Raw genomic sequence first — 56,609 nt, 5'->3', positions numbered from 1 at the left:
GGTACGGGGGTCCTATGCGGCGTTGGAGCTGCGGTCCAGGGTGCGCCGCACGGGGGTGGCGGCCGCGTACACGACGGGGGTGGTCCTGGGGCCGCCCCCCCCCACCCCCACCCCCTGCGCCAGCCGGCCCGGCGGGTCGGGCGCCGGTGCCAGCACCCGTTCCGGGTTGTCCTCGAGCCGCGCGCCGGTCACCAGACCGGCGAGCGCCTCGGCCAGGTGCACCGCCCTGCGGCCGGTGTCGGCCTGCTCGACCTGGGTGCGGCAGCTGAAGCCGTCGGCGAGCACCACCGCCCGGGGGTCGCCCTCGCGCACCGCGGGCAGCAGGGCCTGCTCGGCGCAGGCCATGGAGACGTCGTAGTGACCCCGCTCGAACCCGAAGTTGCCGGCCAGCCCGCAGCAGCCGGAGTTCAGCACGTCGGCGTCGAACCCGGCCCTCCGCATCAGCTCGCGGTCCTGGTCGAAGCCCATGATCGAGTGGTGGTGGCAGTGGGTCTGCACCATCGCCGCGCGGTCCGCACGGGGAGGCGCCCAGTCCGGAGCGCGCTCACCCAGCAGCTCCGCGAGGGTCCGGGTCCGCTCCGCGAGCAGCCGGACGTCCTCGTCGTCCGGGAGCAGCTCGGGGGCGTCGGACCGGAAGACCGCGGTGCAGCTGGGCTCCAGCGCCACGACCGGCATCCCCGCGCGCAGCTCCGGCGCGAGGGCGCCCGCCGTCCTGCGCAGGGTCCGCGCGGCCGTCGCCAGCTGACCCGTGGAGATCCAGGTGAGCCCGCAGCACAGTTCCTGGTCCGGGATCCGCACGGTGAAACCGGCGTCCTCCAGCACCGTCACCGCCGCCTCGCCGATGTGCGGCTGGAAGAACTCGGTGAACGTGTCCGGCCACAGCATCACCTCGCCGCGCTCGCCCGTTCCTCGGGGCCCCCGCTCGCGGTACCAGGAGGTGAAGCGCTGCGGGGCGAACAGCGGCAGGTCGCGCTCCGGGGTCACCCCGCCGACCGCCTTGGCCACCGTGCGCACCCCCGGCGTCTGCGTCAGGGCGTTCACCACCCGCGGCGCCAGCGCACCGATCCGCGCGACCAGCGGCAACCAGCCGAGCGTGTAGTGGGTCCGCGGGCGCAGCCGGCCCGCGTAGTGGTGCGACAGGAACTCCGCCTTGTACGTCGCCATGTCGACGTCGACCGGGCAGTCGCTCCGGCAGCCCTTGCAGGCCAGGCACAGGTCGAGCGCGTCGCGGACGGCGGTCGAGCGCCAGCGGTCGCGGATGACGTCACCGCGGAGCATCTCGAACAGCAGGCGCGCGCGCCCGCGGGTGGAGTGCTTCTCGTCGCCCGTGGCCTGGTAGCTGGGGCACATCACCGCGCCGGGGGATGCCTCCAGCGACGCGCGGCACTTGCCGACGCCGACGCAGCGCGCCGCGGCGTGGGCGAAGGACCCCTCGTCCTCCGGGTAGCCGAAGGCGACCTCGGGTTGCCAGGCGGGGTACTCGTCGGTGACCCGGAGGTGGTCGTCGAGGGGGTACGGGGCGACGACCTTCCCGGGGTTCATCCGGTTGTCCGGGTCCAGCAGCGTCTTCATGCGGCCGAACGCCTCGGTGATCTCGGGGTCGAACATCCGGGGCAGCAGCTCGCCGCGCACCTGACCGTCGCCGTGCTCGCCGGACATGGAGCCGCCGTACCGGGTGACGAGCTCGGCGGCGTCCTCGAGGAACGAGCGGTAGGTGGGCTCGCCGTCCGGGGCGCCGAGCGGGAACGGGATGCGCAGGTGCACGCACCCGTGACCGAAGTGCCCGTACAGGGAGGCGGGCGTCAGGCCGTGCCGGTCGAGCAGCTGCTCGAGGTCGGCCAGGTACTCCCCCAGCCGCTCGGGTGCGACGGCGGAGTCCTCCCACCCCGGCCAGGTGTCGTGCGCGTCCGGCGGGTGCGCGGTGGCGCCGAGCCCGGACTCGCGGAAGGCCCACATGTCCGCCTGGTCCGCGGGGTCGCTCAGGACCAGCACGTCCGGCGGCTCGGGAGCGGAGCGGAGGTCCTCGATCATCCGCTCCATGCGTCCGGCGAGTTCCTCCTCGTCGTCCCCGGCGAGCTCGACCAGCAGCCAGCCGCTGCCGTCGGGCAGCTTCTCCAGGGCCCGCGGGTTCATCCCGAGCTCGTCCTGGTTGCGGCGCAGCACCTCGTCGACGCCCTCGAGCCGGTGCGGACGGTGCGGGAGCACCCGGGCGACGTCACGGCCCGCGGCGACGACGTCGGGGTAGCCGAGGACCGCCAGGCGACGCACCCGCGGCAGCTCCGACAGCTGCAGCTCCGCGTGGAGCACGGTCACCAGCGTCCCCTCGCTGCCCACCAGCGCCCGGGCCACGTCGAAGCCGTTCTCGGGCAGCAGCGCGTCGAGGTTGTAGCCGGAGACCCGTCGCGGGATCTGCGGGAAGCCGGTGCGGATCTCGGCCAGGTACCGGTCCCGCAGCTCGCGCAGTCCCCGGTAGACCTCCGCACGGCGGCCACCCGCCCGCACGATCTCGGCGTACTCCTCGTCGCTCGTCGGGCCGACCCACATCCGCGTGCCGTCGGCCAGCAGCACCTCCAGGCGGGACACCTTGTCCACGGCCTTGCCGTAGACCTGCGCCGAGGAGCCGCACGCGTTGTTGCCGAGCATCCCGCCGACCGTGCAGGTCCAGTGGGTGGCCGGCTGGGGTCCCCAGGTCAGCCCGTGCTCGGCGAGGCGCGCGTCGAGGTGGTCGAGGACCATGCCGGGCTCCACCACGCAGATGCGCCGGTCGACGTCGACCGACAGCAGCCGGTTGCAGTACCTGCTCCAGTCGAGGACGACGGCGGCGTTGGTGGTCTGCCCGGCCAGGCTCGTCCCCCCGCCGCGCGACAGCAGGGGCGCCCCGTGCTCCCGACAGACCGCGGCCGCCGCCACGGCCGCCTCCACGGTGCGCGGCTCCACCACGCCCAGCGGCGGGATGCGGTAGTTCGACGCATCGGTGGAGTACGCGCCACGGGTGCCTGCGTCGAACCGGACGCCGCCGTCGACCCGGCGGCGCAGGTCGGCCGCCAGCGCCGCGACGTCCACCCGGTCGGGCCCGGCCGGCTCCGGCGGCCGGCTGGTGGGCGGGGGCAGATCGGTGACCGCCATCGCTCAGCCCCGGCGCGGCAGGAACTCCTGGATCTTGGTCTTGGCCCCCTGCTTGACCACACCCCAGGCATCCTCGTCGCCCTTGAACAGCGACCTGGCCGTCTCGGTCATCTGCTCGAGCGTCGCGTGCGGCGGGATGGGCGGCACGTCGGCGTCCACGTGCACGTCGAGCAGCGCCGGCCGGCCCGCCGCCAGCGCCCGGTCCCACGCCGCCCCCACCTGGTCGGGGTCGTCCACCGTGATCGCCTCGAAGCCGAGGCCGGCAGCGAACGCGGCGTAGGAGACGTCGGGCAGCGTCTGCGAGTCGGCGAGCTTCGGGAACCCGCCCATGGCCCGCATCTCCCAGGTCACCTGGTTGAGGTCGTTGTTGTGCAGCACCGCGATCACCATGCGGGGGTCGGCCCACTCCCGCCAGTACCGGGAGATGGTGATGAGCTCGGCCAGGCCGTTCATCTGCATCGCCCCGTCGCCGACGAAGGCGATGACCGGCCGGTCGGGGTGGCCGAACTTGGCGCCGATGCCGTAGGGCACCGCAGGCCCCATGGTGGCCAGCGTCCCGGACAGCGAGCCCCGGGTGTCCGGGCCGAACCGCAGGTGGCGCGCGTACCAGTTGGCCGACGAGCCGGAGTCCGCGGTGATGATGGCGTTGCCGGGCATCCGGTCGTTCAGCTCGTAGAACAGCCGCATGGGGTTGACCGGGTCGGCGTCGGTCATGGCGCGCATGTGGATGGTCTCCCACCAGCGCCGGACGCCGTCCTCGATGCCGTCGCGCCAGGACCGGTCGGACTTGCGCTCCAGCAGCGGGATCAGCGCGCGGAGGGTGGTCGCGGCGTCGCCCACGAGGTTCAGCTCGTACGGGTAGCGCATGCCGATGAACTTCGCGTCGTGGTCGATCTGCACGCCGCGCGCCTGGCCGTACTCGGGGAAGAACTCGCTGTAGGGCAGGTTGGAGCCGACCGTCAGCAGGGTGTCGCAGTCCTTCATCATGTCCCAGGTCGGACGGGTGCCCAGCAGCCCGATCGACCCGGTCACGAACGGCAGGTCGTCGGGGAGCACGTCCTTGCCGAGCAGCGCCTTGGCCACGCCGGCGCCGAGGATGTCGGCGACCTCGACGACCTCCGCACGGGCGCCGCGCGCGCCCTGGCCGACGAGCATCGCGACCTTGCTGCCGCTGTTGAGCAGGTCGGCGGCGGCGCGGATCGACCGGTCGTCGGGAGCGATCGTCGGCGTCGAGGTGTGCGCGCTGCTGGAGGGCACCATCTTGTGCTCGTGCGTCGGCGGGCTGTACTCGAGCTCCTGCACGTCGGCCGGCATGATCACCGCGGTGGGCGCGTGCTCGGCGGCCGCGATCCGCATGGCGCGGTCGATCACGTTGGGGAGCTGTTCAGGCGTGTTCACCACGTGCACGTAGTGGTGTGCGACGTCCTTGAACAGCGACAGCAGGTCGACCTCCTGCTGGTAGGAGCCGCCCATGGCGCTCCGGTCGGTCTGCCCGACGATCGCGACCACGGGCACGTGGTCGAGCTTGGCGTCGTAGAGCCCGTTGAGCAGGTGGATCGCGCCCGGCCCCGAGGTGGCCATGCAGACACCCACCCGGCCGGTGAACTTCGCGTACCCCACCGCCTCGAAGGCGGACATCTCCTCGTGCCGGGACTGGACGTACTGCAGGCCGTCCTGCTTCCCGAACGCCTCGAGGATGCCGTTGATCCCGTCACCGGGATAGGAGAAGACCTTCTCGACCCCCCACTCCCGGAGGCGGTCCAGCAGGACGTCGGCGACAGTCTGGCTCATGGGGAGACCCCTCCCGTTGAATTGCACCGTCCTGGACGCGCTACCCGTTGAGCTGGGATGAAACCGAGGCGGGACTTTACGATCGGATGACCGCCCCACCTGTCGAGGCAAGGGGAACGACCCGTCGGTCGAGCACGTCGGCCCCGGGGAAGACATGGAGGCAACCACGCTCACCGCCGTCCCCGCCTCGTCAGCGGGTGCTCGTGCTCGGGGCGGGGACGACGTCTTCTCCGGCCTCGCGAGTGGGCGCGCAGCCCGGACCTTCCGGCCGCGCCCCTCGGGCCCCGACCCAACCTCCGGTAGCCGCGGACGCGGCACCGGCCATCCCGGGAGGACCGATGAGCGCAGGAGGAGACCACCGCGGGGACGGTGGACCGCATGATCCCGAGTTCCGCGTCGGGCGCGGGAAACCGGCCCGGCGGCGGATCGCCGCGCTCGCCGTCGGGATCATCGTCGTGGTCTTCGCGGTCCTGCTGACCATCTGGCTCCTCGGCAGAGCCGCCGCCGCGCACAGCCCAGCCGGGGCCGGGGGCGCGGACCACAGCGCTGAGGCGGGACCGGCTGACGGGGATGGCCCAGGCCTCGATGGAGCCGGTCAGCGGGGCGACCGGACCGCCTGAGCGAGCCGGGCTCGAGGGCACGCGATCTCCTGCACGTGCTCGGAGCGCGCACCCGCACCGACGCGGGCACTCCGCTCCGGCCGTCGGTGAGACCGATCCGGTCGGACTGCGTGCCCACGGTCGGCCGCCGACGACAGAGGCCTCCCTCGCCCCGTTCCGGAGCGAGGGAGGCCTCTGCACTGCCTTCGTAGCGGGGACAGGATTCGAACCTGCGACCTCTGGGTTATGAGCCCAGCGAGCTACCGAGCTGCTCCACCCCGCGCTGCTTTCCCCACGGTACCTCATCGGCGGGGACCGACCCCCGCCGGCCCCGTGGTCGGCGCGACCACGGGGCCGGCCGGGCTCAGGAGGTGCTGGCCGTGCCTGCCGTCGGCGGCACAGCGGTCGCCCCGCCGGTGGGGTGACCGTTCGGCGACGCCGTCGTGGCCGGAGGCAGCTGGTCCTCCGGAGCACGGCGCGGGAGGCGGGGTTCCTGCTGCAGCCCCTTGACCAGCGACGCGAGCACCATCAGCAGCACGACCGCGAACGGGAAGGCGGCGACGATCGAGGCGGTCTGCACCCCGCCCAGCCCGCCGCTGACCAGCAGGACGGCGGCCGAGGCGGCGATCACCAGACCCCAGACCGTGCTCACGCTGCGGGCCGGGTCGGCCCCGCCCCGGGTGCTCAGCGACCCCAGGACGTAGGTGGCGGAGTCCGCGCTGGTGATGAAGAAGGTGACGATCAGGATCATCGCCCCGATGCCGGCCACCAGGCCGCCGGGCAGCGTGTCGAGCAGGGCGAACAGCTGCGACTCGGTCGACCGCCCCCCGAGCTCCGCCCCCTCCTGCTCGGCGAGGATCCCGGCCCCGCCGAAGACGGAGAACCACAGCCCGCTCACCAGCGTGGGCACCGCCAGCACACCGATGACGAACTCGCGGATGGTCCGCCCTCGGGAGATGCGGGCGATGAAGGTCGCGACGAAGGGCGACCAGGAGATCCACCACGCCCAGTAGAAGACCGTCCACCCGTTGATCCACTCCGAGCGCTCGACGTCGAAGGGCCCGGTCTGCAGGCTCATCGTCGGCAGCTCGGTGAGGTAGCTGCCCAGCGTGGTCGTGAAGGCGCCCACGAGCCGGCCCGACGCGGCGGTGAAGAGGACGAAGGCGAAGAGCCCGACGGCGAGGACGACGTTCGCCGTGGACAGCCACTTGATGCCGCGGTTCAGGCCCGACAGCGCCGACAGCAGGAACAGGACCGTGACCACGGCGATGATCAGCAGCTGCACACCCGAGCCGACGGCGATGTCCGCGTCGAGGGAGGCGAGACCGCCGTTGACCTGCGCCGCGCCGAGCCCCAGCGACGTCGCGACCCCGAAGACGGTGGCGACCACGGCGACGGTGTCGACCGCGACACCCAGCGGGCCGTCGACGCGATCGCCGAGGAGCGGCCGCAGCGCACCGCTGATGGTGGCCTTCCAGCCGCGGCGGAACCGCGCGTAGGCCAGGGCCATCGCCAGGACGGCGTAGATGCCCCACGGGTGCAGGCCCCAGTGGAAGAACGAGTACCGCAGCGCGTCGCGGGCGGCCTCCGTGGTCCCCGGGTCGGCGGTCGGCGGGGTGAGGAAGTGCGACACCGGCTCCGCCACGCCCCAGAAGACCAGGCCGATGCCCATCCCGGCGCTGAAGAGCATGGAGAACCAGGCCCGGGTGCTGTACTCGGGCCGGTCCTCGTCCGCACCCAGCCGCACCCGCCCCCACCGCGAGACCGCCACCGCGATGACGGCGATCAGCACGATCGTGGCGGTGAGCAGGTAGAACCAGCCGAACCGGTCGACGACGAAGGCCCGCGCGGACCCGGCCGCGGAGTCGAGGGACTCGGGCGAGACCGCCCCCCACAGGACGAAGGGGAGCACGATGGCCAGCGAGGCCCAGAAGACGGCGGATGTTCTGCGCACGAGCGGAGGTTCCTCCAGTCGGGGACAGCCGGCGGACGACCGGCGGCAGGCCGGACCTCCGGAACGGATCCGGCGGTTGGCACGACCACCCAGGTTGGCAGGGCAGGCGCGGAAGCGCACCTTCTGACGGGTGAGAAGGGCCACCCCCGTGGGCCGGAGTCGTCGGGGATCGTGGGCGGGTGCCACCTCAGCCGTCCGCGCAGCAGGGCCCCCACCACGCCGTCGACCTCGCCCTCCGGGCGGGGGAACTGCTGCTGTCGGCTGGAGCCAGCGCCGCCGAGGTGACCGCCACCTGCACGGTCGTGGCCCGCTCCTGCGGCCTCGGGCGGGTGGAGTGCGACATCACCTTCACCTCGATCACCGTCTCCGGCCACGCCACCGCGGACGCCGCCCCGATCAGCGGGCTGCGCCTGGTCCAGCGGCGGGAGCTGGACTACTCGCGCGCCACCGCCGTCCACAACGTGGTCGGCGACCTGGCCGCGGGACGGGTGACCCCGCCGGAGGCCGACCGCCGGCTCCGGGCGATCGCCACCGCACGGCACCCCTACCGACGGTGGGTGGTCACCGGGGCGCGCGCCGTCCTGGCCGGGGCGGTCGCCGTGCTCCTCGGCGCCGGGCCCGCGGTGACGGCGGCCGCGTTCGGCGCCACGGTGCTCGTCGACCTCGCCATCGACCGCCTCGGCCGCCGCGGGCTGCCGCCCTTCTTCCTCAACGCGGCCGGCGGGCTGATCGCCACGTCGGTCGCCCTCGCGCTGGTGGCCGCCGACATCGGCGTCCGCCCGTCGCTCGTCGTCGCCGGCGGCATCGTGCTGCTCCTGCCGGGGGTCACGCTCGTCGGCTCGGTGCACGACGCGATCACCGGCTTCTACGTGACGGCGAGCGCGCGGGCCTTCGAGACGTTCCTGCTGACGGCCGGGATCATCAGCGGGGTCGCGGTCGGCCTGTCGATCGGGGTGCGGCTGGGCCTCCCGGTCGCCATGTGGGACCCGCCGTCCAGCGGCCTGGCGGACGTCCCGCTCCAGCTCGCCGCCGCAGCCGCGATCTCGGCCTCCTTCGCCGTCGCCAACCACGCCCCCCGCCGCACCCTGCCCCCGGCGGCGGCCGCCGGCGCGCTCGGCTGGGCCGTCTTCGTCGGGCTGGACCAGCTGCGCCTGTCGGTCACCCTCGCGACGGCGACCGCCGCCGTCGCCATCGGCCTGGGCAGCTTCGTCCTGGCCGCCCGCCAGCGGGTACCCGCGCTGGTCTACGTGGCCGCCGGGATCATCCCGCTGCTGCCCGGGCTGACGATCTACCGCGGCCTCCGCCGGCTCACCGAGGGCGACACGCTGGGCGGCATCACGCTGCTCGGGACGGCGATCACCGTCGGCCTGGCGCTGGCGGCGGGGTCGCTGCTGGGCGAGTACGTGGGGCAGGCCCTGCGGCGGACCCGCCTGCCCGGGGAGCGGCGCCTGACCGGCCTGGTCCAGGCCCGGGGAGCACGCGCGCGGAGCGCCACCGGCGGCGGTGGCGGGGTGGCGCGCGCGTGACGCGGGGGCGTCGGCACGGACCCGTGTGAACGGTGGGGCGGGCCGCCACGCGCGAGGCGCCGGACCCGTGCGCGCCTCCGGCGCCCCCGTTCCCGCCCCGCCTACAGTCCGGCTCGTGGCGGGGGACGTGGCGGCGAAGAGGTTCGTCGGGGACCCGCAGCCGGTGGAGATCCACCACCGCGGGATCTGGTACTCCGGCGAGCTGCTCGGCTGGCGGCACACGCCCGACGGCCGTGTCTCGGCCCGCGTGCGGTGCACCGTCGACGGGCTGCGGCACTCGACGTGGAAGGACCTCGCCGAGCTCCGCCTGCCGGACCCGGCCCACCCCCCGCGGCGGGAGCCGTTCCCCGCGCCGCCGGCGCGCCCGCTGGCCGCCGCGCCGTCGGCCGAGCCGGACCGCACGCGCCCGCACACGCTGCTGGCCGCGCTGACCACGCGACCGCGCCCACCTGCGCACGTGAGCACGCCGCCGGTCCCGCGGCCGCCCGCCGACCCGGGGACGCCGGCTCCCGCCCAGCGGGTGCCGGCCGCGGCGCGCGCGCCGCGAGGCGAACCGGCGCGGCCGCGGCCGACGCCGTACCGCCGTGCCCCACGCCAGGCCGACGACTGGTCGCGCGACTGGCCCGATGCCCGCACGCACGAGGAGCTCAGCGCCGTCTGACCACTCGGGCCCGCGGCCCGAGCACCCGAAGGCACGAGGACGACGAAGGCCCGGCCCCTGGTGGGGCCGGGCCTTCGTGGTGGTAGCGGGGACAGGATTCGAACCTGCGACCTCTGGGTTATGAGCCCAGCGAGCTACCGAGCTGCTCCACCCCGCGTCGGTGACACCACCGTACCAGCTCGGCGCGGGGTGGGCGCCGGGGACCCGGCGCCCACCCCGCGAGGAGCGTGGCTCAGTCGCCCCCGGCGGCCGCCTGCTGCGCCTGCTGGTAGGCCGTCACGGCCTCCTGCAGGTCGGCCAGCGCCGCACCCTGGCCGGCGAAGTCGCCGGACCGCTGGGCGGTGGCCAACGCCTCGAGCGCGGCGTTGATGTCCTGGACGGCCTGCTCCATGTCCGGCGTGGCCGGCAGACCGTCCGTGCCGTCCGGCGGGATCGGCACGTCGGTGGGATCGGCCGGCTCCTCCACGCCGGGGGTGTCCTCCCCCTGCTCCACCTCGGTCGGCACCCCGTCGGCGTCGGACGCGACCACCCCTGCACCGTCGCCGAACACCTGGTCCAGCGCCTCGGAGAGGGTGTTGGCGTAGCCGATGCGGTCACCGAAGTTGACCAGCACCCGCTGCAGCAGCGGGAAGCCGCCCTCTCCGGTGCTCTCCACGTAGAGCGGCTCCACGTAGAGCAACCCGGCGTCGCCGATCGGCAGCGTCAGCAGGTTGCCGAACACGGCAGCGGAGTTCTGGCTGTCGAACAGCGTGAGGTCGGGCCGCACCTGGTTGTTCGTGATGAACGCGTTCTGCACCTGCCCGGGACCCCGGAAGGGAGTGTTGCCGGGTAGCTGCAGCACCTGGAGTGCGCCGTAGGTCTCCGGCGCACTCGACGCCGAGACGAACGCCGAGAGGTTCTCCCGTTGGAAGGCGTTCAGCGCACTGGTCAGCTGGAACGTCGCCTCGTCGTCTCCTGGTCGCTGGGCCAGGATGTAGTACGGCGGCTGGTTCTCCTCGATGTTCCGCGTCGGGTCGTCGGGGATCTGCCACCGGTCGCTGCCCTCGTAGAAGGCGATCGGGTCGTCGACGTGGTAGCGGGTCAGGATGTCCCGCTGCACCTTGAACAGGTCCTCCGGGTACCGGACGTGGCTGATCAGTTCGTCGCTCATCTCGCTCCTCGGCTCGACCACGCCGGGGAACGCCTTCATGAAGGTCTGGAGGACCGGGTCCTCCCCGTCCCAGGCGTACAGCCTCACCGTGCCGTCGTAGGCGTCGACGGTGGCCTTCACCGAGTTGCGGATGTAGTTCACCGTCTCGTTCGGCAGCGCGGTCGTGCCGGTGCCGGTGAGCGCGTCCGCCACCGCCTCGCCGAGCTGCATCTGCTCGGCGTAGGGGTAGGAGTCCGACGTGGTGTAGCCGTCGAGGATCCAGGTCACCCGGCCGTCGATCACCGCGGGGTACGGGTCGCCGTCGACCTCCAGGAAGGGCGCCACCTTCTCCACGCGTTCACGCGGGTCCCGGACGTAGAGGACCTTCGACTCCTCGTTCACCGCGCTGGAGAGCAGGAAGTTGCGCTCGCGGTAGTAGATCGCGTACGTCAGCTGCCGGAAGAAGCTGCCGACCGAGACACCGCCCGCGCCCTCGTAGGTGTTGTTGATCTGCCGGTCCTCGGATCCGCCCTCCGGCAGGTCGAACTCCCGCGGCGCGCTGCCCTCCGGAGCCCCGACCACCGAGTAGTCCTGGATCAGCTCGCCGTAGTAGATCCGGCTCTGCTCGACCGGGATGTTCCCCCGGGTCGGCAGGTCGCCGGTGGTGAAGTTCGGCTCGCCGCCCTCGGAGCCGGCCACGACCTCGTTCGCCGGAGCGGCGACGAAGCCGTGCCCGTGGGTGTAGACGGTGTGCCGGTTGATCCAGGTGCTCTGGTTCTCCGACAGCCCGGCGCTGTCCAGCTCGCGCACCGCCACGACGTAGTCCCCGGTCTCGCCGTCGATGGTGTAGCGGTCGATGTCGAGCTTCTCGGGGAAGCCGTACACGTTCCGGATCTGCTGGCGGGCCGTGAACGTGTCGGTCAGGACGTTCGGGTCCAGCAGCCGGGCGTTCGGGATGGTCTCGGTGTCGTTCCGCAGCTCGGCCAGCGCGACGTCGGGGTCCACCTCGTTGCCGGTGGTCTCCTGCGCGTACTGGACGTAGTCGATGTCGTCGAGACCGTAGGCCTCCCGAGTCGACTGGATGGCCCGCTCGATGTAGGGCGCCTCCTTCTCGTTGGCGCTCGGGTTGACGACGAACTGCTGGACGATCGCCGGGTAGGCCACGCCGATGACCAGGCTGGAGACCAGGAGCAGCACGAGGGCCGCGGCCGGCAGCAGGAAGTTGCGGACGACGATGTTGGCGAAGAACGCCAGGGCGCACACGGCCGCCACGAAGACCAGGATCGTCTTGGGCGTCAGCAGCGCGTTGACGTCGGTGTAGCTGGCTCCGGTGAAGACGCCACCGCGGCCGGAGTAGACCAGCCCGTAGCGGTCCAGCCAGTAGGCCACGGCCTTCAGGGCGAGGAAGAAGCCCAGCAGCACCGACAGCTGCACCCGCGCGGCGGCGGTCAGCTTCTGCCCGGGGGTCTGCAGCCTCAAGCCCCCGAACACGTAGTGCGTCAGCAGCGAGCCGATGAGCGCCAGGATGACGATCGCGAACCCGAAGCCGAGCAGCAGCCGGTAGAAGGGGTAGTCGAAGACGAAGAACGACAGGTCGATGCTGAACTGGGGATCGGTCCGGCCGAAGTCGGTGCTGTTGCGGAACGACAGCCACGTCTCCCAGCTGCTCTGCGCGGTGAATCCCGCGAACAGGCCGAGGACGACGGCGATGCCGGTCAGCACGAGGCCGCGCCGCGGCTCCAGCGACTGGCGGTAGCGCTCCAGGTTCTGCTGCTCGAGCGACATCGGCCGGAAGGTGGGCCGGAACCGGTAGGCCAGGTACACGGCCAGCGCGGTGAGCCCGCCGGTCGCCACGCCGGCGACGGCGAACAGCAGCGCGCGCGACTGCAGCTCGGTCCAGAAGACCTCGGTGTACCCGGTCTCGTCGAACCACAGGTAGTCGACGTAGACGTTGGTGAGGGTGCCGACGGCGGTGAACAGCACCAGCAGCACGGCGATGGCACCGATGACCAGCTTCGCGCGCCGGGACAGCGTCGGCACCGGCACGGGGGGCCGCATGGCCACGAGCGGTCTCCTTCAGTTGCGGGCGTGGTCTCTCGGCCACGCGACGATCGACCGTGGGGTCGGGTGGTGCGGCGCCGGGCGGACCCGGCCTCAAGGACAACGCACCGGACGGCGCGGGGTTCCCGGTGGGGGCGCGTCGGCACCTGTGGGGGCTCGGGTCAGCAGCTCTCCGGGGTCCGGCCGGCGCGCACGTCGGCGAGGGCCGCCAGCGCGTCGTCGAGGGTGGCGACCCGGGCCAGCGGGACGCCGGTGTCGGGGGCGGCCAGCGCCTCGGCGCAGTTGTCGGCGGGGACCAGGAACAGCTCGGCGCCGATGTCGCGGGCGGAGACCAGCTTCAGCGGGACACCGCCGATCGGCCCGACGTTCCCCGCCAGGTCGATCGTCCCGGTGCCCGCTATGACCGCGCCGCCGGTCAGGTCCTCCTCGCCCACCAGGTCCAGGATGCCGAGGGTGAGCATGAGGCCGGCCGACGGCCCGCCGACGTCGGCCACCTGGATGTCCACGTCGAACGGCGCGGACGGCTGGTCGAGCACGCTGATGCCCAGCCGCGAGCCCTCCCGCCCCTCGGCCGCCTGGGTGGTGACCGTCGCGGTACCCGGCTCGCCCAGCCGCGTGTAGCCGACGGTGACCGGCGTACCGGGCGGGATGCCGGCGAGGACGTCGGCCAGGACCTCCGAGTCGGGCACCGGCTGCCCGTCGACCGACTCGAGCGCGTCGCCCTCCTCGAGCAGCCCCTGCGACGGCGAGCCCTCGGGCACGTCCCGCACGACCACCTTCTCCGGGTAACCGAGCTCGCCCAGGGCCACGCTCTCGGCCGCCTGCTCCGAGGTGAGGAACGCCTGGCGGTTGACCTGCCGGGTCTCCTCCTCGGTGCGGTCGGGCGGGTAGACCGACTCCTCGGGGACGACGCTGATCTCCTCGTCGAACCAGCCGCGCACGGCCTGCACGAGGCTCAGCCCGCCACGGCTGACCCCGACGGTGGTGAGGGTGAGGTCGCCCTCGACCTCGTTGCGCCCCCTGCCCTCCACCGCGATGATCGGCTCGCCGTCGACCTCCCCGAGCGTGTCGAACGTGGGGCCGGGGACCTGCGCGACGTAGGGCACGGGCACGCTCGTGCCGAGCACGCCGAACAGCAGCAGGAGAACGGCGCCGACGCTGAGGACGGCGCTCCGACGGGTCACGACCGGCGAGCTTAGGGCCCCGTCCCCGGGGCGCGCCGCGAGCCCGCGGAACCGGGGGCGGTGGGCGACCCCACCGGCCCTCCCCCGCCGCGCGCCGGCGGGGGGCCCGCGCGACCGGTGCGCTCGTGGCGAACACGATCCCGCCCCACGGACGAAGATCACGCGTCTACCGTGGACCCATGAGCGACGTCCCGTTCGGCTTCGGCCCTCCCGACCGTGACCCCGAGCGCCGCGAGCCCGGGCGCCCAGGCGAGCCGGGAGCCGGCGACCCGTTCGGTCTCGGCGCCCTCTTCGGCGGCATGGCCGGCGGCGGGTCGCCCGAGGACGTGCTCGGCAAGATGCCGCTGTTCGCCGAGCTGCAGAAGCTCATGAACTGGTCGGGTGGCCCGGTCAACTGGGACCTGGCCCGGCAGGGGGCGATCAGCCAGCTGGCGGCCGGCCACCAGCCGTCGTCGGAGCAGGAGCGCTCCGCGACCGCCGAGGCGCTCCGGCTGGCCGACCTGTGGCTGGACCAGGTGACCGAGCTGCCGTCGGGGATCGAACGCACCGCCGCGTGGTCGCGGGTGGAGTGGGTCGAGCTGACCCAGCCGGCGTGGGCCGCGCTCATCGATCCGCTGGCCGAGCGGGTGGTGGCGGCGATGACCAGCGCGCTGCCGCAGGAGGCGGCGATGTCCTTCGGGCCCGTCGCCGGGATCATGGGCCGCATGGGCGGGCTGATGTTCGGCGCCCAGGTGGGCCAGGCGCTGGGCACGCTCGCCGGCGAGGTGCTAACCAGCACCGACGTCGGGCTGCCGCTGGCGCCTGCCGGCACCGGTGTGCTCGTGCCGCAGAACCTGGCCACGTTCGCCGAGGGGCTCGACCGCCCGGCCGACGAGGTCCGGCTCTTCGTGGCGCTGCGGGAGGCTGCCTCCCAGCGGTTGTTCGCCCACGTCCCCTGGCTGCGCCAGCAGCTCCAGGACGCCGTGCACGCCTACGCGCGCGGCATCACCATCGACCGCGAGGCGATCGAGCGGGGCATCAACGAGGCGATGTCCGGCGGCATGGGCGCGGGGCTGGACCCCAGCGACCCGGAGAGCATCCAGCGCCTGCTGGGCAGCGGCGTGCTCGAGCCCGAGGAGACGCCCGAGCAGCAGATGGCGCTGCGCCGTCTCGAGACGCTGCTGGCCCTGGTCGAGGGCTGGGTGGACACCGTGGTCGCCGCCGCGGCGGGCGACCGGCTGCCCGGGCACGCCGCCCTCGCCGAGACGATGCGCCGCCGACGGGCCTCCGGCGGTCCGGCGGAGCAGACCTTCGCCACCCTGGTCGGGCTGCAGCTGCGCCCCCGCCGGCTGCGCGACGCGGCGACGGTGTGGGGCGCCATGGGCCAGCAGCACGGCAGCGCGGAGCGGGACCGGCTGTGGTCGCACCCGGACCTCCTGCCGACCTCGGAGGACCTGGACGAGCCGCTGGACTTCGTCGCCCGCCAGGGCATCGATGACGAGCTCGCCGCGCTGAATGCCGACGACGCGGAGCCGTCGACGGGCGGGCAGGAGCCCGACGGGTCCGACGGGCCCATCCAGCGTGAGGAGGGCGGGGAGGGCTGAGCGCCGCTCAGTCGTCGACGTCGGACACCGGCTCGTCGCCGGCCGCGCCCGCGGTCGCGGCGAGCTCCACGCCCTCGAGGAAGCCCCGGGCCCGCTCGGCCCGGGGATAGCGCGCGACCAGCGCCCAGAACCGCTCGTCGTGACCCGGCTCGAGCAGGTGCACCAGTTCGTGCACCAGCACGTAGTCCACGACGTACTCGGGCATCGACTGCAGCCGGCTCGACAACCGGATGGTGCGGTCGGCCGGCGTGCACGAGCCCCATCGCCGGTGCTGGTTGTCGACCCAGCGGACGCTCGCCGGCTCGGCCAGCCCGTCGAGGTGGGCCGCGGACAGGGCCCGCGCCCGCGCCATCAGCTCCGCGTCGCCGCCGAGCGAGCGCTTGCGGCGTTCCTCGCGGATGCGCAGCTTGGCCACCATCTGGGCCACCCACCGCTGCTCCTCGGCCGGGCTGAAGGCCGCCGGGATGAGCACCACCGTGCGGCCGGACTCCCGGTAGGCGGTCACGGTGCGTCGTCGGCGGGAGCTGCGCCGGACCTCCACGACGTCGCCGTCCGCCGGCTCAGGCAGGGCGCTCACGTCAGGGGGCGTTCCGGGCACGGGGAGACCGTAGGACACCGCCTCGGCGTGGCGCCTGCGCGGAGACACCCGCTCGGGTGCAGGTCGCACGGATGGTGGACATCGCCACCGCTCCAGCCGGTGACCACGGTGGCCGGACGCGGGGATCCACACCCGTACGGGGACGTCCGTGCTGGTCGACGGGGCGGCGGAGCTCACCGCGGGCCACCTGTCCCCGGCTCCTCCCCCGGTTCCGCACAGGGACACGCCACGCCGTCCCCATGGCATCCACAGCCTCGTCCACAGCTGTGGGGAAGGGAGGGTCCCCGACCGTCGGGGACCCCGCCGCCGGGCGGCCGTCGACGGGGATGGCACCCGCCGGTCACGGGTAGCGTGCTCGCGCAACGGTGCCCGGCGTGCGAGCCGCGGCACCCCGGAGACGAGGAGATCCCGTGGCGGAGAGCTACAACGGTTACTGCGTGAAGTGCAAGGAGAAGCGCGACTTCGACGGCGAGGTCAAGGTCAGCGAGTCCGGCCGCCGGATGGCGCAGGGCACCTGCCCCGTCTGCGGCACCAAGATGAACCGGATCCTCGGCAAGGCCTAGGAGGATCCTTCTGCCCCCCACCGCCCGCAGGCTCGCGGCGGGCCCCTGCAGAAGGACCGTTCCATCCTCTCGCGTCGGCGGCGCCCTCTGGGGCGTCGCCGTCCGTGGTCCCGGGCGCCCCTGTGGACGGCGACCGCGCCGCCGCCGCGCAGCTGCCACCCTGCCGGGGTGAGCGACAACGCCCATCCCCTCCTCCCGGCGGCGACGCCGCTGCTCGTCGGCGACGACGGGGGCGTCCAGATCGGTGGGGTCGACTCCACCGACGGGCTGCTCCTCCACCCGGCCGCGGGGCTCGCTCCGCTGCTCCGGGCGCTCGACGGGCGCCGGTCGCGGCGGGTCGTCCGGGTCGAGGCCGCCCGGGCGGGCCTGGCGCCCGGCCTCGTGGACGCAGCACTCGACGCGCTCGCGTCGGCGGGCCTGGTCCGGCAGCTGGACCCGGCCGATCTGCTCGCGATGGGCCCCGGCCCGGCCGCCGCCGCCCGCGCGGCGGTCGAGCTGCCGGCGGCCGGCGCCGCCCCCGGCTCGGCCGGCTGGCGGACCCGGCGGCGAGCCACCGTGGTGGTCGAGGGCGCGACGCGGGTGGGCACCCCGCTGGCCGCCGTCCTGGCCGCGAGCGGGATCGGTCGCGTCGTGGTGCGGGACGCGGGCGTGGTCACCGCCGGGGACGCGATGGTCGGCGGACTGACCGCCGCCGACGAGGGGCGGCCCCGCGCCGTGGCGGCGGCGGACGCCGTCCGCCGGGCCAGCCCGCAGACCGACCTCGGACCGCTCCCGGCGGGGCTCCGGCCCGACGTCGTCGTCCTCACCCGCCCCTGGGACGCCTCCGACCCCGTGGTCCCCGCCGTGCCGGGGCCGCACCTGGTGGCCACGGTGCGTGGCGAGACGGGCGTCGTCGGGCCGCTGGTGATCCCCGGCGCCACCAGCTGCCTGCGCTGCGGCGACCTCCACCGGCGGGACGCCGATCCGCGCTGGCCCCGGCTGGCGGCGCAGCTGACCGCCGCGGAGCCGCCCGCCAGCGGGGCCACGGTCACCTGCCTGCTGACCGCGCTGCTGGCCGCCGGCCAGGTGCTCGCCTGCGTCGACGGGCGCGGCGCACCGGTCACCCTCGACGCCACCGTGGAGCTGCGTCCACCCGACCTGCTGCCCCACCTGCGCCGATGGCCGCCGCACCCGTCGTGCGGCTGCGGCGCGGCGGCGGGCGGGGAGGCCGCCGGCGCGGACGGTGACGGACGCCCTCCCGGCGGGATCCCGCCCCGTCGGGCGACAATGGCCGCTGAGCGAGCTCACGGGCTCACCGGACACGACACGGCGCCGCTCCGACCGGGCGCCGGCGAGGAGGACGTGTGAGTGACGAGCGACCGGCCATGCCGCGGGGGTCGGTCGCGCGGACCGCGCGCCTGGCGTCCCTGCCCCTGGGCGCCGCGGGCCGCGCGACCATGGGCCTGGGCAGGCGCCTGTCGGGGCAGTCCGCGGACACGGTGAACGCCGAGCTGCAGCAGCGCACCGCCGAGCAGCTGTTCGCGGTGCTGGGGCAGCTCAAGGGCGGCGCCATGAAGCTGGGCCAGACCCTCTCGGTGTTCGAGGCGGCGGTGCCCGAGGAGATGGCCGCGCCGTACCGCGAGGCGCTCACCAAGCTGCAGGAGGAGGCGCCGCCGATGCCCGTGCGGACCGTGCACGCCGTCCTCGCGCAGCAGCTGGGCGGCTCGTGGCGCCAGCGCTTCGCCGACTTCGACGACGCACCGGCCGCGGCGGCGAGCATCGGCCAGGTGCACCGGGCCACGTGGCGGGACGGCCGCGACGTCGCGGTGAAGATCCAGTACCCGGGCGCGGCGACGGCGCTCATGAGCGACCTCAACCAGCTGGCCCGGTTCGCCCGGCTCTTCGCCGCCGTCTTCCCCGGACTGGACGTGAAGCCGCTGATCGCCGAGCTGAAGGCGCGCGTGGTGGAGGAGCTGGACTACGGCCTGGAGGCCGACGCGCAGCGGGCGTTCGCCGCCGCCTACGCCGGGGACGCCGAGATCGCGGTCCCGAGGGTGGTGGCCAGCGCGCCCAAGGTCATCGTCTCCGAGTGGCTCGAGGGCACGCCGCTCTCCCGGATCATCACCTCGGGCAGCCGCGAGGAGCGGGACCGCGCCGGTCGGCTGCTGGCGACGCTGCACTTCTCCGCGCCGCAGCGCGCCGGGCTGCTGCACGCCGACCCGCACCCGGGCAATTTCCGGCTGGTGCCCGACGGCCGCCTCGGGGTCATCGACTTCGGGGCCATCGCCCGGCTCCCCGACGGCCATCCCGAGCCGATCGGGCGGCTGCTGCGCTGGGCCCTGGCCGGCCGCGCGGCGGAGGTGCTGGCCGACCTCCGCGCGGAGGGCTTCGTGCTGCCGGGGGTGCACGTCGACCCGGAGGCGGTCCTCGACTACCTGCTCCCCCTGCTGGAGCCGATCGCCGGGCGCCACTTCCACTTCACCCGCGCCTGGATGCAGGAGCAGGCCATGCGGATCGCCGATCCGCGGACCGAGGCCAACCGGTTGGGCAGGCAGTTGAACCTGCCCCCGGCGTACCTGCTCATCCACCGGGTCTCGATCGGATCGATCGGAGTGCTCTGCCAGCTGGATGCCGCGGCCGACTGGCGTGCGGTCCTGGAGGAGTGGCTCCCCGGCTTCGCCGACTGAGACACCCGACAGCCGAGGATGCGCGGCCTCCGGACCGCACCGCCGCCACGTCCCCGGGGGACGTGGCGGCGGTGCGGTCGGGAGGACCGCGATGTGCTCAGTAGACGGCGGCGCTGGCGCGGGCGGCCCGGCGGACCGCGCGCTCGGCGCGACGGGCGGCCCGCCGCGCCAGGTAGAGACGACGGGCGCGGGAGACGGCCATCGCCTCGGCCTGCAGCTCGGTCATGCGGCTGCGGGCCATCTCGTGCTCGAGCATGTACATGGCTGATTCCTCTGATCGGCTCCCCCTCGGGAGCACGGAACTGCTGGTGATGTGGTTACCGGACCCGGATGACCGCGGGCTCACGCCGCGACGACCTTCCGGGGACGGCCGCGTGGCCGCTTGCGGGCGATGACGACGCCCCGGTCGAAGATCTCCCCGCCCCAGACGCCCCAGGGCTCGGCGCGGGAGAGCGCGCCGGCCAGGCACGACTCCCGCACCGGGCAGTCGCCGCAGAAGGTCTTGGCGATCTCCAGCTGTGCCGGGCTCTCGGCGAACCACAGCTCGGGGTCCTCCACCCGGCACGGCAGGGGGCGCCGGACCGGGGCGGGGGGCAGGGACGGACGGGGTCGCCGCGGGACGGGGCCACCGGTCCGGGAGAGCCCGGCTCGGCGGTGGGACGTCGGGCGGTCGAACGTCTGCTGCACTGCCGCTCCTCCTCGTACTCGTCGGGTACGGCCGGCGGGGGCCCGCCGACCGAAGTCGGGACCGGGTGCCGCGGAGGAAAAGAGAAAGGCCGCGGATCCCGGGGTTCGGGTTCCGCGGCCTCGAGGAGGGCCGGTGAGCGTCTAGCTCAGCGGTCTCCCGGGGGAACGGATCCCGAGGGTGGTGCCGTCGTTCTGGGGCAGGTAGGTGGGCGCGAAGGGGCGCTCGACAGCGCGGAGGCGCTTGGGGCGCCGGTCGAGGGCGACGGCCGCGCGCGGCGTGCCGATGGCTCCGCCGCGGACGACGGCCCGCTCGCCGGCGCAGCCGGCGGAGGACAGACCGGTGCCCTCGCGCTGGGCGGCGGGACCAGCCATGATCAGGCCCCCCGTGCGCGCGTCGACGCCACCCAGGCCGAGCAGGTCGGCGGAGGCAGCGGTGATCGGTGTGGTGATGGTCATCGGGATGCCCCCTCCTTCCTCTCTCCGCTCCCGGCCGGTCGGCCGGGCGCGCTACGGGGCGCAGCTCGTGTGGAACGGGACACTAGGACCGGCCCGGATACCGGGTCAATCGAATAAACGACGATCCCTCCGGACGGTGTCCCCACCGGTCTCGGAACCGCCTGCCGTCGCCCTCGGCGACCGCTCCCTCACCGGCTCAGCCGGTGACGGTGGCCAGCACGTCCTCGCCGTAGAGCTCCAGCTTCCGGGCGCCGACCCCGGGCAGCCCGGACAGCTCGCGGAGGCTGGCCGGCCGGCTCTCCGCGATGGCCTGCAGCGTGGCGTCGGAGAAGACGACGTAGGCCGGCACCGAGGCGGACTGCGCCGCCTGGGTGCGCCAGGCACGCAGCCGCTCGAACAGTTCCCCGGCCTCGCCCTCCAGCACCACCTTGGCGCGCTTGGCGGGGCGCCGGGGCGGGGGCGCGGTCGGCCCCGACCCCGGCGCCAGGCCGTCGAGGAACCGGCTCCGCGGGCGGGACCGCCGGCCGCCCGGGTTGCGGGCCAGCGACCAGGACAGGGTCAGCTGCTCGCGGGCGCGGGTCACCGCCACGTACAGCAGCCGGCGCTCCTCCTCCACCGCGACCGGGCGGCTCAGCGACTGGGCGATCGGCAGCACGCCGTCGACCAGGCCGACGACGAAGACGACGTCCCACTCGAGGCCCTTGGCGGCGTGCATCGACGCGAGGGTGACGCCCTGGACGGTCGGTGCGTGCTGGGCGTCGGCCCGCTCGGCGAGGTGGGTGACGAAGCCGGCGAGATCGAGCGAGGGGTTCTCGGCGACCAGGTCGACGGCGAGATCGACCAGCGCGGCGAGGGACTGCCAGCGGTCGCGCGCCGCTCCCCCCGCCGGCGGACGGTGCTCCACCCAGCCGGTGGAGGCCAGCACGTCACGGACGGCGGGCACGAGCATGCCCGGCTCGCTGCCCCCGGCGGCCGCCCCGCGCAGCAGCAGGACCGCCTCCCGGACCTCGGGCCGCTCGAAGAACCGCTCCCCGCCCTTGAGCACGTAGGGCACCCCGGCATCGGCCAGCGCGGACTCGTACACCTGCGACTGCGCGTTGATCCGGAACAGCACCGCGATCTCGGCGGCGGGCGTCCCGTCGTCGATCAGCGCCTTGCAGCGGGCGGCGACCGCCGCCGCCTCCGCCGGCTCGTCGGGGTGCTCGACGAACGTCGGCTCCGGACCCTGCGGCCGCTGCCCGAGCAGGCGGAGCCCGGGCAGGCCCTTGCGCGGGGGCGCCTGGCCGATGAGCCGGTTGGCCAGCCCGACGACCTGCGGGGTCGACCGGTAGTCGCGCTCGAGCTTGACGACGGCGGCGTCGGCATACCGGTCGGCGAAGCCGAGCAGGTAGTCGGGGTCGGCGCCGGTGAAGGAGTAGATGGTCTGGTTGGGGTCGCCGACCACGCAGATCTCGGCCCGCCCTCCCAGCCAGGCGTCGAGCAGCCGCTGCTGCAGCGGGTTGACGTCCTGGTACTCGTCGACGACGAAGTGCCGGTACTGGCCCCGCACCTGGCGGGCGACGTCGGGGTGCTCCTCGAGCGCGTAGGCGGTGACCAGCAGCAGGTCCTCGAAGTCGAGGGCGCCGTCGCGCTGCTTGGCCTGCTCGTAGCTGGCGTAGACGGCGGCGACGGCGGCGGGCTCGAACGGGGCCTCCCGGCCGGCCGCCTGCGCGCGGGCCGGGTAGTCCTCCGGCGTCGCCAGCGTGGTCTTGGCCCACTCGATCTCGCTGGCGAGGTCCCGCAGGCTCGTCCGGTCGGTGGTGAGCCGGTTGCGCGTGGCGGCGGAGGCGACCACCCGCAGCTTGTTCTCGATCAGCCCGGGCATCGGACCGCCGAGCACGCGGGGGGCGAAGTACCTCAGCTGCCGCATCGCCGCGGCGTGGAAGGTGCGCGCCTGCACCCCGCCCACGTCGAGCGCGGCCAGGCGGGCGCGCAGCTCACCCGCCGCCCGCGCGGTGAAGGTGACCGCCAGCACCTGCTCGGGGACGTAGGTGCCGGTGTGCACGCCGTAGGCGATCCGGTGGGTGATCGTGCGCGTCTTGCCCGTGCCGGCACCGGCGAGGATGCAGACCGGCCCCGACACCGCCTGCGCCGCCGCACGCTGCTCGTCGTCGAGGCCGTCGAGCACGGCCTCCGCGTCCGCGTGCGCCATCGCCGGCGTCCTCCCCGTCCCTCACCCGACTCGTACCCGGGAGCCGACGGCTCCCGGCGACGATCCTCCCAGCCGGCAGCGACGGACGGCGGGAAGGTTCCCCAGGAGCACCACGTTGGGACCCACGCACCACGGCCACCCCGACACGGGGCTGGACCGACCCGGCACGAACAGGGAGACTCCCCGCGATGACCACGACCCCCGGCGCTGCCGTCACGATGTACACCACCACGTGGTGCGGCTACTGCGTGCGGTTGAAGAAGCTGATGCAGCGCGAGGGCATCGAGTTCGCCGAGGTGGACATCGAGACCGATCCCCAGGCGGCGGACCTGGTCATGCAGGCCAACGGGGGCAACCGCACCGTGCCCACGCTGGTCTTCTCCGACGGCACCGCGTTGACCAACCCGAGCATCGACGCGGTGAAGGCCCAGCTCGGACAGCTACCGGAGGCGTGAGCACCCGTGGTCCCCGGCCCCAGGCCCTCCGACGAGCTCGACGGGCACGTGTCCCCCGATGCGCCTGCCCGCCCCGAGGTCTCGGCCGTCCCGGGCGCCGGTGACCGGCCGCGGGTCGCCCTGACCAGGACGGAACGCGGTTGGGTGGTCGTCCCCCTCAGCGGCGGCCCGGTCGGTGGTGACCCCGTGGACGACCTCGTCGAGGGGATGACCCTGGCCGACCTGGTGGCCGACGAGCTGGGCGGGCTGCCCGAGCCCGACCGCTCCGCCCGGCGCTCGGCCCGCGGCCCGGTGACCGCACCCGGTGACGCCGACCCGGTCGACGTGCGGATCGCGGCCCTGCAGCGCACCGTCGCCCAGCTCGAGCACGCGCTCGCCGCGCGCGTGTCCACGGAACGGGCGATCGGGGTGCTGGCCGAACGGCAGGGCGCGAGCCCGCGGACGGTGTTCGAGGGGCTGCGCCGGGAGGCGCGCACCCAGGGCCGTCCGGTGGTCGAGCTCGCCCGCGAGGTGCTCGAGAGCCTGGTGGCCGATGCCGTCGCCCCCGCCGGTGGGCCGGAAGGCCGCACGTCCTCCGCGGTCGCGCCGGTGCCCCCGCCTCCGCCGCGCGCCGAGCCGGTGCGGCCCGACGCCGTCACCACCGCGGACGGCCGCTCCTGAGCCGACCGGAGCCGCTCTCCCCCGGCGCCCTCGCCGACCGCCTGGCCGACCTGCTGGCGGAGCTCCCCGCCGAGCCGGGCGCCACCGCGCTGCGCGTGGCCGTCGACGGCCCCGAGCTGGCGGGACCGGAGGACCTGGCGCGCTCGATCGCCGATCGGCTGCCGACGCTGGGCCGGGCCGCCGTCGTCGTCCCCGCCACCGGGTTCTACCGGCCGGCATCGCTGCGGCTGGAGCACGGGCGCACCGATCCCGACGCCCGCTACACCGACTGGCTCGACGCCGGCGCCCTCGCCCGCGAGGTGCTGGGACCGGTCGGACCGGGGGGCTCCGGGGAGTACCTGCCGGTGCTGTGGGACCTGGACCGCGACCGGGCCGCCCGGGCGCCGCGCCGGCCGGCGCCCACCGGCGGCGTGCTGCTGGTGGCGGGTGCCCTGCTGCAGGGGGTCGGCCTGGCCTTCGACGTCGTGGTGCACCTGCGGGTGACGCCGGCCGCCCGGCGCCGCAGGACCCCACCGGAGGAGACCTGGGCGCTCCCGGCCTTCGACCGCTACGACGACGAGGTCGACCCCGCGGCGCTGGCCGACGCCGTGGTGCTGGCCGATCACGCCGACCGCCCCGCGCTCGTGCTCGGCGGTCGCTGGGGTGCCTAGAGCTCGCCGCGCAGCCAGCGGTCGAGGATGTGCCGGGCGATGGAGATCGACGGCGGCACCGCCAGCTGCCCGTCGGGCGCCCGGAGCTCGGCGCGGGTGAACCAGCGGGCCTCCTCGATCTCGTGCGGATCGAGCCGGAGGTCCTGGTCGCCGTCGGCACGGGCCACGAACCCGAGCATGAGCGACTGCGGGAACGGCCAGGGCTGGCTGGCGACGTAGCGCACGTCGCTGACGCGGAGCCCGACCTCCTCCTCGACCTCGCGGGCGACGGCCCCCTCGGCGGACTCCCCCGGCTCCACGAAGCCAGCGAGGATGGAGAACCGGCCCGGCGGCCACGTCGCCTGCCGGCCGAGCACCACGCGGTCGCCGCCGTCGTGGACGAGCATGATCACCGCGGGGTCGACCCGCGGGAAGAACTCGGTTCCGGTCGTGGGGTCCCGCTGCGTCCAGCCGGCCCGCTCGACCGTCGTCGGGGCGCCGGTGAGCGGGCTGAAGCGGTGCCGTTCGTGCCATTCCAGGATGCCGACCGCCTGCGCCAGCAGCCCTGCGTCCAGGTCGTCGAGCTCCGCGCCGACGTCGCGCAGCCCCGCCCAGAGGTCGACCGGCCGGCCGTTGACGGTCAGCGCCCGCTCGCCGCGCACCGCCGCGTACGGGACGCCGTCGGCCTCGCCGAGGAAGATCGCGCCCGCCGGCAGCTCCGGCCGCTCGTCCCAGACCAGGCGGGGGCCGGAGGGACCTTCGGCCACCGGCACCGTCCGGGCGGCGTCGACGGTGAGCACCCGCACCGGACGGCCTCCGGTGGGGTCGGGCAGCGCCCGGGCGAGGTGCGCCCGGTCGTGCGCGGCCCGGGAGAGCAGGGGGCCGCCGTCGCCGCCGCCGGTGGTCACGCCTGTCCGCCGCCCCCGGTGACGGTGACCGGCGCCAGGGCGCCCAGCGCGGCGGCCACGCGGTCCGCGTCGCCCACGACGACGGCGGTGAGCGCCTCGGGCGCCAGGTAGCGCGCGGCCGCGGCCTGCACCTGCTCCACGGTGACCTCGGTGAGGTCGCGCTGGTGGGTGCTCAGCCAGTCCGCCGGCAGCCCCATGCCGAGCAGCGCCGACAGCGTGCTGGCCAGGCCGGCGTGGGTGGACGTGGACAGCGCCATGCTGCCGAGGACGTAGCGGCGGGCGGCGTCCAGCTCCGCCTCGGTCACCGGGGTCAGCGCCATCCGCCCGAGCTCGTAGAGCGTCTCCAGCAGGGCCGGGCCGGTCACCTCGGTGGCCACGTCCGCCTCGACCAGGAAGGACGACGCCGCGCGCTGGTGGTCGACGGCGCTGCGCGGGCTGTAGCTGTAGCCGCGCCGCTCCCGGATGTTCTCCACCAGCCGGGAGGAGAAGTACCCGCCGTAGACCATCGCCGCCAGCCGTGCCGCCGGGAGGTCGGGGTCGGTCCGGCTGGGGGCCGGGCCGCCCAGCCGCAGGTTCGACTGCACCGCACCGGGCCGGTGCACGAGCTCGATGCCGTGGGCCGGCTGCTCGGCGACCGGTGGGGTCTCCACCGCCTTGCCACTGCCGGTCCACCCCTCGAGCGCCGCGGCGGCGGTGCCGGTCGCGGCCGCGGGGTCCAGGTCGCCGACGAGGACGAGGGTGCTGCCCGCCGGCAGGACCCGCTCGCGGTGCAGCCGCCGCAGCGCCGGGGCGCGGACGGCGGCGACCAGCTCGGCGTCGGGCAGCTGGATCGCGTACGGGTGGGTGCCGTACCGGCGGGCGGCCAGCGCCGAGCGGGCGATCGTGCCGGGCTGCGTGCGGGCGATCGCGATCCGCTCGGCCAGCCGGTCCCGCTCGCCGTCGACCCGGCCGGCCGGGTAGCTCGCGCCGGTGAGCAGCTCGGCGAGCAGCTCGAGGACGGGCCCGAGACCGCCGGGCAGCAAGGTGGTGCCGAAGATCAGCCGGTCGGCGTCCGTGCTCACCGACAGCTCGGCGCCGTGGCTCTGCAGCAGCTGGGCGACCTCGGCCTGGTCGTGCCGCTGCGTCCCGAGCAGCACCGCCCCGGAGAGGACGGCGCCGCGCGCCGCGTGCACGCCGGCGTTGCGGGTGTTGGGCGCGGCGAACGGCACCCGCAGCCGGAGCTCGACCAGGGGCACCCCGGGCCGCGGGACCACGACCACCCGGAGGCCGTTGGGCAGCGTGGTCTCCTCGGCCACCGGCGCCGGCTGCGGGCGCGGCTCGCCCAGCGGCGGGATCAGCGAGACCTGCTCGGGCGCGGTCATCGGGTACCTCCAGCAGGTCGCAGCTCCAGCACCGCGACGGTGCCCGGATCGAGCCCGCGGGCGGCTCCCTGCACCGCCTCGGGGGTCACCGCCGCGAGGCGGGCGGCCAGCTCGCCGGCGAGTTCCGCGCGCCCGTGCACGAGCTCGGCCGCGGCGAAGGCGAGGGTGCGGCCGAGCACCGAGTCGGCCTGCTGGAGCAGCTGCGCCTCGATGCGCGCCTGCACCCGGCGCAGCTCGTCGGCGTCGACGCCCTCGCCGGCGATGCGCGCCACCTCCTCGTGCACGGCGGCCATCACGCGCTCGGCCGGCACGGCGGCCGGGTGGTGCACCTGCGTGGTGAGCAGGGTCGCGTCGCGGACGTCGAAGGGGTCACCGAACAGCCCCACGTAGCTGCTCTGCGCGATGGCGATCCGGTCGTCGTGGACCAGCCGGCGCTCCAGCCGGGAGGCGTCGCCCTCGCTGAGCAGCTCGGCCAGCAGCACGCTGCCCAGGTAGGTGTCGAAGTCGCCGACGGGGTCGGGCACCCGCCAGCCCAGGGCGAGCGCGGGCGCCGGTGCCAGGGCGTCCTCGACCACCGCGGAGCGCACCGTCGTGGGGGACGGCTCGCCGGTGGCCGGCAGGGGCGGGACGTGCCGGCCGGGGATGGGACCGAACCAGCGGCGGACCAGCTCCTCGGTCGCGGCGACGTCGAGGTCGCCGCCGACGCACAGCACCGCGTTGCCCGGCGCGTAGTACTTCTCGAAGAAGTCGGTGGCGTCGGCGACCGTGGAGGACTCCAGGTCGACGAAGGAGCCGTAGCCGTCGTGGGTGTTGGCGAAGGTCTCGAAGGCGACCTGGGGCAGCTGCAGCCAGGGGAAGGCGCCGTAGGGGCGGTTGAGCACGTTGACCCGGATCTCCTCCTTCACCACGTCGATCTGGTTGCGGAGGTTCTCCTCGGTGATCGCCGGCGCCGCCATGCGGTCGGCCTCGAGGAAGAGGGCGCGCTCGAGCGCCTCGGCGGGCAGCGCCTGGAAGTAGTTCGTGTAGTCCTGGTGGGTGGACCCGTTGAAGGTGCCGCCGGCGGCCTGGACCAGCCGGGCGTGCTCCATCTTCGCGACGTTGGCCGACCCCTGGAACATCATGTGCTCGAAGAGGTGGGCGAAGCCGGTTCGCCCCTCGGGTTCGTTGCGCATCCCGACGTCGTAGTAGACGCTCACCGCCACCACCGGCACGCTGCGGTCGGGGGCGAGGACCACCCGCAGGCCGTTGTCCAGCGTGAATCGTTCGATCGGGTGCCGCAGGGTCAGTTCGGTACCAGCTGCAGTCACGCGCCCGACCCTAACCGCGGATCGGCGGCGAGCGCCGGGCGCCCGCCGCTGTGCACTCGTCGGGGTCATCGGGTGGCGGTGACCCCGGTGTCTGCACGCCTGCGACCGCCCGCGTCCTCACTCCAGCACGTCGACGTCGTCGATCACCCGGTCGATGACGCCGTACAGCTCGGCGTGGGTGTTCGGGATGGAGATGTAGAGCAGCGCCGGCGCCGGCCGGCCGACGTCGACGAGCAGCAGCGCCGCCCGCTCCCCCGAGGCGTCGTAGCCCTCGACGTCCCACGCCAGCTGGAACTCGAGGAGGTGGGCGGGACGCCCGTCGACGGTCCGGGGCTCGTCGCGCCGCACCTCGAGCGCGTTGGGCCGCGGGTAGTAGTTGGCGCGGACGCTCGCGGCCAGCGTCGTCACCGTGCTCTGCAGGGTCGACGGGCCGGCCCACCCGTACACGTCGGCCACCGGGCCGGAGGTGCACTGGGAGATGAAGATGCCGCCGTCGGGGGTGGCCTCCTGGGTGGTGAAGTACTGGCCGGCGGTCGTGGTCGTCTCCAGCTGCTGGCCCAGGTCGAACTCCGACCACCCCTCCCCCAGGTACGGGTAGGAGATGCCGGCGGCCTCGTCGATGATCCGCACCGTGCCCGGCGGGAACGCCGGGCCGGGCGCCGGCGCCGGTGCCGCACCGGGCTGCTGGGCGGGGGTGGCGGCGGTGCCGCCGTCCCCGCCCGACCCCAGCGACAGCACGGTGACGACGGCGGCCACGAGGAGCACCAGGACGGCGCCCGCGGCGACCCACCGCCGGATCCGCGACCGTGCCCCGGCGGGCGCGGCGGCCGCCGGCTCCGCGGCGCTCGGCCCCGCGGTCCGGGCGGCGGCCCGGTGCACCTCGACACCGGGGCCGGCGGGCATCATGACGTCGGACCACGCGCTGCCGCTCCACCAGCGCACCATGCCGGGAGAGCCACCCGGGTCCGGGTACCAGCCCGGCGCCGCTTCCTGGCCCACTCCCGTCACGGCCTCAGCGTAGGGCGTGGCCCGCGGCGGCACCGTCGCCCGCGCCCGTCGAAGGAGGCCGCCGTGCACCCCGCCGGACCCGGGCCCGATCCGGCGGTCGTGGGCCGGCTGAGGGCGGCCGGCTGCGTCTTCGCCGAGGAGGAGGCAGCCCTGCTCGTGTCCGCCGCCGACGACGCCGCCGGCCTGGCGCAGCTCGTCGGGCGGCGGGTGGCCGGGGCCCCGCTGGAGCAGGTGCTGGGCTGGGCCGAGTTCTGCGGCCTGCGGGTCGCCGTCGCGCCGGGGGTCTTCGTCCCGCGCCGCCGGACCGAGCTGGTGGTCCGCGAGGCCCTGCCGTTCACCCGTCCGGGCGCCGTCGTCGTCGACCTCTGCTGCGGCACGGGGGCGGTCGGCGCCGCGCTGGCGGCGGCTGAGCCCGGGATCGACCTGCACGCGGCCGACCTCGACCCCGCCGCCGCGGCCTGCGCCCGGGTCAACCTCCCGGGGGTGCCCGTGCACGAGGGCGACCTGTTCGAGGCGCTGCCCGCGGGGCTCCGCGGCCGGGTCGCCGTCCTCACCGCGAACGTGCCCTACGTGCCGACCGGCGCCCTCGGGCTCCTCCCGCCGGAGGCCCGCGACCACGAGCCGCGGGTCGCCCTGGACGGTGGTGCGGACGGGCTGGCGCTCGCCCGCCGGGTCGCGGCCGGGGCGCCGGAGTGGCTGGCACCGGGCGGGGCGCTGCTGTTCGAGTGCGGCGAGGGGCAGGTCGCCGCCGCGCTCGACCTGGTCGCCGCCGCGGGCCTCTCGGCCCGGCTGGTCACCGACGACGACCGCGGCGCCACGGTCGTCGTCGGTACCCGGAGCTAGCCGAGCCGGCGAGCGGCCAGCTCCCGCCACAGGTGGGCCGCCGCCTCCGCGCCGCGGTACAGCATCGGCAGCAGCACCCGCTCGTTCGGGGAGTGGATGCGGTCGGTCGGCAGGCCGGCCCCGAGGAACAGCAGCGGTGCGCCGAGCGCCTCGACGATCGCCGCCTCCGGGCCGCTGCCGCCCTCGCGGGTGAACAGCACGTCGGCCGGGTCGGTGTCGAAGGCCTGGCCGATGGCGGCCAGCAGGGCGTCCATGTGCGGGGAGTCCAGGTCGCTGGCGCAGGGGGCGACCCCGCCCGGCGGGGTGTGCACCTCGGCCGCGATGCCGGCCGGGACGGTGGCCTCGACCCAGGCGCGCAGCATCGGGCCGATGTCCTGCGGCCGCTGGTCGGAGACCAGGCGGAAGGTGACCTTGGCGTGCGCCTCGGCCGGGATGATCGTCTTGTGACCCGGGCCGGTGTACCCGCCCCACATGCCGTTCACCTCGGCGGTCGGGCGGGCGCCGGTGCGTTCGAGCGTGCTGAAGCCCGCCTCGCCGTAGGTGGCCCGCGAGGCGGCCGGGCCGGCGAGCCACGCCTGCTCGTCGAACGGCACCCGGCTCATCAGCTCGCGCTCGCGGTCGGACAGCGGCCGCACCCGGTCGTAGAAGCCCGGGATCGTCACCCGGCCCTGCTCGTCGTGCAGCTTCGCCAGCAGCTCCGCCATCGCGTGCAGGGGGTTGGGGACGGCGCCGCCGAACGAGCCGGAGTGCAGGTCCACGGCCGGGCCGCGCAGCGTGATCTCCGCGTCGGCCAGGCCGCGCATCGCGGTCACCGCGCTGGGCACCCCAGGCGCGGCCATGCCGGTGTCGCTGACGACGACGACGTCGCAGGCCAGCCGGTCGCGCTTCTCCGCCAGCAGCGCCTCGAAGTGCGGGGACCCGGACTCCTCCTCCCCCTCGATCAGCAGCTTGACCGTGACGGCGGGGGTGTCGCGGCCGGTGGCAGCGAGGTGCGCGCGGATGCCGAGCAGGTGGAAGGCGACGTTGCCCTTGTCGTCGATGGCCCCACGGGCGTGCAGCTCGGGTCCGTCGGGGCCCTCGACCCGGGTGGGCTCGAACGGCGGGTGCTCCCACAGCTCCAGCGGGTCGACCGGCTGGACGTCGTGGTGGCCGTAGACGAGGGCGACCGGGGCGCCGGGATCGGCCGACGGCCACTCGGCGAAGACGGCCGGCGCGCCGGCGGTCGGCCAGATCTCGACGGTCGGGAAGCCGACGCGACGCAGCGCGTCGGCCAGCCACGTGGCGCTGGCGGCGACGTCGCGGGAGTGGGCGGGGTCCGCCGAGATCGACGGGATGCGCAGCCAGGCGTCGAGGTCGGCGTGCAGGTCGTCGAGGTGGTCGAGGACGAAGTCACGTTCGGCGCTGGTCACGGTCCCCGACCGTAGCGGCGTCAGCGCGCCGCCCTCCGCCCGGCTAGCGTCCGGGGCATGCCCGGAGAGCTGCTGCGGACCGATGTCGGCGACCTGACCTTCGACGTGCGCGTCGACGGACCCGAGGACGGCCGGCCGGTGCTGCTGCTGCACGGCTTCCCGCAGACCTCGGCGTCCTGGGCCGCGGTGACGCCGCTGCTCGCCCAGGCGGGGCTGCGCACCTACGCGCCCGACCAGCTGGGCTACTCCCCCGGCGCGCGCCCGGACGAGGTCGAGGCGTACGCCATGCCGAACCTCGCGCAGGTGACGGCGGACCTCATGACCGCGCTGGAGATCCCGGTCGCCGACGTGGTGGGCCACGACTGGGGTGCCAACGTCGCGTGGACGCTGGCCGCCTGGCACAGCGACCGGGTGCGATCGCTGACGGCGGTGTCGGTGCCGCACCCGGCCGCGTACACCGCGGCCTTCCGGGTCGACCCGGAGCAGAAGGAGCGCTCGGCCTACATCCGGTTGTTCTGGCAGCCGGGCAAGGCCGAGGAGGTGCTGCTCGCCGACGACGGCCGCCGGCTGCGCCGGATGCTCCTGGGTGCCGAGGGCGAGACGGGCGTCTCCCCGGAGGCCGCCGACGAGTACGTCGCCGTGCTGTCGGCGCCGGGCGCGCTGACCGCGGCGCTCAACTGGTACCGGGCGATGAGCTCCGACATCCGGGTGGACAAGGTCGAGGTGCCGACCACCTACGTGTGGAGCGACGGCGACGTCGCCATCGGCCGCACGGCCGCGCAGGCGTGCGAGGAGTTCGTCACCGGCGACTACCGGTTCGTGGAGCTGCCGGGCGTGACGCACTGGGTGCCCGAGCAGGCGCCCGAGCAGCTGGCCGCGGCGATCCTGGACCGCGTCGCCTCGTCGTGAGCGCGCTGCGGGCTCCGGTGGCCGAGGACGCCGGAGCCCGGTGCGAGCTGTTCGACGACCCCGTGGTCATGCGGCTGTCCTGAGTGCGCTCGCCGGCGACATGTCGACTCGTCGACGAGCCGACGTGTCGGCACCGGCTCGACCCGCCGCTCGGGAGCCGGCCGCCCGGCGGAGCTGCACCCGCACGTCGTCCGCTCGCCCTGCGCGGTCGAGCGCGGACCGGTCCTTGGCGGGGACGGAGGGCCGGCGCCCGCGCCCGGTCTCGTCGCCACCGTGCGCCCGGGTGAGCTCCGGTGCCCCCGGCACGTTCCCGCGGGAACGTGCCGGGGGCGTCGTGCCGTCATCCCCCGGAAGGCACCACCGGGGAAAGGACCTCACCGGCATGGTCGGGCGACGGACACGCGCGAACCTCGCACCACCCCTCGGCGTCACGACCGGGTGTCGACGCCGGTCGGCGGCGACCCAGCGGCCTCCGGTCCGCGGCGTGCGGCGCTTCCTCGGCACGGCAGCCGCGGCGCTGGCCCTGGCGCTGCTGGCCGGCTGCACGGACTCACCGGGCGCGGAGTCCGGCAGCGCGGACGGCGGTGCCGGCGGGGGCGCGGTCGCTCCCGTGCCTGCGATGCCGGGGGACCCCGGGAGTGCGCCGGGCGACCCCCTGGAGACCGATTCCGACCGGCAGGTGGTGAGCACCGCGAGCGCGTCCCTGGCAGTCGAGGACCCGGCCGAGGGCGCCCAGCAGGTGAGCGAGCTGGTGGAGTCCGTCGACGGGCGGGTCGAGGAGCGCACCGAGCAGAAGGCGTCCGGAGACGGCACCCGGGGCGCCGTCGCCGAACTGGTGGTCCGGGTACCGGCGTCCGAGCTCACCGGTGTGCTGGCCGAACTCGAGGACCTCGGCGACGTCACGGACGTGTCGGTGTCCCACTCCGACGTCACGACGACGGTGGTCGACCTGGACGCGCGGATCTCGGCGCTGCAGACCTCCGTGGCGCGGCTGCAGGCCCTGATGGAGGGCGCGGCCGACACCGCGGCCCTGCTGGCCGCCGAGAAGGCCCTCGCCGAGCGGCAGGAGGAGCTGGAGTCGCTGCTGTCCCGACGCGCACTGCTGGCCGACCGGGTGGAGCTGTCGACGCTCCGCGTGCACCTGGAGCCGTTCGGTGTGGCGCCGCCCGGTGGGCCCGACGGCTTCCTCGACGGGCTGGGCACCGGGTGGCGGGCCCTGGCCTCGACCGCGGGGTCGGTCGTCGTCGTCCTCGGCGTCCTCCTGCCGTGGGTGGCCGTCGCCGCGCTCGTGGCCGGCGCGGCCCTCGTGCCGCTCCGCCGGGCGCGGCGGCGAGCGCCCGCGGCGTCCTCGCCGCCCCCGGCTCCGCCGCAGGGCTGACGGTCTCCCCCTCCACGAGAGGCGGGGACGGGTCAGACCGTCCCCGTGACCAGGGCCAGCAGGCCGACCTCGTCGAGCAGGTCGACGGGGCGGATCGTCTCCTTGGCGGCCACGTGGTGGAAGCCGGCGCTGACGCGTTCGACCGGCACCCCGGTCAGCCGTGACCAGCCCAGCCGGTAGGCCGCCAGCTGCACGCCCACGGCGGCGAGCTCACTTCCCGTCGGCGGCGGACCGGTCTTCCAGTCGATGACCTCGTAGCCGCCGTCCTCGCCCTGGAACACCGCGTCGATCCGGCCCCGCAGGGTGATCGGCCCCAACGGCGTCTCGAACGGCACCTCCACCTCGACGGGCTGGCGATCGGCCCACTCGCTGGCGAGGAACGCCTCGCGCAGCTCCTCGAGGGCGTCGTCGGGCGCGGCGAGCTCGTCACCGGAGCCGGGCAGCTCGTCGAGGTCCACCAGCCGCGCAGCACCGAACCGCTCCTCCAGCCAGGCGTGGAACGCGGTGCCGCGACGGGCCTGCGGCGCGGGGGCGGCCGGCATGGGGCGGCGCAGCCGGCGGGCCAGCTCGGCCGGGTTGCGGCGGAGCGTGACCAGCGCCGATACCGACAGGTGCGAGGGCAGCGGCACGTCGACGGTCGGGCTCTCCTGCCGCGCCCGCTCGCGCAGCAGCAGGTCGGCGTCGCGCACCCAGTGCCCGAGGAGCTCGTCCTCCGCGCCGAGCGACCGCTCGGGATCCAGCGGGTGCGGCGCGGCGCCCTCGACCAGGTGCGCGGCGGCGGTGAGCGCCCGCCGGCGCGGTTCGGAGAGCGGGTCGGCCGGCCAGACCCCGACCGGCCACTCCTCCAGCGCAGGGTTGGTCGCGCCGTCCTCGGGCGCCGGCGCCCAGTGCACGACCGCGCCGGCACCCGCCTCGCACGCCTCCTTGGCGGTGTGCAGCAGCGACGACGGCCCGCACGGCTTCACGCCGTCGCGCCACCAGCTGCCCGAGCACAGCAGCAGCCGCTTCGCCCGGGTGACGGCCACGTAGCCGAGCCGGATCTCCTCGTCCCGGCCGAAGTCCTTCCAGTCCTGGACGTAGTCCTCCAGCGCGTCGCGCACCGCCGCCTGGTCACCGGAACCGGGCACCGGCAACCGCAACCGGGGCAGCTCCTCCCGGTCGGTGAGCCGGAGGTCGACCGGGACCGCGCCCGGGTCCTTGATCCAGGAGTCGCTGGCGTTGGTGCGCGCCGGGAACTGGTCGGCGGTCATGCCGGGCACGGCGACGACGTCCCACTCCAGCCCCTTGGCCGAGTGCCCGGTGAGCAGCTGCACCGCCTCCGGGTTGACCGCCACCTCCCCGGGCTCCAGGCCGCGCTCCCGCTCCTCCGCGTCGCGCAGATAGCCCAGGAACGCCGGCAGCGAGGGCAGCTCGGCCAGCTCGGTGAACTCCGCCGCGACACCGTGCAGCGCATCCAGGTGGGCTCGGGCCCCGGCCGGGCTGATCCCCGGCGCGCTGGCCAGCTCGGTCTCCAGGCCGAGCGTGCGGGCCACCTCGTCGACCAGGTCGGGCAGCGATTCCCCGATCCGGGCGCGCAGGTGGGCGAGCTCGCCACCCAGCCGGCGCAGCCGCCGGTAGCCCGCGGGCGAGTACTGCCCGGCGTCGCCGAGGTCGTCGAGCGCCTCGACGATGCTCCCGCGCTCCTGCGGCACCTCGACGGCCGCGGCCTCCTCGCCCTCGGCCGGGCGGGCCGACCGGCGCGCGTGCACGAGGGCGCGGGCGCGGGCCTCGAGCGCGGCGAGGTCGCGCGGGCCGATCCGCCAGCGGGCACCGGTGAGCAGACGGCCCATCGCGTCCCCGGCCGTCGGGTCGACCAGCACGGTGAGGGTCGCGACGACGTCGGAGACCTCGGGCACCTCCAGCAGGCCGCCCAGCCCCACGACTTCGACCGGCAGCCCGCGCTCCCGGAGCGCTGCGGCGATGCCCGGCAGCTGCTTGCGGGTGCGCACCAGCACCGCCATCGACGGCGGGCGGTGCGCCTCGCCGTCCCGCGCCGGCACGGCCGCGTCCTCGCCCTTCCAGCACGCCGCCAGCCGGTCGGCCAGGGCCGCGGTCTCCTCGGCGACGGTCTCGTACAGGCCGACGGTGACCGAGCCGCGGCCGGCGGTGGGCGCCGGGGCGAGGTCGGGCAGCGGCTGGGCCGGCTCGGGCAGCATCGCCGAGACGGCGTTGGCCACCGCCAGCACCGCCTCGTCGTTGCGCCAGCTGGTGGCCAGCGTCAACCGCTGCGCGGCGCGGTCCGGACGCCCCGGGAAGGTGCGGGCGAAGCGCTCGATCGTGCCGGCGGAGGCCCCGCGCCACCCGTAGATGGACTGCCGCGGATCACCGACGGCGAGCACCGGGTGGCCGCTCGCCCCGCCGAAGAGCGCCTCCAGCATGCGCAGCTGCCCGACGCTGGTGTCCTGGTACTCGTCGAGGAGCACCACCTTCCAGCGGGCGCGCTCGCGCCGGCCGACCTCGGGCGCGGCGACGGCGATGCGGGCGGCGTGGGCGACCTGGTCGGCGTAGTCGATGGAGCCCAGCGAGCGCTTGCGCGCTTCGAACGCCTCCACCAGCGGCAGCAGCGCCACGCGGGCCTTCTGCCGGGCGAGCATCTCGGCGACCGCGGCGTAGGGCCCCTTCTTCCTCGGGGCGTCCGCGTAGCCGGCGATCTGCGCCTCCAATCGCGCCGTCCAGGTGCGCAGGGCCGCGGGGGTCACGTCGTGCTCGCCCATCTCCGCGGCCAGCGCCAGCACGTCCTCGACGGTGGTGAGCAGGGTGAGGGGCACGTCGGCCATGTCGCCGGTCCAGGCCGCGACGACGGTGGCCGCCTGCCCCCAGCACATCGCCGGGCCGAGCACCCCGGCGCCGGGCTCCACCCCGATCCGTAGGCCGTGCTCGGCGACCAGCGCGGCGGCGTAGCCGTGGTAGGTCGAGACCGTGGGCTGGGCGATCGCCAGCCGTTCGCGCAGGTCGTCCTCGGTCTCCGGGTGGCGGGCCAGTGCACCCAGGCGCAGCCGGATGCGCTCGTTGAGCTCGCTGGCGGCCTTGCGGGTGAAGGTGAGGCCCAGGATCGCCTCGGGTTCGACGATCCGGTTGGCCACCAGGTAGGAGACCCGCGCGGCCATCGTCTCGGTCTTGCCCGACCCGGCCCCGGCGACGACCACCAGCGGCCGGTCGGCGGGGGCGGAGACGACGCCGGCCTGCTCGTCGGACGGTGCGTAGGCCAGCCCGCACCGCGCCGCGACCTCGGCGGGCGTGAGCAGCCGGCGCGGCGCCGGCTCCGGCGCGGTGGCCTCGGCCAGGAGCTCGTCGAAGGACAGCTGACCGTCGCTCATCCGGTCACCTGCCGGCCGGGCTCCTGCAGCGGGCAGCTGCGCCGCGCCGGGCAGCGCGAGCAGTGCGAACCGGTGCGCACCTCGAAGGTCGCCCCTCCCATGCCGGTGCCCACCGCCGCGACCAGCTCCCCCGCCCAGGTCGCCTCCAGCGGCACGTCGGCCGGCAGCGGTTCCTGGTGCTGTTCCTTGGCCTTGGCGCCGGTGCCGACCTGCAGCAGCGCGGCCCCTCCGGGGGCGGTGCCGTGCTGCTCGAAGGCACCGGCCGCGACCGCCACCTGGTAGGCCGCGAGCTGCCCGTGCTCCTCGGTGTTCTTCGCCGCGCTCTTCCCGGTCTTCAGGTCGACGACCACGAGGCGGCCCTCGGCATCGCGCTCGAGCCGGTCGACCTGGCCGCGGATGCGCGCCCGCCCCACGACCACGTCGAAGTCCACCTCCGCGCCGACCAGCTCCCGCGGGTTGGCGGCGTGCCAGCGCAGGAAGCGGTCGAGCATGTCGTGGGCGTGCACCCGCTGCCGCTGGTCGGCCCAGCCGGGCCCGAGGTCGAGCTGGTCGAGCTCGGCGTCGAGCACGGGGCGGGCGTCGGTCGCCGGCAGCCCCTCGGCCACCTGCTGGGCCACCGCGTGGACCGCCGAACCCACGGTGCGGGTGGCGTCGGGCGAGGCCTCGGCGCCGACCGCGCCGAGCACCCAGCGCAGCGGGCACCGCTGGAAGGTCTCGATGGCCGACGGGCGCACCCGCACCGGCAGCTCCTCGTCGACCAGCGGGGCGTCGTCCGAGAGCGGCGCCAGCCCCCACCAGCGCGCGGGCGCCGCACCCGGGACGCCCTCGTCGGCCAGCCGGCGCAGCAGCGCCGCGGCGGCGGAGCGCCGGGCCGGCGGGGTGTGCGGGTCGGTGACCGCCCGGCGCAGCTCGGCGACCAGCGCGGGCAGGGTGAGCGCTCGCGGCAGCTCGGTGAGCGGGCGCCCCTCGGGCGACCGCGGGGACACCAGGTCGAGGAACCGGGACGCCGACGCGCCGGCGTCGGCGCCGTCGAGAGCGCCCTCGACGGCGGTCACCACCAGCCGCCGCCGAGCCCGGGTGCAGGCGACGTAGAACAGCCGCCGCTCCTCGGCCAGGGCCAGGGCGCGGCGGTCGGTCGAGGCGCCGTCGATGCCCGCCGCCTTCTCCACGAGCAGCTCGGCGCCCAGCAGCGAGGCGCGCTCCCGCAGGTCCGGCCAGAGGCCCTCCTGCACCCCCGCGACGCAGACCAGGTCCCACTCCAGGCCCTTGGCGGCGTGGGCGGTGAGCAACCGGACCGTCTCGCCGGCGACCGCCCGGGCGGCACCGGTGTCGCCCGGCAGCTCCTGGGCGGAGAGGTGCTCGACGAACGCCCGCACGTCGGCCGACGGCAGCCGGTCGACGAAGCCGGCGGCGGCGTCGAACAGGGCCACGACCGCATCGAGGTCGCGGTCGGCCACCGCGCCCGACGGCCCGCCGGCGGCGCTCGCCCGGGCCCAGCGCGTGGCCAGGCCGCTGCGCTGCCACATGGCCCACAGCACGTCCTCCGCGGTGCCGTCCTGGGCGAGCGCGAACCGCCCCGCATCCAGCACGGCCGCCACCCGGGCGGCCGGGCGGGCGACGTGCTCGGGCAGCGCCTCCAGCAGTGCCGCGTCGGTGAGCGCGGCGGCGAGCGGGGCGCCGCGCTCCGCGGCGTCGATCCCCTGCTTGGCCAGCGCCGTGCGGACGGCGCGGCGGAGCCGCCGCAGGTCGAGCACGGTCGCCCCACCCAGGGCGGAGGAGAGCAGCGCCTCGGCGCCCGGCTCGTCCAGGCCGGCGGGCGCGCCGTCCGGGCCGGGCAGCAGCGCCGCCAGCACCCGCAGGAACGGGGCCACGGCGGGCTGGGCGGCCAGCGGGAGCTCGTCGGTCGAGACGGCGACCGGCACCCCGGCCGAGGCCAGGGCACGCCGGAACGGCCCGAGCACCGCCGCCGTGCGCACGACGACGGCCATCTCCGACCACGGGACGGCGTCGAGCAGGTGGGCCCGGCGCAGCACGTCGGCGACGTAGGCCGCCTCGACCGCGGCCGAACCGAAGACGTGCACCTCCGCCTCGCCGGGCGGCGTCCCCTCCCCCGCGGCCAGGCGGCGGTGCTCCCAGGGGCCGGGGAGCCCCTCGGCCACCTGCCGGCTGATCCGCAGCAGCTCCTCGCCCGAGCGGCGGCAGACGCCCAGCGACACCCGCCCGGCGGCGCGCCCGCCGGTGTGCCGGAACCGCTCGGGGAACTCGACGATGCCCCGCGGCTCGGCACCGCGGAACGCGTAGATGGACTGGTCGGGGTCACCGACGGCGACCAGGTTCCCCCCGCCCCCGGCCAGCAGCTCCAGCAGCTCGACCTGCGCGGGGTCGGTGTCCTGGTACTCGTCGACGAACAGCCAGCGGGCGCGCTCGCGCTCCTGGCGGAGCAGCTCGGGGTCGCCGGTGAGCTCCAGGATGGCCTGGCGGACCAGCTCCGCGGGGTCGTAGCCGGAGGCGTCGCCCCGGGACGCGACCCAGAAGTCGCTGACGTTCTCGTACTGCTGCTGGAACGCGGCCGCGTGCACCCAGTGCTCGCGGCCGGTCTCCCGGCCCCAGACGGCCAGGCGCTCGGCGTCGACCCCCCGCTCGGTCGCCCGCAGCAGCAGCTCGCGCAGCTCTGCCCGGAAGCCCTCCGTGCCCAGCGCCGGGGCGAGGTCGTCGGGCCACCGGACGGTGCCCACCCCCTCGGCGTCACCCCGCAGCAGCTCGGCGACGACGGCGTCCTGCTCCGCGGAGGTGAGCAGCCGGGGCGGCGGGTCCCCCCGCAGCACGGCGGCGCGCCGGAGCACCCCGTAGGCGTAGGAGTGGAAGGTGCGGGCCAGCGGCTCGCGGATGGTGCGGGCCACCCGGGAGGTGATCCGGGTGCGCAGCTCGGCGGCGGCCTTGCGGCTGAAGGTCAGCACCAGGATCTGCTCGGGGTCGACGCCGGCGTCGATGCGCGTCGCGACGGCCTCGACGATCGTCGTCGTCTTGCCCGTGCCGGGGCCGGCGAGCACCAGCAGCGGCCCGCCCGGGTGGTCGACGACGGCCCGCTGCGTGGGGTCGAGCACCGGCGCGCTGCTGCGCGGCGGCTCCCCCGGCAGCAACCGGTAGACCGGACCGCCCTCACCCCCGTGCTGTGCCACTCCTCGATGGAAGCACGGGGGTACGACGATCCGGGGACGGGCGGGGCGGGTGGAGCGGGTGGGTCAGGCCAGGGAGTCCAGCAGGGACTGCTCGAGCATCAGGTCGGCCGCGGTGGTCAGCCAGCCGGCCACCAGGAGCAGCGGCCAGGCCTGCTCCCGGTCCAGCGACGCGGTCCCGGCGACCAGTCCCGCCTGGGCCACTGCCCTGCACGCCATGGTGTTCATGCCCATGTGGTCGGCAGCCGGGGGCCGGAACTGGAGTCATCCGCCGGAGAGCTGCCAGGGTTCGGCGGCGATCCGGTCGGCCTCCGACCGAGAGAGGGTGCCCACGGCCACCAGCCGGTCGAGCACGTGGGCCTGCCGGGCCGCCGCCCGCTCGGGGTGCACGAACGGGTCGTACGCGCTGGGCCCCTGCACCAGCCCGACCAGCACCGTGGCCTGCGCCCAGTCCAGCTCGTCGGGGGCCAGCCCGAAGTAGCCCTCGGCCGCCGCCTGCACCCCGTAGAACCCGTGGCCGAAGTACACGGCGTCCAGGTACATGCGCAGGAGCTGCTCGTCGGTCCACGCCCGGTCGAGCTTGACGGCCAGCACCACGGAACGGGCCCTGGCGCCGGCGTCGGTCGCGCCGTCCTCGTACAGGACCCGGGCCAGCTGGTGCTGGATCGTCGAACCGCCCAGGTCCCGGCCGACGACCACCCCGAGCGGCGCCCGCAGCGCGCCGCGCCAGTCGATCCCGGGGTGCGAGCCGAACCGGCTGTCCTCGGTGGCCAGCAGCGCCGCGGCGATCCGCGGTGGCACCTCCCCGGTCGTCGTCGGGGTGCCGCCGTGCTCCGCCAACCGTTCGGCCACCCGCTGCTCGGCGTCGGCCACGTCGGGGGTCACCGCCCAGCCGACGGCGAACGCCGCGCAGAGCAGGACGAGCACGCCGGCCACCAGGCGGACGCCGGCGCGCAGGATGCGGGCGCCGCGGGACCGGACGGGTCGGGACCTCGCCGCATCGGAGGGCGGGGGCTGCTGCCGCGTCGGGAACGTCACCGGGTCAGCTCACCGTGCGGCCCGGTCGGCGCGCATCGCCCCGGAGGGCGATCCCGCACGGTCCGGCGGTCATCCCGGAGGAGGAGGCCGCCGGTCACCGGTCGGGCCAGCCGACGGCCACCAGGTCCACCTTCCCGTTGCGCACCGGCACCCCCTCGCCGGCCAGCAGCTCCAGCTGGCGGGCGCGCACCGGCTCGGCGGCCGAGCCGTCGGCACGCACCACGCGGTACCAGGGCACCGCTCCCCCGCCCGAGCTCAGCGCCCGCGCCACCCTGCGCGGCCCGACGCCCACGAGCCGGCCGATGGCGCCGTAGGTGCTGACCCGCCCGGGCGGGATCTGCTCCACCACGTCGAAGACGGCTTCGTCGACGTCGAGCGCGGCATCGGTCACGCGCCCATCGTGGTACGCCGGGCGACGGCTCAGAAGTCCTTGCGCCCGAAGCGGGCCAGCAACCTGGTCTGCGGCGGCGCCGCCGGGGAGACGTCCAGCGGCGGGTCGAACAGCCCGGGCACGCCGCCCTCCGGGAGCCGTTCGGCGTAGACCAGGGCCGCGGTCACCAGCTCGCCGTCCAGCTCGGTGTCCCCGCCCGTGGCCCGGGCGAGGTCCCACGCGTGCACGGTGAGGTCGGTGGTCATCTCGAAGATGTACTCGGCGCTGGGCGTGGGGCCGCGGGAGAGGTGCACCGTCCGGACGAGCCCCTCGTCCTCGGCGAACGCCGACAGCGCGGCGTCGGCCGCGGACTCCCAGCCCAGCAGCGGGTCGTCGCCCAGGAGGTCGGTGGTGTCGTCGGGGAACCGGCCCTCGATCACGTCGTAGGGCTCACCGGCGAGCAGCGGCGGCACCCACAGCGCCTCGTTCACCAGGTGCGCGACCAGGTCCCCCACCGTCCACCCCGGCAGGGACTCCTCCTCCCACTGGTCCGGCGCCACGGCGTCGACCCGGTCGGTGAACTGGTTCTGGGCACGCTGGAAGAGTTCCAGGAGCTCGACGGGCGAGAAGTCGGACATGGGAGCAGTGAACATGCCGAGGGCCCGGCCCGCCTCTCCTGGGGAGAGGCCGACCGGGCCCCGGTGAGGTGCTGGAACGGCCCCGTGGTGAGGGCCTGGAACGGCCCCCCTCGCAGGGTCCCGGCCCGAGCGGAGCGAGGGTCGGGGGGCGAGGGGGTCCTTTCAGTAGGTCGGCAACGCCTTGTCGATGCGCGTGGCCCACGCCGTGACGCCACCCTGGACGTGCACGGCGTCCTTGAACCCGGCGTTCTTGACGGCGGCCAGCGCCTCGGCCGAGCGCACACCCGTCTTGCAGTGGATGACGATCGGCTTGTCCTGCGGCAGCTGCGCCAGCGCCCGGCCGGAGAGGATCTCGTCCTTGGGGATCAGCTTCGCGCCCGGGATCGAGACGATCTCGTACTCGTTGGGCTCCCGGACGTCGATCAGCTCGAAGTCCTTGCCGGCGTCCATCATGTCCTTGAGCTCGTCGACGGTGATCGTCGAGCCGGCGGCCGCCTCCTGGGCCTCCTCCGACACCACGCCGCAGAACGCCTCGTAATCGATCAGCCCGGTGATCGGCTCACCCTCGGGGTCCTTGCGCACCTTGATCGTGCGGAAGGTCATCTCCAGGGCGTCGTAGACCATCAGGCGACCCAGCAGCGTGTCGCCGATGCCGGTGATCAGCTTGACCGCCTCGGTGGCCTGGATGGCGCCGACGGTCGCGCACAGGACGCCGAGCACGCCGCCCTCGGCGCACGACGGCACCATCCCGGGCGGCGGCGGCACGGGGTAGAGGTCGCGGTAGTTGGGTCCGTGCTCGTTCCAGAAGACCGAGACCTGGCCGTCGAACCGGTAGATCGAGCCCCAGACGTAGGGCTTGCCCAGCAGCACGCACGCGTCGTTGACCAGGTAGCGCGTGGCGAAGTTGTCGGTGCCGTCGACGATCAGGTCGTACTGGCTGAAGATGTCCAGCACGTTGTCGCTGTCCAGCCGCGTCTCGTGCAGCCGGACGTCGATCAGCGGGTTGATCTCCTTGATGGAGTCGCGCGCGCTCTCGGCCTTGGACCGGCCGACGTCGGACTGCCCGTGGATGATCTGGCGCTGCAGGTTGGACTCGTCGACGGTGTCGAACTCGACGATGCCGAGCGTGCCGACGCCCGCGGCGGCCAGGTACATGAGCACCGGCGAGCCGAGCCCGCCCGCGCCCACGGCGAGCACCTTGGCGTTCTTGAGTCGCTTCTGCCCGTCCATCCCGACGTCGGGGATGATCAGGTGGCGGCTGTAGCGGCGGACCTCGTCGATCGACAGGTCGGCGGCCGGCTCCACCAGCGGTGGCAGGGACACGGGTTGCTCCTCGGGTCTTCTCGACTGCGGCCCCGGAGGACCAGCGTTCACGCGGACAACAGCGTGACACGCAGGGTGATTCCCGCGGTCCTCGGCCGGCTGCCGCGGCGGGACCGACCCGCTGTCCTCCCCCGCCGCAGCGCGTCCTCCCTCACCGCAAACCGTGCGGGAGGACGCTCGATGATCAGGTCACCTGATCCCAGCGGAGGCCGTCAGGGGAAGGGCCAGGCGTTCCGGACGCACCCCTGCAGGTCCAGGGTCTGCTGCTGCATCACCGGGGCGAGCTCCCCGGGCCCGGGGCACCGCACGTGGCCGTTGCCGAGCACGTGCCCCACCTCGTGGTTGACCACGTACCGCCGGTAGGTGGCGATGTCCCCCTCGTAGTGCGGGACGGCGGTCGCCCACCGGGCCAGGTTGATCACGGCCCGGTCGCCGTACCGGCACGAGGTGTAGCCGCCGGTGCCCACGCCCGGGCAGTAGGTCTCCATGCTGCCGGGGCTGACCAGGCTCACCCGGAAGTCGAACGCCGCGCCGACGCCCACCCGCTGGAACGAGTGGCGCCCGCCGTTCCCCCAGGACCGCGGGTCGCCGAGCGTCGCCGTGACCGCGTCGGCGAACGCCGCGCCGTCCACGCCGATGCCGTCCTCGACCTCGACGATGAGCCGCTGCAGCGGACCGGTGCCGTACACCTCCGAGCCGCCGTCGACGACCGAGAGGCTGCCCGCCCCCTGCTGCACGTACTCCTCCGCCACCGCTTCCGGCGGAGCCGTCTCCGGCGGGCCGGCATCCCCCTCGGCGGGGGTCACCGGCTCGGCCGGTGGGGAGGGCGCCGGGGCGGAGGTCCCGACCGCGGGGGCGGAGGTGGTCACCGCGGCGGGGGCGGCGGGCGTCGCGCCCGGGGGGTGCAGCACGAGGTCGACGAGGACGGCGACCGTGGCCAGCGCCAGGACGGGGATCGCGTAGGCCCGCCACCCGTGGCGCCGCACGAACCGGCGCAGCCGGCCCCGCAGGCCCGCGGGCGGCTGCGGCCGACCGCGTGCGGGGAGCGGGCCGGGACGGGCCACGGGACGACCGTCGGTCAGACGTCCTCCCACCGGCCGCCTCCCCGCTCGCTCGCTCCGTCCCCCGGTGCGCTCAGCGTCTCACGCTGCGTGGCGCGCCGGCGACAGCCGGCGGGTCCGCCACGCCCCGCCCGGCGGTTCGGCCCTCGACCAGCCCGAGCACCGCCCGCGCCGTCGGCTCCGCGGCCTCCAGCATGGCGACGTGCCCGACGTCGTCGAGGAGCAGGAGCCGACCGTCCGGCACGGTCGCGGCCAGGCGCGGCGCGAGGGCGGGGTCGACGAGCCGGTCGCGCCCACCCCAGACCACGAGGACCGGCATCCGCAGCTCCCGCGCCGCCCGCCAGGCGTTGGCCGGGCCGAGCCGCAGGTAGGAGGTGATCAGCCCGCGCATGCTGCGGGCCAGGGCTCGGTCCGCCCAGGGCTGCTGCCCCCGTTCGTGCATCTCCTGGACCGCCTGCTCCACGCGCTCGGGCGGCACCGCGGCCGGGTTGCCGAAGCACATCCGCACCATCGACCGGACGCTCTCCTCCGGGGAGACGGCGGCCAGGCGGCGCTCCGCGAGGGTCGGCACCCCCGGGACGAGCAGCAGCAGCAGCGCCCGGCTGAACGCCGGCGGTACCCGGTACACGGGCATCGCCGGGGAGATCAGCGTCAGCGTCGCCACGAGGTCGGGGCGCAGCGCGGCGACGAGCAGGCTCACCAGACCGCCGAGGGAGTTGCCCACCAGGTGCACCGGGCCCCCCGCGCCTGCGCCCGGCTGGGCCGCGACGTGCTCGAGGACGTCGACGACGGCGCGCACGTGGCTGCGGATGGAGTACCGCCCGCGCGCCGGCGGCCGTGACCGGCCGAACCCGGGCAGGTCGACCGCCCAGCCGTCGAACCGCACCGCGAGCAGGGCCGCGAGGTCGGTCCAGTTCGTGGAGGCGCCGCCCAGGCCGTGGACGTACAGCGCTCGCTCGCGGGGCGCGTCCGCCGGCGGCCCGTCCTCGACGGGGCCCCGCCACGGCGTGCGCCGCACGAAGACCGCCCCGCCGCGGACCGGGACCTCCTGGCCCGGCCACGGCGGCACCGCGGTCGTCGACGACGGCAGCGGGATCGGGGAGAGCGCGGCCTCGGACATCACCTGCGACGGTAACGCTGCGTGCCGTCGGTCGAGCCCTCCGGGAGCCGCCGGTACCATCCCCCCTGCCATGCAGCCCTCACGCCCCGCCGCGGCCAACCGGCGCACGTCCCGACTGCCGCGCGGCGCGCGTCGCCTGCAGCTGCTGCGCGCGGCCCAGGAGGTCTTCGTCGCGCACGGCTTCCACGCCGCCGCCATGGACGACATCGCCGTCCGGGCCGGGGTCAGCAAACCGGTGCTCTACCAGCACTTCCCGGGCAAGCGGGAGCTGTACCTGGCGCTGCTCGAGGAGCACGTCTCCGAGCTGGCCGACCGGGTGGGCGAGGCGATGGGCCGCACCGCCGACAACCGGGCCCGGGTCGACGCCGCCGTCGGCGCCTACTTCGACTTCATCGACGCCGACGGCGAGGCCTTCCGCCTGGTCTTCGAGTCCGACCTGCGCAACGACGACGACGTGCGCGCCGTCGTCGACCGCGGCACGGCGGTGTGCGTCGAGGCCATCGCGGGCGTCATCGCCGCCGACACCGGGGCCGACCCGGAACGCGCACTGCTGCTGGCCTCGGGGTTGTCGGGGCTGGCCGAGAGCAGCGCCCGCTGGTGGCTGCCGCGGAAGGGCACCGTCTCCCGCGACGAGGCGGTCTCGCTCATGTCCGCGCTGGCCTGGCGGGGCATCTCCGGCTTCCCCCGCGTCGACGGCGAGCCGGCCCCGGACTGAGCGTTCGCTGACGGCGCACCGGTTCGGACGGTGCCCGCGACGGCGCCTGGACTAGCGTTGGGGTCAGTCGCGCGAACCGAGGAGGCATCGCCCACGTGGAAGTCAAGATCGGCGTCCAGCACTCGCCCAAGGAGCTGGTCATCGACAGCCCCAAGACCCCTGACGAGATCGCGGCCGAGGTGGCCAAGGCCATGTCGGGCTCGACCAAGGACGGCCTGCTCACCCTGGTCGACGAGCGGGGCCGCCAGGTCCTGGTACCCGTCGACCGGATCGCCTACGTGGAGATCGCGCAGGCCGACCAGCGCCGCGTGGGCTTCATCGCCGGCACCGGCAGCTGACCGCAGCCGGCCACGAGCAGCACCTGAGCGAAGGGGGCGTCTCCGCTGCGGCGGAGCCGCCCCCTTCTGCATGGTCGTGCCGAGTGGGGCCCGGAGGGTCCCGCGCAGGCCCGACGGACGCGCTCGGCGCACCAGGGGGACGGCACGTGGCCGCGGTGCCGGCCGGAGGCCGACGAGGTGATCGCTTCAGGGGTTCAGGCCGAGGGTCTTCATCCGTGCCGTGTGGGCGCTGGTGATGCGCTCGATGAGCCGGCCGATCCCCGACAGGTCGCCGGTGCCGGACACGATCAGCTCGGCGAGCCGGTCGTGCTCGGCGATCACCGCCTGCGACCGGGTCATCGCCTCCCCCACGAGGCGGCGGCCCCACAGCGCCAGCCGGCCGGCGACCTTGCGGTCGGCGGCGATCGCCGACCGCACCTCGCGGACGGCGAAGTCCGCGTAGCCGGTGTCGGCGAGCACGTCGAGCACCAGCCCGCGGTCGGGCTCGGGCAGGAACCCGGCGATCTCGCGGTAGAAGTCCGCGGCCAGCCCGTCACCGACGTAGGCCTTCACCAGCCCCTCGAGCCACGTGCTGGGGCGGGTGCTCTCGTGGAAGGTGTCCAGCGCCGAGACGAACGGCGCCATGGCCGTCGCAGGGTCGACGCCCAGCTCCTCCAGCCGCGCGGTGAGCCGGAAGTGGTGCGCGATCTCGGCGGCGGCCATCCGCGCGAGCGCCGCCCGGCCGGTGAGCGACGGCGCCATCCGGGCGTCCTCGGCCAGCCGGTCGAACGCCGTCAGCTCGGCGTAGGCGAGCACCCCCAGCAGGTCGGCGACCGCCGTGTTCTGGACCGGTGGCACGGCATCTCCTGGGCTCGGCGACGGTGGTGCCGCGCGCCCCGGACGAGTGACGCACCCGACACCGGGGAGCGCGGCGCCGAGAGGCTAACCGGTGCTCGCGCTAGCATGGGAATCGGCGAGCCTCCGGGCGCGCTCGTAGATCTGTGCGCTGACGATCGCTGGACGACGCCCCCCGGGCTGTCTCCCGGGCCGTGGCGAGGTCCGGTTCCGCTGGCCGCGTCGGCGCAGGAACCGATCCCGCGACAACCGACCCGGGACGGGCGCGAGGCGGCGACACCGCTGCCGCAGCCGGTCCCCAGCAGACCAGAGGCGAGAGTTTGACCTCCATCGAGAAGACCTCCACCGAGACCACCGCTCCCGAGCTGGAGCACGCCGAGACCGGCGCGCCCGCTCCCGAGGAGCTCGAGCAGGCCGTCGAGGAGCTCGGCGGCGCACCCGTCGCCGCCGACAGCCCGCTGTTCAGCGACTTCGACGTGCACCCCGACATCGTCGCCGCGCTGGCCGAGGTGGGCATCCACCGCACCTTCGCCATCCAGGAGCTCACGCTCCCGCTGGCGCTCACCGGCAACGACCTCATCGGCCAGGCGCGCACCGGTACGGGCAAGACCCTCGGCTTCGGCGTCCCGCTGCTGCAGCGGGTCACCCCGCCGGCCGAGGGCGGCGACGGGGTGCCGCAGGCGCTGGTCGTCGTCCCCACCCGCGAGCTGTGCGTGCAGGTCGCCCGCGACCTGGCCGCCGCCGGCGCCAAGCGCGGCATCCGCGTGGAGGCGATCTACGGCGGCCGCGCGTTCGAGCCGCAGATCGAGTCGCTCCGCAACGGTGTCGAGGTCGTCGTCGGCACGCCCGGTCGCCTCCTCGACCTGGCCCAGCGGGGCGACCTGATCCTGGGCAAGGTCCGCGTCCTCGTGCTGGACGAGGCCGACGAGATGCTCGACCTGGGCTTCCTGCCCGACATCGAGCGGATCCTCGCGATGGTTCCGGAGAAGCGGCAGACGATGCTGTTCTCCGCCACCATGCCGGGCCCGATCGTGACCCTGTCGCGGACGTTCATGACCCAGCCGACGCACATCCGCGCGCACGGCAACGACGAGGGCTCGACGGTCCCGCAGACCACCCAGTTCATCTACCGGGCGCACAACCTGGACAAGCCCGAGCTGCTCTCCCGCGTGCTGCAGGCCCGCGACCGCGGCCTGGTCATGGTCTTCTGCCGCACCAAGCGCACCGCGCAGAAGGTCGCCGACGAGCTCGTCGACCGCGGCTTCGCCGCCGCCGCCGTGCACGGCGACCTCGGGCAGGGTGCCCGTGAGCAGGCGCTGCGCGCCTTCCGCAGCGGCAAGGTCGACGTGCTGGTCGCGACCGACGTCGCCGCCCGCGGCATCGACGTCACCGGCGTGAGCCACGTCGTGAACTACCAGTGCCCGGAGGACGAGAAGACCTACGTGCACCGCATCGGCCGCACCGGCCGCGCCGGATCCACCGGTGTCGCGGTCACCCTGGTGGACTGGGACGACATCCCCCGGTGGCAGCTGATCAACAAGGCGCTGGACCTCGACTTCGCCGACCCGCCGGAGACCTACTCGACCTCGCCGTGGGTCTACACCGACCTCGACGTCCCCGAGGGCGCCAAGGGCCGGCTGCCGCGCTCGCAGCGGACCCGCGAGGGGCTGGACGCGGAGGTGCTCGAGGACCTCGGTGAGACCGGCAAGCGGAACCGCCCGGCGGGCCGCGGCGACTCGCGCGGCCCGGCGCAGCGCCAGGAGACCGGCGACGAGCAGTCCGCGGGCGGCGGCAAGAGCCGTCCGCGGCGCCGCACCCGCCGCAGCGGGGAGCCGGCGGCCGCCGCCGACGACGCCCCGGCGGCGGAGGGCGCCGCACCGGGCGGAGCGACCCCGGCGGCCTCCGCCGAGGGCGGGAGCGCCAGGCCGCGCCGCCGTCGCCGCCGCGGCGGTGCCGGACGCGGCAGCTCGGGCACGAACGGCTCCGGCGCGCAGAGCTCGGGCGCCGGCTCCGACACCTGATGACGGACCACCCTCCTCCCCACGCCTCGCACTCCCGGCGCGGGCCCCTGGAGGGTGGCCGTTCCCGCACCGTCGGCATGCCGCCGCTGCGGGTGTGGGTCTGGACGGCGGCCGCGGTCGTGCTGGCCGTCGTCGCCGCGCTGCTCTGGCGCGGTTCGGACGCGGCCGCCACGTCCAGCAGCACCGCGCCCCCGGCCGGTACCCCCACCGGGGTGCCGGCCGGCACCGTCTCCGAGGTGTGGTCCGCCGAGGGCGACCCGGTGCCCGGGGACGTCGTCGCGGAGGGCCGCGTGCTGGTCGGCTCACCGCACGGCGTGCGGGGCCTGGACCCCGCGAGCGGCGTGGAGGCCTGGCACTACACGCGGGCCAACGCCTGGCTCTGCGGGCTCACGGTGACCGACGGCCTCGCGGTCGCGGTCTTCCGCACCGAGGACCGGTGCGACGAGGCGGTCGCCCTGGACGCCGGCACCGGGGTCCGCGCGTGGACCCGGAACGTGAACTTCCGGCCGGAGATCACCCTCTCATCCACCGACCGCATCGTGCTGGCCCACAGCAGCACGGGGATCGTCACGCTCGACCCCACCGCCGGCGGCATCCGCTGGCGGCATGCGCCGCCGGCGGGCTGCCGGCTGCTCCAGTCCGCGGCCGGCGACGCAGGGGTGGCGGTGCTGCAGCAGTGCGCCGGTTCCGCCACCGCCCAGGTGGAGCTGCTGGACGGGTTCGACGGCGACCGGCACTGGATCCGTGACCTGCCGGTGCCCGACGGCGAGACGACCGAGCTGGTGGGCGCGGACCTGCTCGTCACGGTGCGCCTGGGCGACGAGGTGCAGCTGCTCTCCGCCACCGACGGCTCGCTGCTCACCACCCTGGCCGCCGGCCCCGGGCCGGCGGTGCGGGCGTCGGCCACCGACACCGCGGTGCTGGTCTCCGCGGCGGGCACGCTCACGGCGCTCGACCCGGAGTCCGCACGACCGTTGTGGACCGTCCCCGCCACGGGTGTGCCCGGGGGGACGACCGCGGACGGCGCCACGACGCTGCCCGTCCCGGCGTCCGACGGGATCGTCCACCGCGACGCCGGCACCGGCGCCGAGCTCAGCCGGTCGGCGGCGAGCGACCTGCCTGAGGGGGCGGTGGCCACCGTCGTCGGCCCCGCAGTGGTCCTCGCGCTGCCCGGCGAGGTCCGCGGCTACCGCTGAGGCCGCCCCTGCCGCGGCACGCCGGCCGTGCGGGGGGTTCACTGGGGAACATGGTCCTGCCCGGCGGCCCCGATGCCCGACCCGTGTCCCTCGCCATCGCCCCCGACGACCTCCGCCAGCTCGCGCAGCACGACGCGGCCGCGCGCACCTTCCCCGGCGGCGCCGGGCCGCTGGCCGCCCTGGACACCGGGGGCACCGCCGCCCGCGGCACCGTGCTCATGGTGGCCGGCTACACGGGCAGCAAGGAGGACTTCGCCCCGCTGCTGCGCCCGCTCGCCGCGACCGGGTACCGGGTGGTGGCGCTCGACCAGCGGGGGCAGTACGAGTCACCCGGCCCGGAGGACCCGGCCCAGTACTCGGTGGCCGCCCTCGGCGCCGACGTCGTCGCGGTGGCGCAGGTGCTCCGGGAGCAGTCCGGTGTGCCCCTCCACCTGGTGGGGCACAGCTTCGGCGGGCTGGTGACCCGGGCCGCGGTCCTCGCCGAACCGGGCCTGTTCACCACGTTCACCCTGCTCGGCTCGGGGCCCTCCCGCCTCACCGGACGCCGCGCCGAGCTCCTCGACCACCTCGGCCCCCTGCTCGACGCCGGGGGCGTGCCGCTGGTCCACGAGACGCTGGAGCAGCTGGCGATGACCGACCCCAAGGCCCAGGCCGTGCCGGCGCCGACCCGGGAGTTCTACTCGCGCCGCTTCCTGCGCAACTCCGCCGCCGGGCTGCGGGGCATGGCCGACGCCATGCTGGCCGAACCCGACCGGGTGGCCGAGCTGAAGGAGACCGGTGTGCCGGTCCTGGTGGCGCACGGGGAGGCCGACGACGCCTGGCTGCCGCACGTCCAGGCCGACATGGCCCGCCGGCTGGGCGCCCGGCACGAGGTCATCGACAACGCGATCCACTCCCCCGCCGTGGAGAACCCGCCACGCACCCTCGAGGTGCTCTGCGACTTCTGGTCGAGCGCCGAGGTGCGGTCGTGAGCCGGCTGGCGCCGCTGCCCTCGCCCGACGGCTGGACCGAGGAGGAGGACCGGCTCGGCTTCTTCGGCCCCGGCAGCGTGACCTGGCGGATCCACAGCGACCCGGCCTACCACGTCGGCGCCATGGGGGCGTTGATGCTCCAGGCCCTGCACCCGGTGGCCATGGACGGCGTCGCGCGCAACTCCGCGGGCTTCAAGGACGACTGGTGGATGCGGATGACCCGCACCGGTCAGTACATGGAGACGGTCGTCTTCGGCCCCCGCTCCGAGGCCCGCCGGATGGCCGCCCGGGTGCGGGGCTACCACCGGAAGCTGTCCGGCGTCGAGGAGACGACCGGCCGCGCGTACCGGGTCGACGACCCGGACCTGCTCCTGTGGGTGCACACCTGCGCCGTCGCGTCGATCCTGACGACGGCGCGCCGGGCGGGCGTGACGCTGTCGGACGACGAGGCCGACCGGTACGTGACCGAGCAGGTGGCCTTCGCGCACCTCGTGGGGGTGCCGCTGGAGACGGTGCCGAGGTCGGTGGCCGAGCTGGACGCGTACTTCGAGGGCATCCGGCCCTCGCTGGCCGCCACCCCGGCGGCCGTGAAGGGCATCCGGGACCTCTTCCTCCCGCCGATGCCCGGGTGGCTGCAGGTGCTGACGCCGGCGAGGCCGGTGTGGGGCACCCTGGCGGCGCTCTGCTTCGCGCTGCTGCCTGCCTGGGCCCGGCAGCTGTACTCCCTGCCGGGCCTGGCGCTGACCGATGCCGCGGCGACCGCCGGGCTCCGGGCTTTCCGGGCCGCGTTCCTGGCGCTGCCCGACCGGGCGTACCGGTCACCGATCGTGCGCGCCGGGTTCGCCCGCTCAGCCGTGGCCTCGACCACCTGAAGGTGAGCCCCGCTGCCCCCGCAGCGGGGCCGTTCCATCACGTCCCGTCGTCGTCCTCGGGGAGGAAGCTCCAGGGCTCCCGGGCGGGGCCGGCGGCCTGCCCCGCCGGGCAGCTGGGCCGGAAGTCGCACCACCCGCACTGCGTGCCCGGGACCGCCGGGAAGGCGACGTCGGGGTCCTGCCCCGCGGCCACCGCCTCGCTCGCCACCTGGATGTCGATGGCGACGTCCTCGGCCCGCCGGGCGTGGTTGGCCAGCGACCGCTCGGTGTGCTCGAAGGCGGCGACGGTGCCGGTGGGCACGTGGTGCAGCTCGACCCGGGTGCACGGCCGGCGGAGCGTGCGGCGGACGGCGAGGACGTAGAGCGCCAGCGCCTGGGAACCGCGCGCCTCGTCGTCGGTGCTCGGCGTCCGGCCGGTCTTGTAGTCGACGACGACGAGCTCCTCACCGCGTTCGTCGATGCGGTCGACCCGGCCCGAGAGCGTCATCCGCTCGGTCATCGTGCTGACCGTCCGCTCCCGGGCGCGGGGCTCCTCGGTCGGGTCGACCCCGGCGAGGTAGTCGGTGAGCCAGCCGGCCGCCCGCGCCCGCCAGCGGTCGGACTGCTCGTCGTCGCGGAACCCCGCCGGGCTCCAGGCCGCGAGGAGCAGCTGGCGCGCGGCCCCGGGCGTGCGGCGCTCGACGGGCAGGTCCCACCACGAGGAAAGCACCTGGTGCAGCGCCGTCCCGACCGAGTGGTGGGCGAACCGCGGGCCGCGAGGCGGGCTCGGCCGGTCCACGTTGGCGAACCGGTAGCGCCGGGGGCAGTCGGAGAAGTCGGCCAGCGACCTCGGGCTCGCGCGCAGCAGCCGGCGGGGCATGCCGGGCAGGACGCCCTGACCGCCGTCGGTGGGGTTGCGCATGCCGGTCACGGTAGCCGCGGGGGGTGACGCTCCGGGCTCAGTCCCGCCACGGCGCGGTGCCGGTGCCCGCCGCCAGCAGCCGCTCGAACTGCGCCGGGTCGGTCGTGCACGCGCCGAGCGGTGTCGCCTTGTTGGCGCCGTGGTGGTCGCTGGAGCCGGTGACGATCAGGTCGAGGTCGGCGGCCAGCCCGCGCAGGTGGGCGCGCTGCTCGGCGGTGTGGTCGGGGTGGTCGACCTCCAGGCCCAGCAGCCCGGCTGCGGCCATGGCGGCGATGGCGTCGTCCCCGACCACCCGGCCGCGCGCGGTGGCCAGCCCGTGGGCGAACACCGGCACACCCCCGGCCGCCCGCACCAGGGCGATCCCCTCGCGGACGTCGGTGTCGGCCTTGCCGACGTAGTAGGAGCTGCCGTGGTGCAGCAGCCCGGCGAACGCCTCCTCGACGGTGGCGACGACGCCGGCGCGGATCAGCGCCCGCGCCACGTGCGGCCGGCCGATCACCCCGCCGCCGGCGTGGGCGACGATCTCCGCCCAGGCCACCGGGTACCCGTCGGCGGCCAGCGCCGCGACGATCCGCTCCGCGCGGCCGAGGCGCTCGTCGCGCAGCCGGGCCCGCTCCGCCGCGAACGCCGGGTGGAAGGGGTCGAACAGGTAGCCGAGGAGGTGCACGCTGATCGGCGGCTGGTCGGAGGGGAACCAGCGGCAGGACATCTCGATGCCGGGGACGACGGTCAACCCCGCCGGCCGCCCCGCCTCCGCCGCCGCCCAGCCTGCCGTCGTGTCGTGGTCGGTGAGCGCCACGACGTCGAGCCCCGCGGCGCGCGCGGCGGCCAGCAGCGCGGCGGGGTCGTCGGTGCCGTCGGACGCCGAGGAGTGGGTGTGCAGGTCGATCCGCATCAGCGGTCAGCCTGCCGCACACGGGCGGGCGCCACCCGGGGGGCGGCGGTCACGGCTCTCGCGGCGGGAGCTGCGGGATGGGTTCGGTGTCCCGCCGTCCGCCGGTGGCGATCGGCCCGCCCGGTGGCGGCGACTCCGGGTTGCCCTCGTCGTCCCCGGCGCCGGCGCTGCCCCAGTCGCTGCCGAACAGCAGGCCGCTGACCTCGCGGTAGAGGTCGCCGGCGCGCGGCAGGAAGGTGATCTCCGACAGCCCCTGCTGCTGCCCGGCGGACTCGAAGCGGAAGGTGCCGTAGCCCAGCAGCTGGCCGAAGAAGGTCTCCTTCCACGTCAGGTCGGTGATCCGGCGCAGCGGCAGCAGCGTGACCGTGCGGACGATCACGCCCGAGGTGAGCAGCACCCGCCGCCGGCTCACGATGAAGTGCCGCATCCACCACTCACCGACCCGCATGGCGTAGGTGGCCAGCGCGACCAGGACCACGAGCATCCCGACGGTGCTGGTCACCCGGTTCTCCGGGTCCAGCACGAGCAGCCAGCCGCCGACGAGGAGGACCGGCAGGACCTTGAGGGTGGGGACGATGAGCACCGCCCAGTGCCGGCGGGTGACCACCACCGCGTCCTCGTCGTCGAGCAGGTACTTCCGGACGTCCTTGGCGGCCCTGGTCGGGAGCCCGGCAGGATCGGCCACCGGCTCAGACGAGCGAGCCGACGAACTGGGCGAGCGACGACGCCGCGTCGCCGAGCGCCTCACCGGCGCTGCGGACGATCTCGGCGGAGGACTCCGGCGCCTGGATCACGTAGAAGAGCACGAAGGCGACGACCACCCAGGTGAGGACCTTCTTGAGGTTCACCGCCACCTCCGTGGTGTGGATGAGGCAGCCCCGGACGCCGGGCCTGCACGGGAGCCGCCGGGCGCGGCGGACGCGTTCGTCCCATGAGTAACACAGGCCCCACGGCCCACCGGTCCGACGCGCCGATCATGGGCGGCCGGGTCGGTTCCGCGACGCGGGTCAGCGGCCGGGCAGCAGGTGCTCCCCCACCGGCCCCAGCGGCAGGTCGGGGTAGATCCGTTCGCGCAGGTCGAGCAGCCGCAGCTGCTCGACCAGGAGCCAGGCGGCGCTCATCGGCCACATCACCAGCCACAGCCAGACCCCGTAGGCCTCCCCCACGAACGCCGCGCGGTCCTCGCTCGTCGGCACCGCCCACAGCGGGGCGTGCTGGCCGGCGGCCTCGACGTCGACCGAGCTCGGCCCGGAGATCACGTCTCCCGGGTCGAGCCCCGGGAGGCCGGCGTAGCCGCAGCCGACGCCGGTACCGGGCTCCTCGGCCACGAGGACGAGCTCGGCGGCGCCCCCGAGAGGGGCCGGTCCGGCACAGTCGACGACGATCGCCCGGGCGCCCGGCTCACCGCCCCAGGCCAGCCCGGTCACCGCCCAGCCCGGCGGCACCGGGTCCGGGACCCACGCCGGCACCCGTGCGTCGGCGGTGACGGCGGCGATCGCGTCGTGGGCGACCAGGGCGGTGTGGTGCAGCGGCGTGACCGCGCCGTGCAGGTGGCACCAGGCGTGCGCCTCGGATCCGTGGCGGACGACCACTGGCTCACCGCAGCGCGGGCAGACCGGCGTCGCACTCATCGGGGAACACGGTCGCGGGAGCGGCCCCGATCGTCAAGCGCAGCGGTGCTGCCGGCCGCGGCCGGCGTGCGTAGCCTCCAGGGGTGACCGCCGCCGAGCCGCCCGCGGTGCCGTGCGTCGGCGCCGTCGTGCACGACGCGGAGCGCCGCCTGCTGCTGGTGCGCCGGGGCAACGAGCCGGGGCGGGGCCTGTGGTCGCTGCCCGGTGGCCGGGTCGAGCCGGGCGAGACCGTCGACCAGGCCGTCGAGCGGGAGGTCCGCGAGGAGACCGGGCTGCGGGTGCGCGCCGGGGCGGAGGTAGGCCGGATCCGCATCGCCGGCGGCGCGGTCGTCTACGACGTCGTCGACGTCGCGTGCGCCCTGCTGGAGCCCGGGGCGCAGCCGGTCGCCGGGGACGACGCGCTCGACGTCGTCTTCGCGGACGCGGCGACGATCGCCGCCCTGCGGTGCACGCCCCGGCTCGTGGAGACCCTGCGGGAGTGGGGCGTGCTGCCGGGCTGACCGGCAGCACG

49 protein-coding genes and 2 tRNA genes are annotated in these 56,609 nt (G+C 75.4%); 19 read left to right on the top strand and 32 right to left on the bottom strand.

Annotated elements, in window-relative coordinates; all coding sequences use genetic code 11:
* Nucleotides 1-12: 12 nt before the first annotated feature.
* The 4 genes from ACI79S_RS17730 to ACI79S_RS17715 form a co-directional block, all read right to left on the bottom strand.
* The gene (locus tag ACI79S_RS17730; RefSeq protein ID WP_456594758.1) at nt 13-3,126 is read right to left on the bottom strand and encodes an FAD-binding and (Fe-S)-binding domain-containing protein; all 3,114 of its coding nucleotides are present in this window, start codon (nt 3,124-3,126) and stop codon (nt 13-15) included.
* Nucleotides 3,127-3,129: 3 nt separating this feature from the next.
* Nucleotides 3,130-4,917, bottom strand: a complete 1,788-nt coding sequence (locus ACI79S_RS17725; RefSeq protein ID WP_456594757.1) for a thiamine pyrophosphate-requiring protein — start codon at nt 4,915-4,917, stop codon at nt 3,130-3,132.
* 808 nt (nt 4,918-5,725) lie between these two features.
* A tRNA-Met gene (locus tag ACI79S_RS17720) sits at nt 5,726-5,799 on the bottom strand.
* Between the two features lie 81 nt (nt 5,800-5,880).
* Entirely contained in the window at nt 5,881-7,470 is a 1,590-nt protein-coding gene (locus ACI79S_RS17715) for a BCCT family transporter (protein ID WP_456594756.1), read from the bottom strand.
* Between the two features lie 179 nt (nt 7,471-7,649).
* Between ACI79S_RS17715 and ACI79S_RS17710 the strand changes: the two genes are divergently transcribed.
* Nucleotides 7,650-8,996: a threonine/serine ThrE exporter family protein gene (locus ACI79S_RS17710; RefSeq protein WP_456594755.1), complete on the top strand. Its 1,347-nt coding sequence runs from the start codon at nt 7,650-7,652 to the stop codon at nt 8,994-8,996.
* A 115-nt stretch (nt 8,997-9,111) separates the two neighbouring features.
* Nucleotides 9,112-9,657, top strand: a complete 546-nt coding sequence (locus ACI79S_RS17705) for a hypothetical protein (protein WP_456594754.1) — start codon at nt 9,112-9,114, stop codon at nt 9,655-9,657.
* An 80-nt stretch (nt 9,658-9,737) separates the two neighbouring features.
* Here ACI79S_RS17705 and ACI79S_RS17700 read toward each other — a convergent pair.
* The 3 genes from ACI79S_RS17700 to ACI79S_RS17690 all read right to left on the bottom strand — a co-directional run bounded on the left by ACI79S_RS17700 (nt 9,738) and on the right by ACI79S_RS17690 (nt 14,031).
* Nucleotides 9,738-9,814 (bottom strand) — tRNA-Met (locus ACI79S_RS17700).
* A gap of 75 nt (nt 9,815-9,889) precedes the next feature.
* Nucleotides 9,890-12,844 (bottom strand): UPF0182 family membrane protein, encoded by a 2,955-nt coding sequence (locus tag ACI79S_RS17695; RefSeq protein ID WP_456594759.1) that lies wholly within the window; start codon nt 12,842-12,844, stop codon nt 9,890-9,892.
* 164 nt (nt 12,845-13,008) lie between these two features.
* Nucleotides 13,009-14,031 carry a YlbL family protein gene (locus ACI79S_RS17690; protein WP_456594753.1) on the bottom strand — a complete coding sequence of 341 codons (1,023 nt, stop codon included), beginning with the start codon at nt 14,029-14,031 and terminating at the stop codon, nt 13,009-13,011.
* A 179-nt stretch (nt 14,032-14,210) separates the two neighbouring features.
* On the opposite strand from ACI79S_RS17690, the gene ACI79S_RS17685 reads away from it, so the two are divergent.
* Nucleotides 14,211-15,614 (top strand): zinc-dependent metalloprotease, encoded by a 1,404-nt coding sequence (locus tag ACI79S_RS17685; RefSeq protein ID WP_456594752.1) that lies wholly within the window; start codon nt 14,211-14,213, stop codon nt 15,612-15,614.
* Between the two features lie 7 nt (nt 15,615-15,621).
* On the opposite strand, the gene ACI79S_RS17680 is transcribed toward ACI79S_RS17685, so the two are convergent.
* Nucleotides 15,622-16,191 carry a M48 metallopeptidase family protein gene (locus tag ACI79S_RS17680; protein ID WP_456594751.1) on the bottom strand — a complete coding sequence of 190 codons (570 nt, stop codon included), beginning with the start codon at nt 16,189-16,191 and terminating at the stop codon, nt 15,622-15,624.
* Between the two features lie 431 nt (nt 16,192-16,622).
* On the opposite strand from ACI79S_RS17680, the gene ACI79S_RS17675 reads away from it, so the two are divergent.
* The 3 genes from ACI79S_RS17675 (at nt 16,623) to ACI79S_RS17665 (ending at nt 19,441) form a co-directional block, all read left to right on the top strand.
* The gene (locus ACI79S_RS17675; protein ID WP_012950213.1) at nt 16,623-16,775 is read left to right on the top strand and encodes a DUF5679 domain-containing protein; all 153 of its coding nucleotides are present in this window, start codon (nt 16,623-16,625) and stop codon (nt 16,773-16,775) included.
* A 168-nt stretch (nt 16,776-16,943) separates the two neighbouring features.
* The gene (locus ACI79S_RS17670) at nt 16,944-18,122 is read left to right on the top strand and encodes a ThiF family adenylyltransferase (RefSeq protein ID WP_456594750.1); all 1,179 of its coding nucleotides are present in this window, start codon (nt 16,944-16,946) and stop codon (nt 18,120-18,122) included.
* A complete protein-coding gene (locus ACI79S_RS17665; protein WP_456594749.1) occupies nt 18,119-19,441 on the top strand; it encodes an ABC1 kinase family protein in 1,323 nt (440 codons plus the stop codon). The genes ACI79S_RS17670 and ACI79S_RS17665 overlap by 4 nt, the downstream gene beginning before the upstream one ends.
* Nucleotides 19,442-19,538: 97 nt before the next feature.
* On the opposite strand, the gene ACI79S_RS17660 is transcribed toward ACI79S_RS17665, so the two are convergent.
* The 4 genes from ACI79S_RS17660 to ACI79S_RS17645 form a co-directional block, all read right to left on the bottom strand.
* Complete coding sequence (locus ACI79S_RS17660) at nt 19,539-19,703, bottom strand: hypothetical protein (protein ID WP_456594748.1); 165 nt, start codon at nt 19,701-19,703, stop codon at nt 19,539-19,541.
* 80 nt (nt 19,704-19,783) lie between these two features.
* Entirely contained in the window at nt 19,784-19,999 is a 216-nt protein-coding gene (locus ACI79S_RS17655; RefSeq protein ID WP_456594747.1) for a WhiB family transcriptional regulator, read from the bottom strand.
* 270 nt (nt 20,000-20,269) lie between these two features.
* The gene (locus tag ACI79S_RS17650) at nt 20,270-20,584 is read right to left on the bottom strand and encodes a hypothetical protein (RefSeq protein WP_456594746.1); all 315 of its coding nucleotides are present in this window, start codon (nt 20,582-20,584) and stop codon (nt 20,270-20,272) included.
* Between the two features lie 196 nt (nt 20,585-20,780).
* Nucleotides 20,781-22,775 (bottom strand): ATP-dependent helicase, encoded by a 1,995-nt coding sequence (locus ACI79S_RS17645; RefSeq protein ID WP_456594745.1) that lies wholly within the window; start codon nt 22,773-22,775, stop codon nt 20,781-20,783.
* Nucleotides 22,776-22,963: 188 nt separating this feature from the next.
* Between ACI79S_RS17645 and ACI79S_RS17640 the strand changes: the two genes are divergently transcribed.
* The 3 genes from ACI79S_RS17640 (at nt 22,964) to ACI79S_RS17630 (ending at nt 24,540) form a co-directional block, all read left to right on the top strand.
* Entirely contained in the window at nt 22,964-23,230 is a 267-nt protein-coding gene (locus ACI79S_RS17640) for a mycoredoxin (RefSeq protein WP_456589881.1), read from the top strand.
* A 186-nt stretch (nt 23,231-23,416) separates the two neighbouring features.
* Nucleotides 23,417-23,890 carry an ANTAR domain-containing protein gene (locus ACI79S_RS17635; RefSeq protein ID WP_456594744.1) on the top strand — a complete coding sequence of 158 codons (474 nt, stop codon included), beginning with the start codon at nt 23,417-23,419 and terminating at the stop codon, nt 23,888-23,890.
* 95 nt (nt 23,891-23,985) lie between these two features.
* Nucleotides 23,986-24,540 carry a uridine kinase gene (locus ACI79S_RS17630; RefSeq protein WP_456594743.1) on the top strand — a complete coding sequence of 185 codons (555 nt, stop codon included), beginning with the start codon at nt 23,986-23,988 and terminating at the stop codon, nt 24,538-24,540.
* Here ACI79S_RS17630 and nudC read toward each other — a convergent pair.
* The 4 genes from nudC to ACI79S_RS17610 all read right to left on the bottom strand — a co-directional run bounded on the left by nudC (nt 24,537) and on the right by ACI79S_RS17610 (nt 29,103).
* Complete coding sequence (gene nudC, locus ACI79S_RS17625) at nt 24,537-25,427, bottom strand: NAD(+) diphosphatase (RefSeq protein ID WP_456594742.1); 891 nt, start codon at nt 25,425-25,427, stop codon at nt 24,537-24,539. The two genes, ACI79S_RS17630 and nudC, sit on opposite strands and share 4 nt — an antisense overlap.
* Nucleotides 25,424-26,788 (bottom strand): M16 family metallopeptidase, encoded by a 1,365-nt coding sequence (locus ACI79S_RS17620; protein WP_456594741.1) that lies wholly within the window; start codon nt 26,786-26,788, stop codon nt 25,424-25,426. The genes nudC and ACI79S_RS17620 overlap by 4 nt, the downstream gene beginning before the upstream one ends.
* Nucleotides 26,785-28,095 carry a M16 family metallopeptidase gene (locus ACI79S_RS17615; RefSeq protein ID WP_456594740.1) on the bottom strand — a complete coding sequence of 437 codons (1,311 nt, stop codon included), beginning with the start codon at nt 28,093-28,095 and terminating at the stop codon, nt 26,785-26,787. The genes ACI79S_RS17620 and ACI79S_RS17615 overlap by 4 nt, the downstream gene beginning before the upstream one ends.
* Before the next feature lie 117 nt (nt 28,096-28,212).
* Nucleotides 28,213-29,103 (bottom strand): DUF2510 domain-containing protein, encoded by an 891-nt coding sequence (locus tag ACI79S_RS17610; protein WP_456594739.1) that lies wholly within the window; start codon nt 29,101-29,103, stop codon nt 28,213-28,215.
* 63 nt (nt 29,104-29,166) lie between these two features.
* Here ACI79S_RS17610 and ACI79S_RS17605 point away from each other — a divergent pair, with 63 nt between their 5' ends.
* Nucleotides 29,167-29,946 carry a putative protein N(5)-glutamine methyltransferase gene (locus tag ACI79S_RS17605; protein WP_456594738.1) on the top strand — a complete coding sequence of 260 codons (780 nt, stop codon included), beginning with the start codon at nt 29,167-29,169 and terminating at the stop codon, nt 29,944-29,946.
* On the opposite strand, the gene ACI79S_RS17600 is transcribed toward ACI79S_RS17605, so the two are convergent.
* A complete protein-coding gene (locus ACI79S_RS17600) occupies nt 29,943-31,355 on the bottom strand; it encodes a dipeptidase (RefSeq protein WP_456594737.1) in 1,413 nt (470 codons plus the stop codon). The genes ACI79S_RS17605 and ACI79S_RS17600 overlap by 4 nt on opposite strands.
* A 57-nt stretch (nt 31,356-31,412) precedes the next feature.
* Between ACI79S_RS17600 and ACI79S_RS17595 the strand changes: the two genes are divergently transcribed.
* Together ACI79S_RS17595 and ACI79S_RS17590 are read left to right on the top strand one after the other, a co-directional pair.
* Entirely contained in the window at nt 31,413-32,264 is an 852-nt protein-coding gene (locus ACI79S_RS17595) for an alpha/beta fold hydrolase (RefSeq protein WP_456594736.1), read from the top strand.
* Nucleotides 32,265-32,748: 484 nt separating this feature from the next.
* The gene (locus tag ACI79S_RS17590) at nt 32,749-33,642 is read left to right on the top strand and encodes a DUF4349 domain-containing protein (RefSeq protein WP_456594735.1); all 894 of its coding nucleotides are present in this window, start codon (nt 32,749-32,751) and stop codon (nt 33,640-33,642) included.
* 32 nt (nt 33,643-33,674) lie between these two features.
* Here the strand turns inward: ACI79S_RS17590 and ACI79S_RS17585 are convergent, their stop codons facing one another.
* The 9 genes from ACI79S_RS17585 to ACI79S_RS17545 all read right to left on the bottom strand — a co-directional run bounded on the left by ACI79S_RS17585 (nt 33,675) and on the right by ACI79S_RS17545 (nt 45,724).
* Entirely contained in the window at nt 33,675-36,998 is a 3,324-nt protein-coding gene (locus ACI79S_RS17585; RefSeq protein ID WP_456594734.1) for an ATP-dependent helicase, read from the bottom strand.
* Entirely contained in the window at nt 36,995-40,177 is a 3,183-nt protein-coding gene (locus ACI79S_RS17580; RefSeq protein ID WP_456594733.1) for an ATP-dependent helicase, read from the bottom strand. The genes ACI79S_RS17585 and ACI79S_RS17580 overlap by 4 nt, the downstream gene beginning before the upstream one ends.
* Nucleotides 40,178-40,240: 63 nt before the next feature.
* Nucleotides 40,241-40,402, bottom strand: a complete 162-nt coding sequence (locus ACI79S_RS17575) for a hypothetical protein (protein ID WP_456594732.1) — start codon at nt 40,400-40,402, stop codon at nt 40,241-40,243.
* 36 nt (nt 40,403-40,438) lie between these two features.
* Nucleotides 40,439-41,212 carry a transglycosylase domain-containing protein gene (locus ACI79S_RS17570; RefSeq protein WP_456594731.1) on the bottom strand — a complete coding sequence of 258 codons (774 nt, stop codon included), beginning with the start codon at nt 41,210-41,212 and terminating at the stop codon, nt 40,439-40,441.
* A gap of 94 nt (nt 41,213-41,306) precedes the next feature.
* Nucleotides 41,307-41,603 carry an MGMT family protein gene (locus ACI79S_RS17565; RefSeq protein WP_456594730.1) on the bottom strand — a complete coding sequence of 99 codons (297 nt, stop codon included), beginning with the start codon at nt 41,601-41,603 and terminating at the stop codon, nt 41,307-41,309.
* Between the two features lie 29 nt (nt 41,604-41,632).
* Nucleotides 41,633-42,220, bottom strand: a complete 588-nt coding sequence (locus tag ACI79S_RS17560) for a TIGR03086 family metal-binding protein (RefSeq protein WP_456594729.1) — start codon at nt 42,218-42,220, stop codon at nt 41,633-41,635.
* 162 nt (nt 42,221-42,382) lie between these two features.
* On the bottom strand, nt 42,383-43,543 hold the full coding sequence (moeZ, locus tag ACI79S_RS17555) for an adenylyltransferase/sulfurtransferase MoeZ (RefSeq protein ID WP_456594728.1): 1,161 nt from the start codon (nt 43,541-43,543) through the stop codon (nt 42,383-42,385).
* Nucleotides 43,544-43,755: 212 nt separating this feature from the next.
* Nucleotides 43,756-44,607, bottom strand: coding sequence for a DUF3152 domain-containing protein (locus tag ACI79S_RS17550; RefSeq protein WP_456594727.1), 852 nt, complete (start codon nt 44,605-44,607; stop codon nt 43,756-43,758).
* Nucleotides 44,608-44,677: 70 nt separating this feature from the next.
* Nucleotides 44,678-45,724 carry an alpha/beta fold hydrolase gene (locus ACI79S_RS17545; protein WP_456594726.1) on the bottom strand — a complete coding sequence of 349 codons (1,047 nt, stop codon included), beginning with the start codon at nt 45,722-45,724 and terminating at the stop codon, nt 44,678-44,680.
* 70 nt (nt 45,725-45,794) lie between these two features.
* Between ACI79S_RS17545 and ACI79S_RS17540 the strand changes: the two genes are divergently transcribed.
* Together ACI79S_RS17540 and ACI79S_RS17535 are read left to right on the top strand one after the other, a co-directional pair.
* The gene (locus tag ACI79S_RS17540) at nt 45,795-46,439 is read left to right on the top strand and encodes a TetR/AcrR family transcriptional regulator (protein ID WP_456594725.1); all 645 of its coding nucleotides are present in this window, start codon (nt 45,795-45,797) and stop codon (nt 46,437-46,439) included.
* A gap of 95 nt (nt 46,440-46,534) precedes the next feature.
* A complete protein-coding gene (locus ACI79S_RS17535; RefSeq protein ID WP_456594724.1) occupies nt 46,535-46,777 on the top strand; it encodes a DUF3107 domain-containing protein in 243 nt (80 codons plus the stop codon).
* 186 nt (nt 46,778-46,963) lie between these two features.
* On the opposite strand, the gene ACI79S_RS17530 is transcribed toward ACI79S_RS17535, so the two are convergent.
* Nucleotides 46,964-47,614, bottom strand: a complete 651-nt coding sequence (locus ACI79S_RS17530) for a ferritin-like fold-containing protein (RefSeq protein WP_456594723.1) — start codon at nt 47,612-47,614, stop codon at nt 46,964-46,966.
* A gap of 317 nt (nt 47,615-47,931) precedes the next feature.
* On the opposite strand from ACI79S_RS17530, the gene ACI79S_RS17525 reads away from it, so the two are divergent.
* From ACI79S_RS17525 to ACI79S_RS17510, 4 genes are all read left to right on the top strand, one after another.
* A complete protein-coding gene (locus tag ACI79S_RS17525) occupies nt 47,932-49,632 on the top strand; it encodes a DEAD/DEAH box helicase (protein ID WP_456594722.1) in 1,701 nt (566 codons plus the stop codon).
* Between the two features lie 77 nt (nt 49,633-49,709).
* The gene (locus tag ACI79S_RS17520; protein WP_456594721.1) at nt 49,710-50,828 is read left to right on the top strand and encodes an outer membrane protein assembly factor BamB family protein; all 1,119 of its coding nucleotides are present in this window, start codon (nt 49,710-49,712) and stop codon (nt 50,826-50,828) included.
* A 50-nt stretch (nt 50,829-50,878) separates the two neighbouring features.
* On the top strand, nt 50,879-51,799 hold the full coding sequence (locus ACI79S_RS17515) for an alpha/beta fold hydrolase (protein ID WP_456594720.1): 921 nt from the start codon (nt 50,879-50,881) through the stop codon (nt 51,797-51,799).
* Nucleotides 51,796-52,671 (top strand): oxygenase MpaB family protein, encoded by an 876-nt coding sequence (locus ACI79S_RS17510; protein WP_456594719.1) that lies wholly within the window; start codon nt 51,796-51,798, stop codon nt 52,669-52,671. Before ACI79S_RS17515 ends, ACI79S_RS17510 begins: the two co-directional genes overlap by 4 nt.
* A 37-nt stretch (nt 52,672-52,708) precedes the next feature.
* Here the strand turns inward: ACI79S_RS17510 and ACI79S_RS17505 are convergent, their stop codons facing one another.
* The 5 genes from ACI79S_RS17505 to ACI79S_RS17485 all read right to left on the bottom strand — a co-directional run bounded on the left by ACI79S_RS17505 (nt 52,709) and on the right by ACI79S_RS17485 (nt 56,098).
* Nucleotides 52,709-53,572: a RecB family exonuclease gene (locus ACI79S_RS17505; RefSeq protein WP_456594718.1), complete on the bottom strand. Its 864-nt coding sequence runs from the start codon at nt 53,570-53,572 to the stop codon at nt 52,709-52,711.
* Nucleotides 53,573-53,609: 37 nt separating this feature from the next.
* Nucleotides 53,610-54,467: a PHP domain-containing protein gene (locus ACI79S_RS17500; RefSeq protein ID WP_456594717.1), complete on the bottom strand. Its 858-nt coding sequence runs from the start codon at nt 54,465-54,467 to the stop codon at nt 53,610-53,612.
* Between the two features lie 49 nt (nt 54,468-54,516).
* Nucleotides 54,517-55,152 carry a PH domain-containing protein gene (locus ACI79S_RS17495; protein WP_456594716.1) on the bottom strand — a complete coding sequence of 212 codons (636 nt, stop codon included), beginning with the start codon at nt 55,150-55,152 and terminating at the stop codon, nt 54,517-54,519.
* A gap of 4 nt (nt 55,153-55,156) precedes the next feature.
* Nucleotides 55,157-55,315: a hypothetical protein gene (locus ACI79S_RS17490; protein WP_456594715.1), complete on the bottom strand. Its 159-nt coding sequence runs from the start codon at nt 55,313-55,315 to the stop codon at nt 55,157-55,159.
* Nucleotides 55,316-55,474: 159 nt separating this feature from the next.
* Nucleotides 55,475-56,098, bottom strand: a complete 624-nt coding sequence (locus tag ACI79S_RS17485; RefSeq protein ID WP_456594714.1) for a DUF6758 family protein — start codon at nt 56,096-56,098, stop codon at nt 55,475-55,477.
* Nucleotides 56,099-56,181: 83 nt separating this feature from the next.
* On the opposite strand from ACI79S_RS17485, the gene ACI79S_RS17480 reads away from it, so the two are divergent.
* Complete coding sequence (locus tag ACI79S_RS17480) at nt 56,182-56,598, top strand: NUDIX domain-containing protein (RefSeq protein WP_456594713.1); 417 nt, start codon at nt 56,182-56,184, stop codon at nt 56,596-56,598.
* The last annotated feature ends 11 nt before the right edge of the window (nt 56,599-56,609 follow it).

This window comes from Blastococcus sp. SYSU DS1024, from assembly GCF_054050795.1.
The sequence above is the reverse complement of the archived record's forward strand: the minus strand, read 5'-3'. Positions and strand labels throughout refer to the sequence as shown.

Bases quoted from the DNA above. Each gene is read 5' to 3' on its own strand.
- ACI79S_RS17730 (WP_456594758.1), bottom strand. From the start codon at position 3,126: ATGGCGGTCACCGATCTGCCCCCGCCCACCAGCCGGCCGCCGGAGCCG.
- ACI79S_RS17725 (WP_456594757.1), bottom strand. From the start codon at position 4,917: ATGAGCCAGACTGTCGCCGACGTCCTGCTGGACCGCCTCCGGGAGTGG.
- ACI79S_RS17695 (WP_456594759.1), bottom strand. From the start codon at position 12,844: ATGCGGCCCCCCGTGCCGGTGCCGACGCTGTCCCGGCGCGCGAAGCTG.
- ACI79S_RS17685 (WP_456594752.1), top strand. From the start codon at position 14,211: ATGAGCGACGTCCCGTTCGGCTTCGGCCCTCCCGACCGTGACCCCGAG.
- ACI79S_RS17660 (WP_456594748.1), bottom strand. From the start codon at position 19,703: ATGTACATGCTCGAGCACGAGATGGCCCGCAGCCGCATGACCGAGCTG.
- ACI79S_RS17650 (WP_456594746.1), bottom strand. From the start codon at position 20,584: ATGACCATCACCACACCGATCACCGCTGCCTCCGCCGACCTGCTCGGC.
- ACI79S_RS17645 (WP_456594745.1), bottom strand. From the start codon at position 22,775: ATGGCGCACGCGGACGCGGAGGCCGTGCTCGACGGCCTCGACGACGAG.
- ACI79S_RS17640 (WP_456589881.1), top strand. From the start codon at position 22,964: ATGACCACGACCCCCGGCGCTGCCGTCACGATGTACACCACCACGTGG.
- ACI79S_RS17620 (WP_456594741.1), bottom strand. From the start codon at position 26,788: ATGACCGCGCCCGAGCAGGTCTCGCTGATCCCGCCGCTGGGCGAGCCG.
- ACI79S_RS17595 (WP_456594736.1), top strand. From the start codon at position 31,413: ATGCCCGGAGAGCTGCTGCGGACCGATGTCGGCGACCTGACCTTCGAC.
- ACI79S_RS17585 (WP_456594734.1), bottom strand. From the start codon at position 36,998: ATGAGCGACGGTCAGCTGTCCTTCGACGAGCTCCTGGCCGAGGCCACC.
- ACI79S_RS17575 (WP_456594732.1), bottom strand. From the start codon at position 40,402: ATGAACACCATGGCGTGCAGGGCAGTGGCCCAGGCGGGACTGGTCGCC.
- ACI79S_RS17560 (WP_456594729.1), bottom strand. From the start codon at position 42,220: ATGTCCGACTTCTCGCCCGTCGAGCTCCTGGAACTCTTCCAGCGTGCC.
- ACI79S_RS17545 (WP_456594726.1), bottom strand. From the start codon at position 45,724: ATGTCCGAGGCCGCGCTCTCCCCGATCCCGCTGCCGTCGTCGACGACC.
- ACI79S_RS17540 (WP_456594725.1), top strand. From the start codon at position 45,795: ATGCAGCCCTCACGCCCCGCCGCGGCCAACCGGCGCACGTCCCGACTG.
- ACI79S_RS17520 (WP_456594721.1), top strand. From the start codon at position 49,710: ATGCCGCCGCTGCGGGTGTGGGTCTGGACGGCGGCCGCGGTCGTGCTG.
- ACI79S_RS17515 (WP_456594720.1), top strand. From the start codon at position 50,879: ATGGTCCTGCCCGGCGGCCCCGATGCCCGACCCGTGTCCCTCGCCATC.
- ACI79S_RS17505 (WP_456594718.1), bottom strand. From the start codon at position 53,572: ATGCGCAACCCCACCGACGGCGGTCAGGGCGTCCTGCCCGGCATGCCC.
- ACI79S_RS17500 (WP_456594717.1), bottom strand. From the start codon at position 54,467: ATGCGGATCGACCTGCACACCCACTCCTCGGCGTCCGACGGCACCGAC.
- ACI79S_RS17485 (WP_456594714.1), bottom strand. From the start codon at position 56,098: ATGAGTGCGACGCCGGTCTGCCCGCGCTGCGGTGAGCCAGTGGTCGTC.